This is a genomic window from Brucella anthropi ATCC 49188, from assembly GCF_000017405.1.
In the GTDB taxonomy this organism is placed as follows: Bacteria; Pseudomonadota; Alphaproteobacteria; order Rhizobiales; family Rhizobiaceae; genus Brucella; species Brucella anthropi.
In genome coordinates, this window is the sequence record NC_009668.1 from 515863 (window position 1) to 569894 (window position 54032).

The window sequence follows — 54032 nt, forward strand, 5'->3', positions numbered from 1 at the left end:
AAGCCGGCGGACGCGTCTCGCGCTCCGGCAAGATCACCTCGGGCAACCGCTCACGCTTCGGGCGCGGTCAGCGCGCCAGCATCCAGGCCAACCGGCTTCTCACCGGACGCTCGCGCATCGCCGTCATCAAGACCCGCGTGGTTCGCCAAACGGCACGCTCGGCTCCGCTCGGCGCACACCTTAATTATCTGCGCCGCGATGGCGTGACCCGCGACGGGGAAAAGGCGCGGATGTTCGGCCCGGAAAGGGACGACATGGATGTCGGCGCTTTCGCGGAAAAGTGCCAGGACGACAGGCATCATTTCCGCTTCATCGTCTCGCCCGAAGACGCGGTGGACATGGCCAATCTGAAGGATCACGCCCGCGAGCTGATGGGGCAGATGGAGAAGGATCTCGGCACGCGCCTCGATTGGGTCGCCGTCGATCACTGGAACACCGACAATCCCCATATCCATATCATCCTGCGCGGCCGCACCGACGATGGCCAGGACCTGGTGATTTCCCGCGACTACCTCAAGGAGGGCATGCGCGCCCGTGCGCAGGATCTGGTCACGCAGGAACTCGGGCCCCGCACCGATCTGGAGATCCACCGCAATCTGGAGCGGCAGGTCGAGGCGGAACGCTGGACGCAGCTCGACCGGCAGCTTGTGCGCGACGCCGGCAAGTCCGGCATCATCGACCTTGCCCCGCTTCCCGACCGCCAGCCGGACGAGTTTCATACTCTGAAGGTGGGGCGGCTGCGAACCCTTGAAATCCGCGGGCTTGCCGAAGAGATCGGCCTCTCGCAATGGTTCATCAAGCCCGAAGCCGAAGCGGTCCTGCGTGAACTGGGCGAGCGCGGCGACATCATCAAGCGCATGCACCGTGCCCTGACCGAACGCGGCATCGAACGCGGCTCGGCCAGCTATGTCCTCGCCGGCGAAAGCCTTGACGTTCCCGTCATCGGCCGCCTGGTCGAGCGCGGCCTCGACGACGAGTTGAAGGGCACCGCTTATGCCGTGGTCGACGGCACCGACGGGCGGACCCATCACATCAAGCTGCCGCATCTCGACGCCGCCGGCGACAGTCCGCCCGGTTCCATCGTCGAGTTGCGATCCTGGGAGGACCCGCAGGGGCAGCGCCGCGTCGCGCTCGCCGTCCGCGCCGATCTCGATCTTGGTGCGCAAGTCGGCGCCTCGGGCGCGACCTGGCTCGACCGGCAGGCCATCGCCCGCGATCCGATCGCGCTGTCGGACAGCGGTTTCGGCGCTGAGGTCCGTCAGGCTCTGGACGAACGCGCTGAACATCTGATCGGCGAGGGCTTTGCCGAGCGGCAGGGCGGTCGCGTCGTCTTCGCGCGCCGGCTGCTCAGCACCTTGCGCCAACGCGAACTCGACAACCTCGGCGAGAAGCTCGCAACCGAGACCGGCATGTCCTTCGAGCGCGCAGCCAGCGGCGAATATGTCGCCGGCTCCTATCGCCAGCGTTTCGCGCTCGCCTCCGGCCGCTTCGCCATGATCGACGACGGCCTCGGCTTCCAGCTCGTGCCCTGGTCGCCCTCTCTCGAAAAACAGATCGGCCGTCACGTCTCCGGCGTAGCCCGCGATGATGGCGGCGTAGATTGGGACTTCGGGCGCAAGCGCTCCCTCGGCCTTTAGCCTCAACCAGAAAGGACCATCGCAATGTCCGCGACCAAGATCCTCTGGGGACAGATCACCATCGTCTTCCTCATCATCCTCGCCACCACCTGGGGCGCGACCCAGTATGTCGCCTCGAGCCTCGGTTATCAGGCGCAACTCGGGCCGCCCTGGTTCGTGATGTTCGGCGTGCCGATCTATTATCCGCCCGCGATCTTCTGGTGGTGGTATTTCTACGAAGCCTATGCGCCGCCGATCTTCGCCAAGGGCGGGATCATCGCGGCATCGGGCGGCTTCATCGCCATTGCCGTCGCCATCGGCATGTCGGTCTGGCGGGCGCGCGAGGCGAAAAACGTCGCCACCTATGGCTCGGCGCGATGGGCCGGGAAAGGAGAGATCAAGGCGGCGGGCCTGCTCGATCCCGATGGTGTTGTTCTCGGCCGTTACGAGAAGGACTATCTACGCCATGACGGGCCGGAGCATGTCCTGTGCTTTGCCCCGACACGTTCGGGCAAAGGCGTCGGCCTCGTCGTCCCGTCGCTGCTGACCTGGCCGGGGTCGGCCATCGTCCACGACATCAAGGGTGAGAACTGGCAGCTCACCTCCGGCTTCCGCTCGCAGCACGGCCGCGTGCTGCTCTTCGACCCGACCAACCCGAAATCCTCGGCCTACAATCCGCTGCTGGAAGTGCGCCGCGGCGAGTGGGAGGTGCGCGACGTCCAGAACATCGCCGACATCCTCGTCGATCCGGAAGGCAGTCTCGACAAGCGCAACCATTGGGAAAAGACCAGCCATTCGCTGCTGGTGGGCGCCATCCTGCATGTGCTTTACGCCGAACCCGACAAGACCCTGGCAGGTGTGGCCAAATTCCTGTCCGATCCGAAGCGCCCGGTGGATTCCACGTTGCGCGCCATGATGAAGACCGCGCATCTGGGCGAAGCGGGGCCGCACCCGGTCGTTGCCAGCGCCGCGCGCGAGCTGCGCAACAAGTCCGAGAACGAGCGCAGCGGCGTGTTGTCGACGGCGATGTCGTTTCTCGGCCTGTATCGCGATCCGGTCGTGGCCGAAGTCACACGCCGCTCCGACTGGCGCATCAGCGATATTGTGGGAGGCGATCAGCCGGTCACGCTTTACCTCGTCGTGCCGCCCTCCGACATCAACCGCACCAAGCCGCTGATGCGATTGCTGCTCAATCAGATCGGCCGTCGCCTGACCGAAGACCTGCAGGCGAACGCCGGGCGGCATCGGCTCCTTCTGATGCTGGACGAGTTTCCGGCGCTGGGCAGGCTCGATTTCTTCGAGACCGCGCTGGCTTTCATGGCCGGCTACGGTCTGAAATCATTCCTGATCGCGCAGTCGCTGAACCAGATCGAGAAAGCCTACGGGCCGAACAACTCGATCCTCGACAACTGCCATGTCCGCGTCAGCTTCGCCACCAACGACGAGCGCACGGCGAAACGGGTGTCGGATGCGCTCGGCACCGCCACCGAGATGAAGGCGATGAAGAACTATGCCGGCCATCGCCTGTCGCCCTGGCTCGGGCACCTTATGGTCTCGCGCTCGGAAACCGCGCGCCAGTTGCTGACGCCGGGCGAGATCATGCAGCTTCCCCCACATGAGGAGATCGTCATGGTGGCGGGCATCCCCCCGATCCGGGCGACGAAGGCGCGCTATTACGAGGACGCCCGGTTTCGCGAGCGCGTTCTGTCACCGCCTGAATTGAAAGGTCCCGAAGAAACGCGGCCCGACGACTGGACCAAGCTTCCGATCCCGGCGCGACCGGAAGGCGCCACGGATCACGGCGACCAGAGAACCAATGACGAAGATCCGACCGAATCCGAACGCCGATTGCAGCCTGAACTCAGCCGCGTAAAGCCCGTGGAGAAGAAAAAGCCCCTCGAGAACGAATTCGAGATCGCGCCGCCCGATGAAGTTGAGGAAGAGGCCATGCAAAATCGGCGCATGATCCGCCAGGTGCAGGGCATTGCCCGGCAGGTTGCCATGGACCCGAACGACGGCATGGAGCTGTAGCGCCATGGCCAATCTCCGGAAGAAGAAAAAACTCACCGTCTATCTGGACCCCGATGTCGAAAAAGCCCTGACCGAGTTTGCCGCGCGGCGGGACCGGTCGCAGTCGATGATCGGCGAGGCGGCCATCGCCTCATTCCTGTCTCCCGACGATGCCGAACGCCGAGAGGCGATAATCGCCAAGCGCCTCGATCGACTCGATCGCCGCATGGACCGGCTTGAACGAGACGTCGGCATCGCCGTCGAAAGCCTGGCGGTCTTCATCCGCTTCTGGGTCAACACCACACCGGCCTTGCCTGAGCCGGCGGCAAAGGCCGCGAAGGCCAAATCAGCGGAGCGATACGAGGCGTTCATCACCGCGCTCGGTCGCCGCCTCGCACAGGGACCGAAGCTGCGGCAGGAGGTGTCGGAGGATGTGACGGATCAGAGAGTTGAATTTGGCCGCCTTAGTCGTTGACACGAGTTCCCGCTCCCGGTTGGCTGAGCAGTAACAAGGATCCGCCGGAAGCGGCCTTCGCGACTGTCGCGGTCTTTGGGATTTTCGCGAATTATCCTAAGGTGATGGCTGTATATTCACTCGACTTTGGAGGAACAGCCTTGAGACTTGCCATTGCCAGCCTGTTCGCCATCGGTCTCGCCGTCCCTGCCTTCGCCCAGACGGAACCGCCCGCAGATTTTGACGAAGCCGCATGGCAGGCCGAATGGGACGCGGGCGACACGGATGGCGACGGCAAGCTGAGCCGGGAAGAGGCGAAAGCCGGGAATCCGAACATGACCGATGAAGTCTTCGACCAGATCGACACCGATGGCGACGGTTTCATCAGCCCCGCGGAAGACAAGGCCGCGCTCTTCGAAGCACGCGGCAAAACCACAAATGAATAGGGTATGGGCGGGGGCTTTTGGCGCAACGGTGTTTGTCGCGGCAGCATCCGTGGCAGGCGCGGAGGCGCCCACGTCCGCCAGACCGGCCGGGTTGCCTGAGAACTATGTTCCTGAAATCCCCTCGCATGAGATGGAGCCGGACACCGGCCCGCTTTCGGCCGCCCTACAGGAGCGTTTCCGCGACCGTATCGCCGGTATCTTCATCGAGCGCGAGCCCGATTTCCATGTCGTCGTCAGGCTAACGGGAGACCGGGATGCGGGCACGCTTCAGTACCAATTGGGCGAAGATCGGGTGCGTGTCGAAGTCCTGACAGGCGCATCCCATACCGTCGATCAACTGGTCGCCGCGTTGGATGACCGCCAGATGATTACGCGCGTTCTTCCCGATGGCTACGGCGGATATGTCGATGAGCGCACCGGATATGTGGTTCTTACGGTTCTCCCCGGAACAGAGCTTGCCGGTGGCAGCGAAGCATCCCTTTCGGCTGCTTTGGGCGTGCCGATCCGCATCATCGAAGGGGAACCCGCTACAATCGGTCCAGCACCACAGCAGCGGGAAGAGCGGTAATCCATTGCGGCCCGGATTCCGGGCCGCGACGTGTCGCAAAAATCAGTCGCACAATTTTGACTTTCGCACGCGACATTTGCGACAGAAATTCCCCTGAAAATTCAACGTTGGCCTGACCTGCTACAAAAATCAGGGATCTTCGTGACGGCTTCTCAAAACTTATCGTTGCTTCCCGCTTCTCCTTTGATCGGCCCCCATAACAGCGCGACGAGGGCGAGATTGGCGATGGCGAGAGCTGCCAGCGCCACAAGAGTTTGATCGGTGCCCCCGACCGAAAGCAGGATCGCACCCACGGTTGGGCCGGCAGCTTGGGCGACGAGACTGGGCCGGGCAAGCCGCCCCATGATCGGCGCATAGCGGGAAGGTCCGAACAGGGCGAGCGGGAGCGCACCCTTGGCGATCGAGAAGATGCCATTGCCGGCCCCGTAGAGGATGAGCGACAGGCCGATGATGAGAAAACCTGCCGCGAGCATCGTCACCCCTGCCGCGCTCAGGACGGAGGCGGCCGCGAGTGTCCAGAAGGGATGATGCCTCCCCCCGCTCGCCATTTCGCCAATTCGGCCGGCGACTTGGGCCGGGCCTATCAGCGCGCCGAGGGCTACAGCTTCGCCCAGCGACAGCCCGCGTTGCTGCAACAGGGTCAGCAGATGCACCGATATGATGGTGACGCCCAATCCGGCCAGCACCACGATCGCCATCATGATCAGATAGGCCCGGCGCTCATGGTCGCGCAGCTTGATCGCAGGAGCTTGGTCTTTGCCACCGATCGGCCTGGGCTTGCCGTTGCTCGGAAGGACCAGCAGCACGAGCGGCAGGCAGATCGCGAGATGAATGCCGGCATAGGCCATGCAGGCCCCGCGCCATCCCAGATGCTCCAGAAACAAGGCCGAGAGCGGCCAGCAGACCGTGCTTGCGAAGCCGCCCCACAAGGTCAGTGTAGTGATGGCGGATCGCGCGGAACGGCCATAATAGCCCCCGAGCGTGGCAAATGCCGCATCATAAAGGCCGGCCCCCATGCCGATACCGAGCACGATCCATCCGGCGACGAATACCCATAGGGACGGCGCAGCCGCAAGGATGACGAGGCCGGCAGCGAACAGCAGGCAAGCCAGAGCAAGGATGGGACGCCCGCCGTGCTGGCCAATGGCGTCACCCACGCGCGGGGAAACGACGCCGGCCGCGAGCAGGCCAATGGAGAGAGCGCCGACGATCCATGAAAGCGGCCAACCCGTATCGGCCGCGATCGGGGCGGCGAGAACGGCGAGCAGGTAATAGGAGCTGCCCCATGCAAATATCTGTACGATGCCGAGCGCGGAGATGACGGGCCACCTTCTCGCGTCGGGAGACAGGCCCGTTTGAGCCGGCAGGTTTGTCGTCACCGGACGCGCTTGAGCGCCATACGCTCTTCCAGCTTTTGGGCGGTTTCCTTGCGCTCGCTGTAGCGGTCGGTGAGGTAAGGAGCGACGTCGCGGGTCAGAAGCGTGAACTTCACCAGTTCCTCCATCACATCGACCACCCGGTCGTAATAGGATGAAGGCTTCATTCGACCCGCTTCGTCGAACTCCTGATATGCCTTGGCGACCGAGGACTGGTTGGGGATGGTGATCATCCGCATCCAGCGGCCGAGGACGCGAAGTTGGTTGACGGCGTTGAAACTCTGCGAGCCGCCAGAGACTTGCATCACGGCCAATGTGCGGCCCTGGGTGGGGCGAACTGCGCCAACCGCGAGCGGTATCCAGTCGATTTGCGCCTTGAGGACTCCGCTCATGGCACCGTGACGTTCGGGGCTGGTCCAGACCTGCCCTTCGGACCATTCCGAAAGTTTCCGAAGCTCCTGCACCTTCGGATGATCAACGGGCGCACCATCAGGCAGCGGCAGGCCGTGCGGATCGAACACACGGGTTTCCGCGCCGAAGTGGTTGAGGAGCCGTTCGGCTTCGAGCGTGAGCAGCTTGCTATAGGAGCGTTCACGCAACGAGCCGTAGAGCAGGAGAATGCGCGGCGGATGAGCAGAGGGCGTCGTTCGTAGGCGTTCAGCCGATGGGCTGTCGAGCACCGCGCGGACCACATTAGGAAGGTCGGAAACCGTCATGGCTTGGCCTCGGCCGGAACGGCAACGGGCGTCCCTTTCTCGGGAAACCACTTCGCGCCGAGCCTGAGCGCGACATGAACGAGCAGGATCAGTGCGGGCACTTCCACGAGCGGGCCGATGACGGCGGCGAAGGCCACCGGCGATGCGAGACCGAATGCCGCGATGGCGACCGCGATGGCCAACTCGAAATTATTGCCGGCAGCGGTGAAGGCGATGGCCGTGGTGCGCGGATAATCCGCCTCGATCAGCCGGCCCATCGCGAAGCTGATGAGGAACTGGATGACGAAATAAAGCGCCAGGGGAATGGCTATGCGCAGGACATCGAGAGGCAGCGACACCACGTCCGCGCCCTTGAGGCTGAACATGGCGACAATGGTGAACAGCAGCGCGGCTAGCGTTATGGGGCTGATGCGCGGCAGAAATTCGTGCTCATACCAGCCCGCGCCTTTGCGAGCGATGAGGATGCGGCGCGTCAGGAACCCGGCGAGGAAGGGAATGCCGAGATAGATCAGCACCGCTTCGGTAATGGTCCAGAAGCTCACGTCTATGACGCTGCCCTCAAGGCCGAAGAGGGGTGGCAAGACGGAAAGGAAAAACCACGCATAGGTGGAGAAGAACAGAATCTGGAATATCGAGTTGAAGGCAACCAGACCGGCGACATATTGATTGTCGCCGCGCGCGAGTTGGTTCCAGACCAGCACCATAGCGATGCAGCGGGCGAGTCCGATCAGGATCAGTCCTGTCATGTATTCCGGGTGGTCGCGCAGGAAGATCACGGCCAGCGCGAACATCAGCGTCGGGCCGATGATCCAGTTTTGTACCAGCGAAAGGATCAGCACTCGCTTGTCGGAAAAGACCCGGTGCAGTTCTTCGTAGCGCACCTTGGCGAGCGGCGGATACATCATCAGGATCAGGCCGATGGCGATCGGTATGTTGGTGGTGCCGACCGACATGGCGTTGAGAGCTTCCGGCAAGCCGGTGAATATCGTGCCCAGCACGACGCCGAGTGCCATCGCGGCGAAAATCCACACCGTCAGATAGCGGTCGAGGAAACCAAGGCGGGAAGCTGGCTTGAGGGAAGCCATCAGTATTCTCCAATCGCAGGCTGAAAGTCAGGCGGAAGCAACGCGCCGTCCATGTTCGTCAATGATCCGCTCGCCATCCTCTTTGACGAACTCGCCCCGTTGTGGGGGCAGCAGATCAAGAACGGCTTCGGACGGTCGGCAGAGCTTGACCCCTTGGGGGGTGACGACGAGGGGGCGATTGATGAGGATCGGGTGCGCCATCATGGCGTCGAGCAATGCGTCATCGCTCAATTCTGGATCGCCAAGGCCGAGGTCGGCATAGGGCGTTCCTTTCTCCCGCAAGATCGAGCGGGCCGTCAGGCTGGCGCGCTCGATGAGTTGCGCGAGCAGCGCCCGTGAGGGCGGGGTTTTCAGATATTCGATGATATGCGGCTCGACGCCGGAATTGCGGATCAGGCCGAGCGTATTGCGCGAGGTGCCGCAATCGGGATTGTGGTAGACAATGACATCCATGGATTGCCTCACGCCGCGCCAGAGCGGGGCGAGGCTGCCCCTTCGGATTGACCGATTTCGTTGAGCTTCATATTGAGCGACGATTTATCGAGGCTGGCGACGGGCAAGGCCACGAAGACCGAAATCCGGGTTTTCATGTAGCGAAACGCCGTGACAAAAGCCGCCATGCGCTGAATCTCGGTGCCCTCGACGGTGGCGGGGTCTTCGATACCCCAATGCGCGGTCATCGGCTGGCCCGGCCAGACCGGACAGGCTTCGCCGGCCGCGTTGTCGCAGACGGTGAACACGAAATCCATCACCGGCGCGTCGGGGCCGGAGAATTCTTCCCATCCTTTCGATCGGAAGCCTTCAGCCGGGTAGTCGTAGCTTTCGAGTACCTTCAGGGCGAGCGGGTTCACTTCGCCTTTGGGCTGGCTTCCAGCCGAATAGGCCCGGAAGCGACCCGCACCATCCTTGTTCAAGATGCTTTCGGCAAGGATCGAGCGGGCGGAATTTCCGGTGCAAAGAAACAGCACGTTGAAGATTCTATCGGAGTGATTGGCCATAGGCTCAGGCATGGGTGACGCCTTTCGTCGGTTTGCAGCAGGACAGCGCGGCGACTGCCGGGTTGCACACGTCCGGGTGGCCTTGGCAGCAATCGCGCATGAGAAATTCGAGCAGGCCGGACAGCGCCGGATAGGAGGCGCTGTAGATGATCGAGCGCCCGTCGCGCCGCGACTCGATGAGGTCGGCTTGTTCAAGGTGGCTCAGGTGGAAGGACATGCGCGACGACGATGCGCCGTCCATCGCTTCCCCGATCGCGCCGGCCGGCATCCCTTCCGGGCCGGCCGTCACCAGCAGGCGCACGATGCGCAGCCGGGTTTCCTGCGAGAGCGCCGCGAAGGCAGAGAGGGCTTGCTTTTCGTTCATGTATGCCTCAACATCTCAAGAGTAGTTGAATCATGGATACACGGACATGAACGCTTACGCCAGCCCCTTAATCACAGAATTTCCTGATGTTGCCTCGCTCGGGGCGATCCTCGATATTTTGGAGGGCCATGCCGACAAGGTTCTTGTGCTCGCCTATGGCGACGGGCAGCAGGTGCAGGCCGGCTATCACATCACGGAGGTCAAGGCCGGTTCCTTCGTCACGCTCGATTGCGGCGGCAATCCCGATGCGTGGCGGGAGACGGTCTTGCAGGTCGAGGATATTCCCCCGACCGAAGGCAGCATGCCGATGACCGTCGCCAAGTTCCGGTCAATCTTGGGAAAGGTCGGCAGCAGGGTCCAGCTTGACACGGACGCGCGGTTGACATGGGAGGTGAGCCGGCCCGGTGAGCCGATGCAGGTCTATGACGGGGCCGGAATCGAGATCGAGAAAGACCGGACGATTGTGCGTCTCAGCCCGCGCCCCGCAATCTGCAAGCCGAGGCATCGCGCGCAGCAGACGAGAGCGTCTGCCTGCTGCGGCTAAGCCCGCCCGAGCCATTGCCATGTCGTACTACTTCTAAATCCCGCTACGTTGCAGGTTCCGGGAATTTTGCGGCGATAGTTTCGGATAGCTGGCGAGGACTTCTGTTCATGCAGCCTTTGTTTTGCCTCGTGCCAGAACGCTCTCCACCAGCAAAAGCCCGACCCCACAGACAATCGCCACGTCGGCAAGGTTGAAGGCGGGCCAATGATAGCTGCCAATGTAAAAATCCAGGAAATCCGCCACCGCACCCTGCCGCAGCCGGTCGAGCAGATTGCCGAGCGCCCCCCCAACCACGAGCCCGAGGGCGGATGCCGTCAGGCGGCTGTCGCTTCGATGGATCCAGACAAGGAGGCCAGCGACTATAGCGAGCGTGAACGCCATCAGGAGCCAAGCCGGCGCCTGGCCGAACAATCCGAAGCTCACGCCGGTATTGAAGCCGAGCACGAGATTAAAGAAGCCGGTGACGGGGATGACCTGAGGCGGGTTCATAACATGGTTCAGGACCCACCACTTCGTCGCCTGATCAAGGAAAAATCCGCCAAGGGCGATGGGAAGGCCGAGCCTGAGCATGTCCAAATGTCCTTTAAACTCCGGCTTAGCCGATCCGGCCGAGGGCCGGGAAAGTCTGGAGCAGCCATATCGCAAAGCTGGTTAGATGGCCGGTGATCATGGCGATGCCCATCACCACCATCACCCCACCAGCGACGATTTTGAGCACCCGGCCAGTACGGCGCATCGACATCATCCGCGCCATGAACCCGCGCATGAACAAAGCGGCCAAGATGAAAGGGAGGCCAAGGCCGAGCGAGTAGACGGCGAGCAGCGTCGTTCCGCTTGCGACCGTGGCGTTGGCGGCGGACAGGGTCAGAATCGCGCCCAGCACTGGTCCGATGCAGGGAGTCCAGCCGAACGCGAAAGCGAGACCGAGGAGATAAGCCGCGCCGGCGCTTCCGCTGCCCGGATTGGCATGGAACCGCGCTTCACGATTGAGCCAGGGCATTGGTACGAGGCCTGTCGTGAACAGACCGAAGAGGACGACGATTACGCCTCCGATCAGGTTCGCTTCGAAAAGATACATGCGCAGGAGCCGGCTCAACACGGTTGCGCTGGCCCCAAGGAGGACGAACACGGTCGTAAAGCCGAGCACGAAGCAGAGGCTGAGGCCGAGAGTTCGGCTTGCCGCCTTGAATTCGGCATCGGCCGCAGTGCCATCCGGGCTAATCGTGCGGCCTGCGACGTAGGAGATATAGCCCGGCACCAGCGGAAGGACGCAGGGCGACAGGAAGGATACGACACCTGCGGCGAAAGCCGTCGCTATTCCGATACTGGAGAACTCCATCAGCCAATCTCGCCCGCCAGGCGGCGGAGCTTCTGCAATCGAATCTCACGCGGCTCGTGCATGTCGAGCGTGCCGACGAATTGGCTCTCGGCATCCATTAGGTAAACGCCGGCGGTATGATCCATTGTGTATTCGCCCCCTTCCAGAGGCACTTTTCGCGCATAGGCCGCAAAGGCCTTCACCACAGCGTCCGTTTCCTGTCGATTTCCCCGCAGTGCGAGGATGCGGTTATCAAAGGCTGTCATGTACTGAGCCAGCAATTCTTGTGTGTCCCGTTCGGGATCGACGGTGAAGAACAGGACGTTGAACTGGTCGGCCACCGGCCCGAGCTCGTTCATGAGATCGCTCAGTTCATAGAGCGTCGTCGGGCACACATCGGGACAATGGGTGAAGCCGAAGAAGGCGAGATAAGGCTTTCCGGCCAGCGCAGCATTGTCGATCGTTTCGCCTCGATGGGATGTGAGCTGGAACGGGCCGCCGATGGCTGCCGTGCCTGTCGAGGACGCGACCGCCACGGTTTGCTGTTGCCAAGGCTTGGATACGGACAGGCCGATGAAAAGCCCGCCGACAGCGGCGACGGCAACCCATGCAACAAGGCGGAAAAGTTTGACGCCGCTCATTGGACAGCCTCTCCGTGTCCGTCATGTTCGTTCGCAGATTCCGGACGAGCGCCCATGTTCTGCACAACGAACTCAACGTCGATCGCAGCGGCCTGCTCGAACACAAGAGTCGCGGCAAACCGCTCCCCATCCTTCAAAGGGCGCGATGGCTTCAAGAACATGATGTGCATACCGCCAGGTTGAAGCTCGACGGTCTCGCCAGCTCCAATTTCGATGCCATTTTGCACAGGCCTCATGCTGGCAACCCCATCGCTCACGGTCGACTCATGGATTTCCACCCGGTCTGACAGAGGTGATGAGATTGAAACCAGGCGATCGGCCATATCGCCATCGTTTGTCAGCGTCAGATAGCCGCCGGCTACCGGCGTGACCGGCGGAGTCGCGCGTGACCACGGGTGATTGATGGTGATCGAACCAGCTTGGAAGTCGTGACCCACAGCAGGAGAGATCGACACTGCAAGGGCAAGGAAGGCGGCGGATAGGGCTCGCAAACTAGTCATGTTCCTTTTCTCCTTTTCCAGCTTCGCCGGCCTTCTCAAGGATTTCGAAGCCGCTTCTGACAACGACTACAACCACACCCAAGCCAATGATCAGATCCGGATAAGGCGAATTGAAAAGAATTACTGCAAGACCAGAAACAGCGATCGCCGAGTTCACGAGCATATCGTTTGTCGTGAATATCCATGAGGCTTGCAGATGCACGCCACTTTCCCGATGTGATTTCAGGAACCACATGCAGATCATATTCGTAAGCGCGCTCGCGATTGCCACGGCGATCATGACCGGCCCGATCGGATCGGAGCCAGTGAAGAAGCGTCGGCCAACCTCAAACAGAAGCAAACCGGCGAATACTATCAGGAGCATACCCGACAGCCGCGCAACGCGAACCTTCGCCGCCAAACCGCGACCTACGACGAAAAGGCTGATGGCGTAGACACCGGCATCGCCAAGATTATCGAGTGCAGAGCCCATCAATCCTGTTGACTGAGCCCACCAACCTAATCCTCCCACAATGGCTGCCTGGGCAGTATTAATCGCAAGTACCCATGCGAGCGCCCATTGTTCGCTCTTCTCGGATGAATTGGCACTGCCCTGGGACTGATTACTCATAAATTATACCTCGGCTTTCTTGGCGAGAAGTGGAAGCCGCGACCTGCATGTGCGCACTGTTCAAGCTCATTTGTCGCGGGTGCCGCGCCAGGTCAGCAGGCGCAGCGCATTGGCCGTAACGAGGACAGTAGCGCCCGTATCGGCGAGGATGGCCATCCAGAGCGTGGTAATGCCGAATAGAGTCGTCACGAGGAAGACAGCCTTCAGACCAAGCGCTATTGCGATGTTCTGCCAGATATTGCCGAGCGTCGCCTGCGACAATCCGATGAGATCAGCGATACCCGTCACCCGGTTTCTGAGCAGCGCGGCATCAGCGGTTTCCAGCGCGACGTCGGTGCCCGCACCCATGGCAACGCCAACGGAGGCAGCAGCGAGCGCCGGAGCGTCGTTGATACCGTCTCCCACCATGGCAATCGGTCCATCAGCCCTGAGGCGGCCGATCTCGGCGAGCTTGGCGTCGGGCAGAAGTTCGGCGCTCGCCTCAAGGCCGAGATGAGCCGCAATGGCGTCGGCCGTGCGCTTGTTGTCGCCGGTCAGCATCAGAGGGCGCACGCCGCGATCTGTCAGCCGCTTCACACCTTCGATAGCGTCGTCGCGCGGCTCGTCGCGCAAGGCGATCAATCCCTCGATGGTCTTGCCCTTGATGAGCACGACGACCGTCTTGCCCTGGCTCTCCAGCCCGGTGATCGTGTCAACGATGCTCTCTTCGAGGCCCGTTTGTTCGGCGGCGTGACGGGGAGACCCGACCGAAGCGAAGCCGTCCTTCAACCGCGCTGTGACCGCTTTGCCGGGTGTGGCAACGCCGCCCCCGAAGGTGGCGGGCAGTTCGAGCCCCCGCACCTTTGCCGCCTCCACGATTGCAATCCCGAGAGGATGGCTGGTGCTGCGCTCGACGGCCGCCGCGATGGCAAGGACGGAGTTCTCATCACCATTGATCGGCACAATGTCCGTCACCTGGGGGTGGCCACGCGTCAGCGTTCCCGTCTTGTCGAAGGCAACGGTTACGACCTTGCCAAGTGTTTCCAGCGTCGCGCCGCCCTTGATCAACAGTCCCTGACGCGCACCGGCGGCAAGACCCGAAGCAATAGCCGCCGGTGTGGAAATCACGAGCGCGCAGGGACAAGCAATCAGCAACGTCGCGAGACCCCGATACACCCATGTCATCCAGTCACCGCCGAAGGCGAGCGGCGGCACGACAACGATCAGAGCCGCGACGACCATCGCGCCCGGCGTGTACCAGCGGCTGAAACGGTCGATCATACGCGCCGTCGGGGCCTTTGATTCCTGGGCTTCCTCGACCATGTGGATGATACGGGCGATGGTGTTGTCGGCCGCGACATGGCTGATCGACACCCGCAACTCGCCATTTGCATTGATGCTGCCGGCATAGACGTTTGCGCCGGCTTCTTTCAGCACGGGCACGGATTCGCCTGTCACCGGGGCCTCATCGACCTCAGAAACGCCGTCAATCACCGTGCCGTCAGACGGCACACGGTCACCAGGCCGAACAACGACAACATCACCGACGGCCAGATCTTCTGCGGCGACCTTCTCAACAACACCATCACGCTCGCGGAACGCGGCCCGAGGCACGAGATCGATCAGTGCTTCAATGCCAGCGCGCGCACGGCCGGCCGCCACGGTTTCAAGCAATTCGCCCACTGCGAACAGAAAGATCACGACAGCAGCTTCTTCGGCCTCGCCGATGGCGACCGCGCCGAGTGCCGCGACCGTCATCAGCGTCTCGATGGTGAAGGGGGAGCCGGACATCGCGCCGGCGACCGCCCGCCTCGCGAACGGGATGATGCTGATCAATGCAGCGCCCGAGTATAGCCATTGCTCCGATTCGGGCAGGACACGCGCGAGGGCGAAGGCAAGGATGAACAACGCGCCGGTAAGGAGCACAAGCCGACCCTTGCTGCCTTTCCACCACGCCTCCGTGCTGCGTTTCCGAGGTGGGCTCGCCTTTGCCTCGGTCTGCTCGATCACTGGTGTGTAGCCGAGCGCTCGGATCTTTTGCTCAATGGTGCCGAGAGCCGTACGGTCCTCATCCAGTTGCAATGCGAGCGTCTCGTTGGCGTAGCTGACATGAATGTCGCTAACGCCCGGCAGGCGTTGCATCACCGTTTCAATTTTCAACGCGCAGGAGGCGCAGTCCATGCCTTCTACACGCAGTCTGTAAGGGCTCGCTGCCGCCATGATGTCACCTCGACTTTCCCGATGTGACATTGTAGATAGACCCTGTAGTAACTATAGGGTCAAGAGATGAACGACAGAATTCTGATGATCGGCCAATTGGCTAGACGAACGGGGACCAAGGTCGAGACGATCCGGTTCTACGAGAAGAACGGTCTCCTGCCCGCACCCTCGCGTACCGATGGCAACTACCGTGCATATGAGCCGGGCCACCTCAACCGCCTCAGCTTCATCAGGCGTGCGCGCGAGCTTGGTTTCTCGCTCGATCAGATCAGGGAGTTTCTCAAGCTGGCCGACGATCGTTCGCAGTCCTGCGCGGCGATTGATGCGATTGCAAAGGAGCACCGGAAGGAAGTCGAGCGAAAAATCGAAGACCTAACTGCGCTCAAGTCGGAACTGGACAGGATGATAGACCAGTGTGGATGCGGGCTGGTCGCAGATTGTAGGATAATAGAGAGCCTGTCTCCGCTGCCAGCCAGAACCTAATGACTGCTCACCGCAGCGCCGGGCCTCTCGATGCCAAAATCTTTGCGGCGATCGGTGACGTAATCATCTGGATCACAGCGAAGAAGGCGGCAGGCACGGCGATTTCCGAGGGCAACCCGGACGCCGCTACGAACGCCGCCGCAATGGAGAACTCCTTTTTGCTCACCGTGAACAGGTAGGCGATCAGCTCTTGCCGGTCGGCCACAAAGACTTTTGCGATGGACCCGACCGCATAGCCGATCAGGTTCAGCGTGAGCGCGGCCAGCGCGATTAGGAGGGCGAACCAGCCATAGCCGAGGATTGTTTCGGCGTTTGGACCCACGACCGCCAGAAGCAGGAGCAGGTAGAGCACCGAACCAAGAGAGGGATAGAGGCCATCGTGTCGGCCGACCGCTTCCGGGTATCGCGTGCGTAGGTAGACCCCGATCACGGTCGGCAGCACCACGATCAGCACTAATTCCATGATGATCGCCCCGATGGGAACTTGCAGCTCGATTCCGGTGAGAAGCAGGAACAGGATCGGCACGATGAAGGGCGAAAGCACTGTGTTGACCGCATTGAGGACCGCCGCGAGGGCGACATTGCCGCGTGCGAGCAGGACCAGCAACGGAGCGGAAACGTCAGTCGGCAGAGTGCCGACAAGGGTTTGACCGGCGGCCAGCGGCCCAGAGCCGAAGAACAGCCGCCCGGTGAGCCATCCGGCGAGCGACATGGGACCATAGACGAGGCCAAGCGCCCAAAGCTGCCGGCTCGGCTTCCGGAAAACCAGCTTCACGGCGTGAGCGTCGAATGTCAGGCTGATGACCAGCATCAGCAATGCCAGAAGCGGGCTTATGCCGCTTTCAAGGACCATGCCGAGCGAAGGGACGAGCAGGCCAAGCGCGGCCGTTACAACGGCCAGCAGCAGGAGATTGTTTTCAACAAAGGCGAGGGCTTTCTGCATCGGCAGTCCTATTCGCAGCGGATCGTACCGGTTGGGCGGCCCTCGCATTTCGCGAACAGGGCAATCGCTTGATCGCAATATTTGCAGTGACCTTGGCAGCAGTCGTGCATGAGGAAGGCGACGAGATCGGAGAGCGCCGGCCAGTTGGCGCTGTAGATGATCGACTTGCCATCTCGCCGCCCCTGCACGAGTCCGGCACGCTCCAGTTCCTTGAGATGGAAGGAGACGCGCGACGGCGGCGCATCATCGAGCGCGCCGGCGATGGCACCAGCGGCCATGCCGTCAGCCCCCGCGACGACCAACATGCGGATTATCCGCAAGCGGTCCTTGTGAGAGAGCGCGGCGAAGCCCGCGAGCGCGTCGTTTTCGTCCATATCATTTCAACGTTTCATGTTTTGTTGAAATTATTGCTTATAGATGGAGCGCGCGCGCCTCAATCTCGCGCAATTCCTGAAACCCGCAATAGATCGGCTGCACCCGGAAAGTCGCGGCTATTCGTTTCACAAGACTTTATCGCAAGTGCTAAGCCACTTGCGACATGATTTCCGAGAGCGGACCACCTGGGGCGAACGTCGGCTCGGTCCCGGCGAGGCGGCCTGACGCCACGGGCCGGTCGAATCAGTCGAGAGCATGCCGGTGTGCCTGCAGATCATCCGACTGGTCAGGCACACCGCCGTTCTCCTGTAATTTTATCCCACACTACTACGACGACCGAAACTTGTTGAAACGACCTGTTTTGTGTCTCTTTTAGTGATCCCCATCCGGGGATCGTCTCTCGCCTCCCCGGTGGAACGGGGACGAGATGCCAGGCATCAACCACAAACAGGCAAATGTGGACCGCGGCGCGCGCATGCTCCGGACAGCGCTCGGGCCTGCCATCTCAACCCTGCTGCAAGACCCGTCTGTCGTCGAGGTCATGCTGAACCCGGACGGACGCATCTGGGTGGACCGGCTGTCCGAAGGGTTGGCCGATACGGGCGAAATACTGTCCGCCGCTGACGGTGAGCGCATCGTGCGGCTGGTCGCCCACCATGTCGGCGTCGAAGTCCATGCGCGCAGCCCGCGCGTCTCGGCCGAACTGCCCGAAACCGGCGAGCGCTTCGAGGGGTTGCTGCCGCCGGTCGTGTCCGCACCCGCCTTCGCCATCCGCAAGCCCGCGGTCGCAGTATTCACGCTAGACGACTATGTGGCCGCCGGCATCATGTCCGCCGATCAGGCGGAAACGCTCCGCGCGGCCGTCGCGTCCCGCGCCAACATCCTTGTCGCAGGCGGCACGTCCACCGGTAAAACGACGCTGACCAATGCGCTGCTCGCCGAGGTGGCGAAGACGCAGGATCGGGTCGTCATCATCGAGGACACCCGCGAACTGCAATGCGCAGCGTCGAATCTCGTGGCGATGCGCACCAAGGATGGTGTCGCCACCTTGTCGGAACTGGTGCGGTCTTCGCTGCGCCTGCGTCCGGACCGCATTCCGATCGGTGAGGTGCGCGGCGCCGAGGCGCTCGATCTCCTCAAAGCCTGGGGCACCGGCCATCCGGGCGGCATCGGCACCATCCATGCTGGTTCCGGCATCGGCGCCCTGCGCCGCCTCGAACAACTCATCCAGGAAGCCGTCGTCACTGTGCCGCGCGCGATGATCGCGGAGACCATCGACCTCGTGGCCGTCCTCGCTGGCCGCGGCTCCGCGCGCCGGCTGGCCGAACTTGCCTGCGTCGAAGGGCTCGGCCCCGACGGCGATTACCGGATTTCCCTCGCTTTTCCCGACACCTCAATCCCTCACGTTCCAGGAGAACCTGCATGATCCGTTGCGCCGTTCGTATCCGTCATCATCTGGCGACCGCCGCCGCCTTCACCTGGGCGAGCCTGATGACTGCCCCCGCCCAAGCGTCTGGCTCCTCCATGCCCTGGGAAGCGCCGCTGCAATCCATCCTTGAATCCGTCGAAGGCCCGGTGGCCAAGATCGTGGCAGTGATCATCATCATCGTCACCGGCCTGACGCTCGCATTCGGCGATACCGGCGGCGGCTTCCGTCGCCTCATCCAGATCGTCTTCGGTATCTCCATCGCCTTCGCGGCGTCCAGCTTCTTCCTCTCGTTCTTCAGCTTCGGCGGCGGAGCGCTGGTCTGATGGCGGTGAGTTTCGAGGCGCTCGACGCGGTTCCGGGATTCAGTGTGCCGGTTCACCGCGCCCTGACCGAACCGATCCTGCTTGGCGGAGCGCCACGCTCCGTCGCGATCCTCAATGGCACGCTGGCCGGAGCCGTGGGCCTCGGCCTCCAGCTCTGGCTGGCCGGCATCCTGATCTGGGCCGTCGGTCACATCGCCGCCGTCTGGGCCGCCAAGCGCGATCCGCTCTTCGTCGAGGTCGCGCGCCGCCACCTCCGCATCCCCGGTCATCTTTCGGTGTGAGGAAGCCCATGATGAATCTCGCCGAATACCGCCGTACCGCATCCCGCCTCGCCGATTACCTTCCCTGGGTAGCGCTGGTCGGCTTCGGCGTTGTCCTCAACAAGGACGGCTCGTTCCAGCGCACCGCGAAGTTTCGCGGTCCCGATCTGGATTCCGCCGTCGCGGCCGAGCTGGTCGCGGTCGCTGGCCGCCTTAACAATGCCTTCCGTCGCCTCGGCTCCGGCTGGGCGATCTTCGTCGAAGCACAGCGGTCGGAAGCCGCCACCTATCCGGCGAGCCGCTTCCCCGATCCCGCATCGGCGCTGGTCGATGCCGAGCGCAAGGCCGATTTCGAGGAGAAAGGCAGCCATTTCGTCTCTGGCTATTTCCTGACCTTCCTCTGGCTTCCGCCCGCCGAGGATGCCGCCCGCTCCGAGTCCTGGCTTTACGAGGGCCGCGAAACGTCGAGCGTGAACCCTTGGGAACTGGTGCGCGGCTTTGCCGACCGCACCGACCGCGTGCTGGCGCTGCTCGACGGTTTTATGCCGGAATGCCGCTGGCTCGATGACGCCGGGACGCTGACTTACCTGCATTCGACGATTTCGATCAACCGGCATCGCGTCCGCGTGCCCGAAACCCCGACCTATCTCGATGCGCTGCTGGCCGATCAGCCGCTGACCGGCGGGCTGGAGCCGCGCCTGGGCAATCAGCATCTCCGGGTGCTGACGATCACCGGCTTTCCGGCAACCACCACCCCCGGCCTGCTCGACGAAATGAACCGGTTGGCCTTTCCCTATCGCTGGTCGACCCGCGCCATCCTCATGGACAAGACCGATGCGACCCGGCTGCTGACGAAGATCAGGCGCCAGTGGTTCGCCAAGCGCAAGTCGATTGCCGCCATCCTGAAAGAGGTGATGACCAACGAGCAATCCGCGCTCGTCGACACCGACGCCGCCAACAAGGCGGCCGATGCCGACATGGCCCTGCAGGAACTTGGCGCCGACATGGCGGGCATGGCCTATGTCACGGCGACCGTCACCGTTTGGGACGAGGACGCCCGCCGCGCCGACGAAAAGCTGCGGCTGGTCGAGAAGATCATCCAGTCCCGCGATTTCAGCGTCATGGTCGAAACGGTCAACGCCGTCGACGCCTGGCTCGGCAGCTTGCCCGGACATGCCTATGCGAATGTCCGGCAACCGCCGGTCTCGACGCTCAACCTTGCCCACATGGTCCCTTCGTCCGCCGTGTGGGCGGGACCGGAACGGGACGATCACTTCGGCGCGCCCCCGCTGCTGTATGGCAGGACCGAAGGATCGACCCCGTTCCGGTTTTCCCTCCATGTCGGCGATGTCGGCCATACGCTTGTCGTCGGGCCGACGGGTGCCGGCAAATCGGTGCTGCTGGCGCTAATGGCCTTGCAGTTCCGGCGCTACGCGCGCTCACAGGTCTTTGCCTTCGATTTCGGCGGCTCGATCCGGGCCTGCGCCCTCGCGATGCAAGGTGACTGGCACGATCTTGGTGGCGAGCTGACCGACGCTTCCGAAACATCCGTCTCGCTGCAACCTCTGGCGCGCATTCACGAGACGGCCGAACGCGCCTGGGCCGCCGACTGGATCGTGGCGATCCTGACGCGCGAGAACATCCAGATCACCCCGGAGGTGAAGGAGCACATCTGGACGGCCCTGACCTCGCTCGCCTCCGCCCCGGTCGGGGAACGCACCATCACCGGCCTCGCCGTGCTGCTCCAGTCGAATGATCTGAAACAGGCGCTCCGCGCCTATTGCGTCGGTGGTCCCTATGGCCGGCTGCTCGATGCGGAGACCGAACATCTTGGTTCAGCAGACGTGCAGGCATTCGAAATCGAGGGCCTTGTCGGGACCGGCGCGGCGCCCGCGGTCCTCTCTTATCTCTTCCACCGCATCGGCGACCGGCTAGACGGGTGGCCCACGCTGCTGATCATCGACGAGGGCTGGCTGGCGCTCGACGACGAAGGCTTCGCGGACCAACTCAGGGAATGGCTCAAAACCCTGCGAAAGAAGAACGCCAGCGTCATCTTCGCCACGCAGTCACTGTCCGACATCGACAATTCAGCCATCGCGCCGGCGATCATCGAAAGCTGCCCAACGCGGCTGTTGCTGCCCAACGAGCGCGCCATCGAACCCCAGATCACCGCGATCTATCGCCGTTTCGGCCTCAATGACAGGCAGATCGAGATCCTCGCACGGGCCACGCCCAAGCGGGACTACTACTGCCAGTCGCGGCGCGGCAACCGCCTGTTTGACCTCGGATTGTCGGAAGTCGGGCTGGCGCTTTGCGCCGCATCGGCCAAATCCGATCAGGCCCTGATCAGCGAAATCCTCACCGAGCATGGCCGCGACGGGTTCCTCGCCGCCTGGCTCAAGGCGCGTGGCGTCGAATGGGCCGCAGAACTGATCCCGGACCTCAGCAATCTCGCGACCGAAAGCGAGGATCTGCCGTCCGTCATTTTCGATGAGGACGCGTTCGAGCTCACCCTGGAAGAAGAGGAAAGTACCCCATGACGCGCACAAAGACCCGGATTTCCCGCATGGCCAGCGCTTCGGCGCTCGCCCTTTCGCTTGCCGCGCCGCTGGCGCTCGCGCCGGACTTCATCACCCCGGCCCATGCCTTCTTCGGCGGGTTCGGCCGGATCGTCTATGATCCGACCAACCACGCGGAGAATCTGCTGACCGCCGCCCGTACGCTGGAGCAGATCAACAACCAGATCACCTCGCTTCAGAACGAGGCGCAGATGCTGATCAACCAGGCCCGCAATCTCGCGAGCCTGCCTCACAGCTCGCTTCAGGCGCTTCAGCAGAACGTCCAGCGGACCCAGCAGCTTCTCGGGCAGGCCCAGAACATTGCGTTCGACGTTCAGAACATCGATCAGATGTTCCAGCAGGACTACGGCAAGCTGTCTTTGACCGCGACCGACACCCAGATGATCGCCGATGCGCGCTCGCGCTGGGAAAACACCGTCGGCGGCCTGCAGGACGCCATGCGCGTCCAGGCCGGCGTCGTCGGCAATATCGACAGCAATCGCACGCAAATGTCGGAGCTTGTCGGCCAAAGCCAGGGGGCGACCGGCGCGCTTCAGGCGACCCAGGCTGGCAACCAGCTTCTCGCCCTCCAGTCGCAGCAGCTTTCGGACCTGATCGCTGTCATCTCGGCCAATGGCCGGGCGAATGCCTTGACCGAGGCCGAACGCGCCACGGCAGCCGAACAGGGACGCATTCAGCGCGAGCGTTTCCTGACGCCGGGGTCAGGCTATCAGCCCGGCAACGCGCGAATGTTCAACTGAGGAAAGGAGGCGGAGTATGGAGGGGAAGGTGCTGGCCCGGATCGCGGCCATTGTGTTCGTGGCCGTGGCCATCACGGCGGCGATCATCGAGATGTCGCGTGAGGAAGGCCCCGCGCCAGCACCTTCCGTCCCAGCGCTTCAGCCCGCCACCGATCCGCTGCGTCTGGAACAGCGGCGTTGCCAGGCATTGGGCGAGGCGGCGGCCAATGATGCCGACTGCCTCCGAACCTGGGCCGAGACCCGCGATCGCTTCCTCGGCAAGACACCCGCGCCAGCGACCCCCGCACAGAACGGGAGACCGTGAGCCATGGGCGGAACGGGGGTCATCGATAATTTTCTCGGCATCTTCACCAGCTATATCGACTCCGGCTTCGGCCTGCTCGGCGGCGAGGTGGCGTTTATCGCCACGACGCTGATCGTCATCGACGTGACGCTCGCCGCACTGTTCTGGGCCTGGGGCGCCGACGGCGACATCATTGCGCGGTTGGTGAAAAAGACGCTGTTCGTCGGCGTCTTCGCCTATCTCATCAGCAACTGGAACAATCTCGCACGGATCGTCTTCGAGAGCTTCGCCGGGCTCGGGCTCATGGCGTCCGGCACTGGCTTCTCGGTTGCCGATCTGCTGCGCCCCGGCCGCGTTGCCCAAACCGGGCTGGACGCCGGTCGCCCGCTGCTGGAATCTATTTCGGACCTGATGGGCTGGATCGCCTTCTTCGAGAACTTCATCCAGATCGCGTGCCTGTTGTTCGCCTGGGCGCTGGTGGTGCTGGCCTTTTTCATCCTGGCAATCCAGCTTTTCGTCACGCTGATCGAGTTCAAGCTGACCACGCTGGCCGGCTTCGTGCTGATTCCATTCGGCCTGTTCGGCAAGACCGCCTTCATGGCCGAGCGGGTGCTGGGCAATGTGATCTCCAGCGGTATCAAGGTGCTGGTCCTCGCCGTCATCATCGGCATCGGCTCCACGCTCTTCGGCCAGTTTACCGCAGGCTTCGGCGGTGCGACCCCGACAATCGACGACGCCATGGCGATCGTGCTGGCAGCCCTTTCCCTTCTCGGCCTCGGCATCTTCGGCCCCGGCATCGCCACCGGCCTCGTCTCCGGAGGCCCGCAACTCAGTGCCGGCGCCGCCGTCGGGACTGGCCTTGCGGTTGGCGGCGCTGCGATCGCAGCCGGTGGCGCGACCATGCTCGCGGCGCGGGGTGGCGCAGCCGCACTCTCGGGCGGGGCAGCACTTGCCCGCGGCGGTGCCTCGGCCGCCGGTGCGGCTTCGTCCGCCTATACCCTCGGCTCCTTGGGCGGGTCCGGCACGGCCGGGGTCGCCTCCGGCCTTGGCGGTGTGGCGCGCGCCGGAGCCTCCGCCGCCGTTTCACCACTCAAGCGCGCCGCCTCCCGCGCCAGCGACAGCCTGAAATCCAGCTATTCCGATGGTGCGAAAGCCGGATTCGCGGCATCCGGCGGCACGTCGACCATGGGCACCGTCGGCAGAGATTCGTCGCCTGCGCCGTCAACCCCCTCAACCCCTGATGGGCCGCCGGCCTGGGCGCAGCAGATGCGGCGTGGCCGGGCCATGAGCCACGGCGTCACGGCTGCTGCTCATGCTGTCCGATCCGGCGACAGCCACGGCGGCGGCTCCTCCGTCAGCCTTTCCGAAAGTGACCGCACATGAACATCTTCAAACGACCGACGACCCATTACGGCAAGGTGCCGGAACCCGAGACTCCCTATCAAAAAGCCGCACAGGTCTGGGACGAACGCATCGGCTCGGCCCGCGTGCAGGCGAAGAACTGGCGCTATATGGCGTTCGGCTGTCTGATCCTCTCGGCCGGCTTTGCCGCCGCGCTCGTCTGGCAATCGGCGCGTGGAACCGTCGTGCCCTGGGTGGTGCAGGTGGACAATCTCGGTCAGGCGCAGGCTGTCGCGCCCGCGAACGCCGATTATCGCCCGACCGATCCGCAGATCGCCTTCCATCTCGGCCGCTTCATCGAGCAGGTCCGCGCGATCCCGGCGGACGCGATCATCGTCCGGCAGAACTGGCTTCGGGCTTACGAGTTCACCACCGACCGGGGCGCGGCGGCCTTGAACGATTATGCGCGGGCCAACGATCCCTTCACCAAGGTCGGCCGCCAGCAGATCGCCGTCGAGGTGTCGAGCGTCATCCGGGCTTCGCCGGACAGTTTCCGCGTCGCCTGGACCGAACGCCATTTCGAGAACGGCCAGCTTTCCACGACCGAGCGATGGACCGCGATCCTGACTGTCGTGATCCAGCCCCCGCGCGATGCCGAACGATTACGCGCCAATCCGCTGGGAATCTACATCAACGCAATTTCATGGTCGCGGGAGATGAGCCAATGACCCGCACGACTTTCCGTAGAGCCGGTTTTCCGGTTTTCCGTAAACCCGCTTTCGCGGCTTTGCTGCTTTCCGCGACCATGTTGGCCGGCTGCGCGACCAACCGGACGCCGCAATTCAACTATGACGCCGACGTGCCGCCGCTGCCCACCGTGCAGACGGTCGCCACCGACGACCGGCCCCGGCCGCTTCACACGCCGCCGGCCTGGACGGTCGCGCGGGGCGGAACTGCTGCCAGCACTCCGGACGGCCGTGTCGAAAACGCCAATGCCGCCGCCCGTGTCGAACCTCGCCGTGAGGGCTATTACAACGCCATCCAGATTTATCCGTGGAGCGAAGGCGCGCTCTATCAGGTCTATGCGGCCCCCGGCCAGATCACAAATATCGCGCTGGCGCCGGGCGAAAGCCTGACCGGCGCGGGACCTATTGCGGCCGGGGATACGACACGATGGATCATTGGCGACACCGAATCCGGTTCGGGCGCGAACCGCCGCGTCCACATCCTCGTGAAGCCGACACGCCCGGACATTTCCACCAACCTTGTCGTGACCACCGACCGGCGCACCTACATGATCGAGCTGCGCGCGCGGGAATCGCTCTACATGCCTTCCGTCGCATGGGCCTATCCCGCGGCGCCGGCGGGAAGCCGTGCCACCACGCCCGCCGCGCCCATCATCCCCGCCGAGGCGGCGCGGAACTATCGCTACGGATTGCAGGTGCGGGGCGACAGCCCGCCATGGCGGCCGCTCTCCGTCTTCGACGATGGCCGCCGCGTCTATGTCATTTTCTCGCGCGGCATCGTGCAGGGCGAAATGCCGCCTTTGTTCGTCATCGGGTCGGACGGAGAAACGCAGATCGTCAACAGCCGTGTCCACCAGAATGTCCTGATCGTGGACCGCCTGTTCGGTGCGGCCGAACTGCGCCTTGGCAGCGGCGATCGGCAGCAAGTGGTCAGGATCGTCCGCATCAACCCGACGCAGGCCGCAGCAGAACCAGCCAGCACGACCACGGGAGGATCGTCGTCATGAGCGATACCGATACCGCCGCCCCCATGCGCCTGCGCGCCGAGCCGCCTCGTGTCACCCGCCTGTCCCGAAAGTTGCTGGCAAGCGTTGGCGCGGTCGCGCTTCTCGGCATCGCCGGAACCTTGATCTATGCGCTCCAGACCCGCGATGCGGGGCCGGGTGGCGGCGAACTCTATTCGACCGAAAACCGACCCACGGCTGACGGCCTCGCCGGTCTGCCGCGCGACTATACCGGCCCCGTCCTGGGACCGGCATTGCCGGGCGACCTTGGCCGTCCGATCCTCGACGCGCAGAACCGGGGGCAGCCAGTCGCGCCTCCGGCAATCACCACACCAGCCGTCGATCCCGAAGAGGAGCGCCGCCGCGCCGAGGAAGAGGCCGCGCGCTTGAGCAACGTGTTCTTCCAGTCCGGGTCGCGTTCTGGCGGGACAGCGGGAACGGCCATGCCAGGAATAGCCGGGATAGGCTTGCAGCCGGACGGCACAGGGCAGAACAGGCACGCGGCTTTCCTCAATAGCCCGGTCGACCGACAGACGGTTGCGCCAGATCGCGTCACGCCGCCGGCATCGCCCTACATCCTTCAGGCTGGAGCCGTCATTCCGGCCGCACTCATCACCGGAATCCGCTCCGATCTGCCGGGCCAGATCACCGCGCAGGTCACCGAAAACGTCTATGACAGCCCGACCGGCTCGCTGCTTCTGATCCCGCAGGGAACGCGCATCATCGGCCAATATGATGACGGCGTGACCTTCGGCCAGCGCCGCGTCCTGCTGGTGTGGAATCGCCTGATCCTGCCGGGCGGCCGCTCCATCGTTCTGGAGCGCCTGCCGGGCGCGGACGCTTCCGGTTACGCCGGGCTTGAGGATGGCGTCGATTATCACTGGTGGGATCTGATGAAAGCGGCAGGGCTTTCCACACTGCTCGCGGTCGGTACAGAGCTGGCGACCAGCGACGAGGACCGGTTGATCCGCGCCATTCGCGACGGCGCACAGGATACCGTCAATCAGGCCGGGCAGCAGATCGTCCAGCGCCAATTGCAGGTCGCGCCGACGCTCACCATCCGGCCCGGCTTTCCGGTCAGGATTATTGTGACCCGCGACCTGGTATTCGAGCCCGCAGGAGGTTGAGCATGACAAAACTGAAACTCGGTCCCATCGTCGAGGACAAGCCCGTCAAGGTTACGGTAGAGCTGCCGGGGCCGCTTCATCGCGATCTTGCGACCTATGCCGAGGTGCTGGCCCGCGAGACCGGCCAACCCGCCGCTGATCCTGTCAGGCTGATCGTGCCAATGTTGGAGCGCTTTATCGCCACTGACAGGGGGTTCACGAAAGCACGGCGCTCCGTCCTGTCTCCGAAGTCGCAGGTCTGACGGCCATTGCTTTCGCCAGACTGAGAAAGCGACGGAAGGCGGGATTGTCGTTGCTCGCCGACCAGACGGCCGAAAAGGGCAGAACCTCGCCGAGGATCGGTCGGTAAACCACACCCGGAAATTGTGCGACGGTGATGGCTTCGCTCACCAAAGTCAGCCCTCGGCCGAGGGCGACAAGCGGCACCAGATTATCCCGACCGACATATTGCACCTGGATCTCGGGATGCCTGCCGAGATCCGCCAGCCGCCGCACCAGATGATCGTAAATTTCCTGTCCCGGAGCAGTCTCGCTGACGATAAAGGACTCGTCGGCCAGATCGCGCCATACGACTTCCTCCCTGTTGGCTAAGGCATGATGGTCAGGCAAGACCACGAACACACGCTCCGACCACAAGAGGACGCGTTCGCAATCCGGCCAGTCTCGTGTTCCAGTGATGAAGGCGACGTCGAGATTGAGTTGCCGGATCGCTGCGACATGCTCTGCGGGGTTCCCGTCAGCCACTTCGATTCTCACCGCGCTATGTCGCCTGCCGTAAACTTCCAGCAACTCCGCCAAAAAGCCGGAAGCGATCGAGGAATAAATACCGATCCGGACACGTCCCTTTTCAGAACGACCTGCGGAGGCAACCTCTCGAGCGCCTTCTCCAACAGTCCTGATGACCCTGCGGGCGTGTACGAGGAATCGCTGGCCGGCATAGGTTTGCGATACGCCCCATGTATGCCGGTGAAACAAGGAGGCGCCAATCTCGTCTTCCAGCTTGGCAATGGACCGACTGATTGCAGCTTGCGACCGTCCAACCGCAGCTCCTGCTTTGCGAAAGCTGCCATGCTCGACCACAGCCACGAAATAGCGGAGATGGCGAAGCTCGACTTTATCCGAACACTTGACCCCTTTCCGCATTATGCGGCCACCTTGCTTCTGGTCGCCAACATCAATGTCTGGAGAAAGCCCAAACGAATCCGTATGTCGGCACCATCATCGAGGTCCGCGGCATCATCTGCATAAACGTACCCTTCCGCGATCAGCGAGCCGAATAATTTGTCGACGGACGAACGGTTCTTCGCTTGGTCCTTCATTTCTGCCGCCTTGCATTGACGAAACGGGTATCAAGCAAGATCGTGCAGCCTCCAACCATTGGAAGGTCAAGACCGAAATTGCTTAAGTCCCGGTCTTAACCGCAGCGTGAAGATTGCCGTGTCGGCGATAAGTGCTGCTGCCTGCTTCAACGAACGCATTAGCGGCCCGCTCTTCAGCGGTACAGGCATCACATCGCCAAGAAGCCTTGTTTGTCAGTCATCAAAGTGCTCCTCGTCGATGTGGGTTGCCATGTCGATCAGCATGTCGCTCACGTGACTGTCTGCCACTTCGTAGAAAACCTGCTTTGACCGACGCTCCCCCCTGACGAGCCGTGCACCTCTGAGCAGGCGTAAATGGTGGCTAACCAGTGTCTGCGACAGTCCCAGGCTCTCAACAATGTCGCCGACGGACTTTGGACCCGGCAGGCAAAAGAGCAGAATTCTCAGCCGTGTAGGATCGCCCAGCAGGCGAAAAGTCTCTGCCAGTACGGTTACGTCGTTCTGCGACAGGGACGGGGCTTGCTTCAACGTTCATGCTCCTGCTTGCTGTGGACATGCTCAGGCCCATGGTTGTGGTGATGCCCATCATGGTCGTGTCGATCCCCATGCGCGTGCCCCGTCAAGGCAGAGGCTTGCGACAGGCTGCACGCGTCCGCATCGTCATTCCAGTCGATGGCGATGGTCGGATGTTCGATCTTAAACTGTGACTTCAACTCACGCTCGACCGCGCGCATCACCGAGCGAGCATCGACATCGGCTTTCGGCCGCACATGTAGGGTGGCCAAGGTCCGCCCGGACGTGATCGACCAGACATGGATGTGGCTCACCGACGCCACGTCAGCGATGTTCTCGACAAGATGGCGTTCGATCTTCTCGGGCGTCGCGTTATCTGGCGCACCTTCAAGCAGGATATGTATCGACTTGCCGAGGAGATTCCACGCGGCGCGCAGGATCAGCAGGGAGACAAACACCGAGAGGATAGGATCGATCAGCGTCCAACCCGTGTACATGATCACGATGGCGGCTGAAACCGCTGCCACAGAGCCGAGGAGGTCGCCCAACACATGAAGGATGGCACCCTTGATGTTCACGTGCTCGGTATCTCCGCGCGTCAGAATCCAGAACACGAGAATATTGATGAGGAGCCCCGCAATGGCGACGCCAAGCATCGGACCCGCGAGGATAACATGCGGTTCCTGAAAGCGCTGCCAGGCTTCATAGACAATCCAGACGACGATCGCGAATAGCGTGATTGCGTTGATAAAACCGGCAAGGACCTCGAAACGCAGATAGCCAAAGGTCCGCTTGGAGTCTGCCGCCCGCCGTCCGAACCGAAAGGCGGCATAAGCTAGCGCCAGCGCAGCCGCGTCGCTCAGCATATGTCCAGCGTCGGCGAGCAGCGCCAGCGATCCTGAGATCAGACCGCCGATCACCTCCACGATCATGAACGTGAGGATCAGGAAGAACGAGAGAAGGACCTTGCGCTCATTATCGCTCGTGACGGTCGGCGCATGGGAGTGATCATGGGAATGGTCATCATGAGAATGACCATGGCTGTGTGAATGGGACATTTCAGGGCTCATGCGGTTGACATACAACACATGAATATGTGTTCATATGTTGTATGTCAACCGCTCCGCTTGCAATTCGTCCAAGCAGGCGTCTGCGCAAGGCCTACGGCGGGTAGCGCGCCACGGAACCGCGCCGTAGGCTTAATGACTATCCTGTCAATGGACAGCGATCGTGCCGGTAGAAACCTGTCCCCTCTTAGCGTTGACCAGAACCGCGGCAATGACTGCGGCAATCACGAGGGCAGCTCCAGCTCCCGCAAGCGCAAGACCATAACCGTGGATCAGCGCATCGCTGGCCGATCTCACTAGCCCGGCGTCACCCGTCTCCCGCCCGCGATAGAGGGCGGCGAGTGCACCCGGCAACCTGCCAGCCGTGGCAGAGACTGCGATGGTCGAAAGGACGGCCAGCCCCAAGGCGACGCCGATCTGTTGCGAGGCGTTGAAGAGCGCCGATGCGATGCCCGTCTCCTGTGTCTGCACGCCTTTGACGGCGGTCAGCGCCAGTGCAATCACGGCCCCCACGAAACCGAAAGCGGTGAGGAAGGCCGCGGGCATGAAGTGCCACATATAGTTGAGTTCCTGTCCGATATTGGCGAGCCAGAACAAGGCAGCGCCGCCTATTAGTGCGGCGGGCGCTGCCACCTCGCGCGGCGCAAACCGCGTGACAAGCTTGGAACTGACAATGGCCCCAACGATAATACCCGCACCGAATGGCAGGAACGCCAGCGCGGTCATGATCGGGCTGTAGCCGAGGATGTGCTGCAAATAGAGCGTCAGCAGATAGATCATCCCCATCGGACCGAAGCCCAGCAGCAGCATGGCGAGGTAGGAACCCGCCCGGTTGCGCTCCTTGAACAGACGTGGCGGCAGAAGCGGGTCTTTGCTGCGCGACTGCAAGATCAGGAACAGCGGCAGCAGGATCGCGGCGGTAGCGAACGAGGCGAGCGTGATGCTGTCCGTCCAGCCATGTTCGCCGCCACGGGTGATCCCATAGACGAGCGCGGCCATGCCCACAATGCTGGTGAGCGCGCCGGTGAAGTCCGGGCGGCCTTTGTGCAGTTCCGCCTCGACAAGCGTTCTTGACCCCGCCAGCACAGCCAGGCCGATGGGAATGTTGATGAAGAAGGCCCAGCGCCAGCCCAGCAGCCCCGTCAGCAGCCCGCCGAGGATCAGCCCGGCGATGATACCAAGGCCGGACATTGCTCCGTAAACGGCCATCGCTCCGTTGCGCGCCTTGCCTTCGGGGAAGGTCGTCGCGATCAAGGCAAGAGCATTGGGGGCCGTCAGCGCCGCACCCACGCCCTGTAGACCGCGTGACGCGATTATGCTCATGCTGTCCTGGGCAAGCCCGACGAACAGGGAAGCAATGGTGAAGATCGCCATGCCCGCCTGCAGCATGCGCCGCCGGCCATAGATATCGCCCAACCTGCCGCCGAACAGCAGCAGTCCACCAAAGGCGAGAACGTAGGCGTTGATCACCCAAGGCAGGCTCGCAGCCGACATTCCGAGTTCGTTCTGGAGTGTCGGCAGGGCGATGTTCGCGATGGTATCGTCAAGCACCACCATGAGCTGAGCCGTCGCAATGACGGCCAGCGGCAATGTCGTGCTTGCAGGTGACGAAGCCACCGGAGGCTTCGGCGTTTGGGGGGAGAGCGTAGACATCCGGAGTTCCTGTTATTTTTCATGGGGCGTTCAGATGTCGCAGACCCCTAATCCTTCCAACGGCTGGAAGGTCAAGAACAAATTGCTTCCCAAATCCGCTGAAACTTGATCTATAAGCCGATGAGCTGCACATCGCCCACATTTTGCATGCGAGAAGCGCCGATCAGGCAATGGCGATCAGTGGTCTAGCTGGCCATGACATGACCAGATTCGTCGTTCACGGACGGGCCGAGCGGCCTGGCGCGGCAGGAACGGGCGGCGGTCAGACGGTCCTAGCAGCAAATTCGCCGGAACAAGGTTCGTCTTGACATGCTTCCTTCCTGATCCATTGCACCCCAGATGGGGCTTCCAACAATGGGAAGGTCAAGGCCGCCTTGGCCGCGATATCATTTTTCCTCGTTGACCCTTGACCTTGCCAACGTGGCAAGGACCAGATTTGTCCGTGAACGCCCAACAGAGGAGAGTTCGCATGTTCCGATTCACTGCTCCCGACATGACTTGCGGCGGCTGCGCGCGCCGGGTCAACAACGCGCTTCTGAGCGTCGATCCGGCGGCTGATGTCACCACCAATCCACCCACCCGCGAAGTGACGGTCACCACGAAGGTGGACGAGCAGGTACTCCCCGCCGCCTTAACCGAGGCAGGCTATCCGGCCGAACGCAAGGACCAGTCGGCGGCCGCGTGAGGCTTCTGGGCGCGGTGGCGGCTCGGCTGCGCCCCTTCGTCTCCGCCATTCTCAACAGCTCGACTCGACGTGCAAGTACACTCAAGAACCGCTCCACCAGAGAAATGCGCCGGCGACAAAGAGATAGCGTGCCGCTTTGCCGATCGACACGAATATGAGAAAACGAGAAAGGTCAACTCGCAGTGCTCCTGCCACAACTGTCAGCGGATCGCCGATAATCGGCAGCCAGGACAAGAGTAGAGACCACACGCCATAACGTCCGTACCAATCTGATGCACGGCTAAATGACCTGTCGTCAATCGGAAACCAGCGATGGTCTCGAAACCCTGAGAGGAACCTGCCCAGCGCCCAGTTCACCAAGGAGCCGAGCACATTTCCTGCCGTTGCGACGCCCACTAGGGTGACGAGGTTGGCCTGTCCCATTGTTAGAAGAGTCAGGAGCGCTGCCTCGGACGACCCTGGTAGGAGGGTCGCCGACGTGAACGCGCTTACGAAAAGGGCGGCATATGCGACAAGATCAGTTCCGATGTCTGCAACCAATGCCGTGCTGCCTCGAAGTTCGTCATGCACGCCGGCTCTGCTCATCGACGCCAATAGCTATTCTCAATTCTCAAGTCTGGCGCCAGAGCTGTTTCGCTCCGGCGCCGCGCTGCTTACTGGTTCGATCCGGCGTAGACTATGCCGTTCGGGCGATCGCCGACCGGCACGGTCTTGAGCACTTCCTGGCTCGCCACGTCGATGATCGAAACGCTGTCATCGGCAATGTTCGTTACGAACACGAATGCCCCGTCAGCCGATGCCGAGACGCCGTGGGCGCCGCTCCCGGTGGTGATCGTCTCGATCACGTTTCCGGACTCAATCTCGATCACGGAGACCGTGTCGTTCGGTTCCGCCTCGGTGCCCTGATTGGCCACATAGACGTAGGCTCCATCCGGGGTGGCGAACATCTGGATCGGGTTCGGCCCGACGTCGATCCTGTTCGTCACCTCGCGGGATGCGGTGTCGATGACGGCCACCCGGTTCTCGTCTCGAAGAGAGACGTAGACCTGATCGCCCGAGGGCGTGAACCCGACCTGAACAGGCGCTGCGCCCACCGGAATGCGCGCAACCTCGGTCAGCTCCTGCGTGTCGATGACGGAGACCGAGCCGTCCTCGACATTGGCCACATAGAGCTCGCTCTCATCCGGGTTGAGGCGCAGCCCGTGCGGATAGGCTCCGGTCGTGATGTGCTCGATCACCGAAGCCGCTGCGAGATCAACGACCGCAATCTCGTTCCCGCCGGACAGCGAAACATAGGCGCGGCCGCTACGATCGGCGACGACATGCGCCGGATGCGCACCGACTTCTACAGTGCCGACGGGTTGTGACAGCTGCTGCGGATCGAGCACCACCAGAAGCCCGTTGCCGGCATCGGCATGTCCCTGGTCATCCGATCCGTGAGCGTGATCGGAGGCAGCGCTCCCGACGGCGAGCAACAGCCTCCCGTCCGGTGTCCGATCGACATTGTGCGGTGAGACTCCGATCTGCACCGTCTCGACCGAACCCGTGCCGAGTTCGATGGCGCTGATCGAATTGTCGCCCTCGTTGGCGGAGTACACGGTTCCGCCTGTCTCGACCAAGCCGGCAGGCTGCTGGCCGGCATTCCTGTCCAGCCACGCCTGCATTTCGGCGATCTCACGTTCCTGTGCTTCAATGATCTGAGACGCCCACTCTCTTGTCTGCGGGTCATCTCCGTATCGCTGCACGATCTTCGCCATGTCGACCGCACCCTGATGGTGCGGGATCATGCCCCGGATGAAAGCGACGTCCGGGTCCTCGGCCATGACGCCCTCCATCATCGGACCGTGCATCTCCTCCATCGCATCGACATAGGCCTTGGTGAAGTCGGCGACATCGGCGTCGGCTGGAGCCGACTCTCCGCCTTGGGGAGCGGCCATCCCACCGTGCATCATGCCGCCCTGCATCATCTGCTGCATGGCGTCCATGCACGCTTGGGGCATGGTCTCCATCATGGCCCGGCATTCCTTCGGCATGTCCTGCATCGAAGGCATCTGTCCTGAAGGGGACATGGAGGCAGGGGCCCGTTCCTCCTGGGCCTGCGGCGTCTGAGGGTGATGGGCGTCATGCTCTGCCTGCTGCGCCAGAGCAGCGCCGGAGACTCCCATCAAGAGACTGGCAGAAAGGGCAACTATTGTTCGGTACGTCATGGTTCATCCTTTGGCACCGGAGAGCCGCGTCTAATTTCTGGACGCGCGCCTACCGTGGCTTCGTCTGACTGTTTGCTGCTTGAGTGCCGAGAAGAACACCTCCCGGCCGATGCGTTCACTACGCAGGGGCGGTCAGACGCGGTGGTGTCAGGAGGACTGAAGGATTTCGGCCCAGATCGCTGGCCTGGAAACCGAGCAATGGCTCGCCGTCCGAGGATGGCATCACAGGCGGCGCCTCGGGTAGCAGGGCAACAATGGTGCAGAGCTGGCCGCAATCGCGGTCCGGCGCCGTTTCAGTGTGACAGCATCGTTCGTCCGCAGCCTTGCTTCGGTCGTCGGAGTAATTCGAATGGGCCTCATGCTGTGCACCCGCAACGGTCTGATCCTGATACGAGCCGTGTGTGCCCGGGCTGGCATGCGCCGCTGCCAGGAAAACAAAAGCGCTGAACGCAAGCAGCAGCAGGCCTGTCAGGAACTGGCGGAGCCAGTCGCCTTTCGATCCGAAAGCCGCAGTCGAGCTCCTGCTCATGGCTTGGCTTCTTTGTCGAGGTCGGGATGGAGAGTTGCCACGCACCAGATGACATCCTTGCGGCCGTCAGTATCCGAGCCCAGGCAACCAGAGCTCCTGACAAAGGCAGGGTCTGCCCCGCAGGCCCGGTTCTGGATCGGACTGATGGCGACCGGATGGATCATGAGCACCGTTCCACTCAGATCTCCCGCGCGCCGCGGAAACGCCCGAAGGTTTTCTGGACGGAAGGGCCGAACAGGAACACCTCGTATGGCTCGGGGACCACGCCGGGAAAGTCCATGCCGGGGGAGCCGGCGGGCATTCCGGGAACCGCAAGCCCTGTCGCGAGCGGGCGCGCGGCCAGGAGGCGGCGAAGCGCGGCGGCCGGCACATGTCCTTCGATGACATAGCCGTCCACTTCGGCCGTATGGCAGGAGTACAACGCCGCCGGGACGCCGAGCCGCTGCTTGAGGCTTTCGACCTCGCTCGATTCCACGACGCTCACCGGGAAGCCGGCCGCCTCGATATGCTCGACCCATGCGCCGCAGCACCCGCAATTCGTATCCTTGGTGACGGTCACCAGAGGCAGTCCTGCCGAGCGAACCGTTCCCGCCGTTGAGAGCAGGAGGGGGAACGCGGTGGCGCTGGCGAGGAAGGAGCGCCTGCTGATCATATGGATGGTTTGCATCTCAGTTCCTCCATCTGGGCCGCAACTTCGTCAAAGCTGGATCACCGGAAAAATACGTATTTGATCAAAGCGGCGGCGGTAAGGAGCACGAGCACCAGAAGAACGATGCCCCACATCATCCCGCCCGACATCATGACATTGCATCATGGCCTGTTCTGCCCTTCCGTCGCAAAGATACTCATAGCGGCCCCCTTCGCCGCAGACTTTGACTTAGCGCAAGGATGGGACGGTATCCGGGCTGTTGGCGCCACCATCGTCACCAATTTTTCCAGATGGAGGACCTTCGCCCACGTCAGCCTCCTACAATCTCGTGACCCGCAGCCGGGAGGCGTTCGCGATGACGCTCACCGACGACAGCGCCATGGCGGCGGCCGCGATGATCGGCGACAGCAGGATGTCGAAGAACGGGTAGAGCACCCCGGCCGCCACCGGCACGCCGAGCGCGTTGTAAATGAAGGCGAAGAATAGGTTCTGGCGGATGTTGCGCATGACAGCCTCCGAGAGCCGGCGCGCGCGGACGATGCCCGTGAGATCGCCCTTGAGCAATGTGACGCCTGCGCTTTCCATTGCCACATCGGTACCGGTGCCCATGGCGATGCCCACATCGGCCGCCGCCAGCGCCGGTGCGTCGTTCACGCCGTCGCCTGCCATCGCCACCACCTCGCCTGCCGCCTTGTGACGCTGCACGACCGCGCTTTTCTGGTCGGGCAGGACCTCGGCCTCGACCTCGTCGATGCCGAGCCGGCGGGCGACCGCCTTGGCCGTGGTCCAGTTATCACCCGTAAGCATGACAACGCGGATTCCCTGCGCCTTCAGCGCGGCAAGCGCCTCGGGCGTCGAGGGCTTGACCGGATCGGCGATGGCGAAGATGGCAGCGATGCGGTTGTCCACTCCCATGAAGATCGCGGTTGCCCCGTCCTCGCGCAGCCGGTCGGCCTCATCCGCCAGTGGGGCGACATCAACGCCTTGCTCGGCTAGGAACTTGGCATTTCCAAGGGGAATGCGCTTGCCTTCGACCGTGCCGTAGGCGCCTTTGCCGGTCGGCGAGTCGAAATCCGCGACCGGTGCGGTCACGATCCCCCGCTCCTCGGCAGCGCGAACGATGGCCAGCGCCAGCGGATGCTCGCTGGCCCGCTCCACGCTGGCGGCAAGCCGCAAAGCCTCGTCCTCGGTGAACCCCGGCGCCGGCACGATTGCGGTGACGGCGGGTCGTCCCTCGGTCAGCGTACCGGTCTTGTCGACTATGATGGTATCGACCTTCTCCATATGCTCCAGCGCCTCGGCGTTCTTGATCAGCACGCCCGCCTGTGCGCCACGCCCGACGCCGACCATGATCGACATCGGCGTTGCCAGCCCGAGCGCACAGGGACAGGCGATGATCAGCACGGAAACCGCCGCGATCAGACCGAAGGAGAAGCGCGGCTCCGGACCCCAGATCGACCAGGTTATGAAGGCAAGGATTGCGACCACGATCACCGCCGGCACGAACCAGCCCGACACCTGATCGGCGAGGCGCTGGATCGGCGCGCGACTACGCTGCGCCTCGGCGACGAGCTGGACGATCTGCGACAGCATGGTGTCGCGGCCGACCTTCTTCGCCTCGATCACCAGCGCGCCGGACTGGTTCATGGTGCCGCCGATGGCGGTGGCGCCGACCTCCTTGGTGACCGGCATCGACTCGCCAGTCACCATCGATTCATCGACGGCGCTGCGTCCTTCCAGAACTTCGCCATCGACCGGCACCTTCTCGCCGGGACGCACCCGCAGGCGGTCGCCGACCCGAACGGTGTCGAGTTGAACCTCCTCCTCGGTGCCGTCGTCACGAATGATCCGGGCGGTCTTGGGGGCGAGGTCGAGCAGCGCCCGGATCGCGCCGCTGGTGCTCTCGCGCGCCCGCAATTCCAACACCTGCCCGAGCAGCACGAGCACAGTGATGACCGCGGCCGCCTCGAAATAGACCGCGACCGAGCCGTCATGCTGGCGGAATGCATCTGGGAAGATGCCCGGCGCCAGCGTGGCGACGACGCTGTATATCCACGCCGTTCCCGTGCCCATGGCGATCAGTGTAAACATGTTGAGGCTGCGGTTGACGAGCGACTGCCAGCCACGCTGGAAGAACGGCCAGCCCGCCCAGAGAACGACCGGCGTTGCGAGGATCAGTTGCAGCCAGTTCGAGACCTGCTGCCCGATGGCATGAGTCAGCCCGAACAGATGCCCGCCCATCTCGAGAATGAACACCGGGATCGCCAGAACGAGGCCGATCCAGAAGCGGCGTGTCATGTCGATCAGTTCGACATTGGGCTCGGCCTCAAGGCTGACCAGTACCGGCTCCAGCGCCATGCCGCAGATCGGGCATGATCCGGGGCCGTCCTGCCGGATCTCAGGATGCATCGGGCAGGTATAGACCGTCCCCTCGAGAATCGGTACTACCTCCGCCGCCGCCGGATCGAGATAGCTTTCGGGCTCGGCCAGGAACTTCGCGCGGCACCCGGCCGAGCAGAAATAATAGGGCCGGCCCGCATGCTCGGCCTTGTGCTGGGCCGTGTGGGGATCGACAATCATGCCGCAGACCGGGTCCTTGACCTTGTGCGTGTCGTCCTGCGCGACGGCCCCGTGATCATGCGCATGACCTTGGGCGGAATGAGCGTGACTCTGATTCTGGTGATCGTGTTCGGTCTTGCTGGCCATTTTCACGCCTCCTCGGCGTCTTATCCTAAGCTTGCTCTTCGCCTATTCTGCGCCTTCCAACCGTTGGAAGGTCAAGAGGTGATCGGAATCCGGGGTTCCTGCCAATCAGTGATTGTCGTGGATCTTTCCGATGCTGGTCCGTTCTTGCCCCGTCTGAGACTGCATGATGTCAATCTCGGCCGCAGAGTCCTCGCCGTCGAGGCAGTATTCCTCGATCTGCAACGTCGAGAAGTAGATGTTGAAACGCTCGCGCAGGAGATTGCTTGCTTGTCGCAGCACCCGTTCGCCTTCCTGAAAGTCCCCAACGCAGACGTGGCTTGAGAATACATTGCGCCCGGATGTCAGACTCCAGGCATGGACGTGGTGCACGTCGGTAACCCCCTCTAGCTGCCGTATGGCCTCGATGGCGGCCTCCAAGTCGAGGTCTTCGGGCGTGCCTTGCAGCAGGATGTGCAATGCCTCGCGCATAATACCCCAGGAAGCCCAGAGCAGCAGCAGTCCGAAGGCCATGCCAAGCAGCGGATCGATGGCCACAAAGCCCGTGAATCGGATCACCAGCGCCGAGACGATGATGAGGAAGCTGCCGACGAAGGTCTGCAGGATGTGCCAATACGCACCCCGCATATTCAGGTTGTCCTTCTGGCGCTCGTACATGAGCCAGAGCGCGACAAGCTCGGTGGCGATGCCGCCCGCTGCGGCGATCAACATCGGCGTCGTGGCCAGTTCGATGGGCTCCATGAGGCGCATCGCGCCCATCCACAGCACGTAGAGAGCCATGGCGACGAGGAAGAGGCCGTTGAAGAGGGCCCCCAGGATCTCCGCCCGAATGTAGCCGAAGGTGCGCGAGGGGCTGGATTTTCGCTCACCCAGACGCATGGCGACCAGCGCAATGAGCACGCCGCCCACGGCCGAGAAGGTGTGGAAGGCATCCGACATGACGGCGACTGAGCCCGTCCAGATGCCGATCCCGAGTTCCACGATGAAGTAAAGGCCGGTAAGCCAGCCCGAAATGACGAGCGCTTTGCGATCACCACTCGCCGGCATGTGGCCGGCATGACCGCCGTGAGACATTGACATAGGGTTCACCTCCTTGTTGCACAGGAGGACGCCGGTGCCGGCGTCCTCCTGCCAGCACGCTGCCTATGCGCTGACCGCGAATTCGGTCATCATGCCTGTTTCAAGATGCGGCATGTGATGGCAATGCAGCATCCAGCGCGCGGCTTCTCCGGCATCGAGTGCCACGTCGACCATCGACATCGGCGGCACATACACCGTGTCCCGCTGCGCGCCCGTGACCGCACGTCCATTCAGCCCGACGACCTGGAACACATGGCCGTGGAGATGCATCGGGTGACCCATCATCGACATATTGTGGAAGGACAGCACGATCCGTTCGCCGCGCCTCGCGGTAACCGGGCGATGCTGGCCCCAGACGGCACCGTTGATCGTCCACACATAGGGCTGCATCGAGCCGCCCAGCATCACCATGTGGCTGCGGTCCACCGGCCGCTCCGGCAAGGATTCGGAAGCGATCAGGCGCGTCTCCTGCGCAAGGTCGGTGTCAAAGGCCGGTGCTTCGGTCTCTGCCAAAGCATCAATGTGCCGTATCTCGGCGCCCGGAGTGGCAAGGATCAGACCGGTGCGCTCCCGCGCGCCTTCTCGCAGCGCGAGGATCGGCCAGGCACCGCCCTCCGAAGGCAGGTCGATCTCAAGGTCGAGCCGTTGGCCCATGGCCAGACCGAACCTCGTGCCGGAGAGCGGCTGAACGGCATGGCCATCAACCGCGACGAGCCGGGCCTGCGCTTCGCCGGTGTCGAGCCAGAACACCGTCGCCGCAGCGGCGTTGATGACCCGCAGGCGGATACGCCCGCCGCGCTCGACCTGCACCACTTCCGGGTCCGAGAGCGTACGATCATTGGCAAGATAGGCGTCCCAGTCGTAGTCGTTGAGGTCCATCGTCATGCCGTCCATGGTCCCCATTCCCATCATGCCGCCCTTGGCGCCGTGATCCATGCCAGTCATCGGCATGTTTCCCATCGCGCCGTGGTTCATACCTGACATTCCGCCCGTGCCTGTGCCTGTGCCGCTTCCGTGATTGCCCGTGGCACCATGGCCGGACTTGATCTCCGCCATCACCTCTTCGGGTGCCTTGAATGAGAAATCATGCAGAAACAGTACCACCTCCTGCCGGTCAGCGGCGACATCCTCGGCGCTGCGCACGATCAGGGGCGCGGCCAGAAGGCGCATCTCGTGCAGCGGAACATGCGCGTGCATCCAATAGGTGCCGGGCAGCGGTGCGAAGTCATAGGCGCGAGTCTCGCCGGGGGCGAGCATCGGCAAGGGCATGTCGGGCACGCCATCCTGCGCATTGGGCGGGATCTGGCCGTGCCAGTGGATCAGTGTGGCGGTGTCGAGTTCGTTCGTTAGATCCACCCGGAACGGCATGCCGGGATCGAGTGTCAGGCCCTGTCCGGATGGCCCGGCAAGGCCCCAGACAGTGGCGGCGCGTCCGTCGATGTCGAGCGTGCGGCTGGCGGCGCGAAGCGATAGCGGCGTGGCGTCCTGCGCTGCCGCCATCCGGGGCACCTGAGCGTAGGCCAGCATGGCCGCGCCAGCGGCGAGAAAGCCGCGTCGTGAAAGGGTATTCATGGTCGTCTCCTCGGGACCGCAGTCCCGTTCCTCAAAGCTGTCGGAAGGCCGCGGGCCGAATGCCCGGGCGCGATCAGAGGAGACGGATCTTCGGAGGGCGTTCGTTCAGTCCGAGCGCCCGACCGGGAATGCTGGCATCAGGCGGCAGAACATAGGCGGTTGACGTGTATTGGTTTCCAGAACCACCGCTCGGTGATACGAGAAAGATTGAAAAACCTGCACAAACCAGTTCACAGGTTCCCGCATCCATGTCTGCCGATCCGCAGTGTTTGCTGGTGCATGCAGGCTCAATGCCGGCTGCAGAGTTTGTAATCTCGCCCACATGCACAGCCTGTTCCGGCGGTATGCTCATTCGTGCCGCGTGCGCGGAGAATGCCATCGTCATGACGGCGACGCCGATTATGGCAAGCATGGAGACAACGCGCGCAAACATACTGGAACGATAGGTACTACTCACCGGAATGTCTATTGCAAATGGTGTCGCACCACTGGCAAATCCTCCTTGCCATCTCGTGCGTTGCAATTCCTCGTTACTGAACATGCGTGCCATGCGAAAGAAGCTCCTAAATACATTCTGGGCAGGGTCGCTCCTCGCAGGTGCGATCGTGGCGACATTGGCTGGGTGGCATTACGCCCGTTCCGAATCCATCGCTGCGGCATCAGCGGAGGTCGTCGAGCAGGGCCGACAAGTCTATGCGGATCAATGCGCGTCTTGCCACGGTGCGAATCTCGAAGGGCAGCCGGACTGGCGCTCGCCGCCTCCCTCCGGTCGGCTGCCCGCACCGCCGCACGACGAGAGCGGCCACACCTGGCACCATGCCGATGAGATGCTGTTCCGCATCGTCAAGGAGGGTACAGCGGCCATCGTCGGAGGGAGCTATGAGAGCGACATGCCTGGTTTTGCCGATGCCCTGAGCGACGGCGAGATCCGGGCTGTCCTCGCTTTTATTAAGAGTACTTGGCCGGAACGAGAGCGCGGATATCAGGAGGAGGTCTCCCGCCGCCGCTGAGTTTCGGAGTCCCGCCTACGCGGGCAGTTGTTGACCTGCGAAGTCGGCATTGACCCGTCCCGTTTCCGGCTCATCCATCCTTGGGCCTCATTGAACGGATGATGTCCTAGTGATGCCGCTGACATTTTTTCGGAGGCACAGGAAGTTCTCCGATAGCCAGATAAGCTTGAGACAACGGCTTGTGCGAAGCTGCGACGCCGAGCCCTCGCGCATCAATCAGTTCAAGAGCCTGCAATAGCTTCTCGGCAACTTCCATGTCGCCGTCCGAACATGCCCGTTTGAACAGGTGCAGGATTTCGCCGGCAAGCGTCATGGCTATTGCTCCCTGGCACCGTGACCGCTTCTTTCCGCCTTCGCCGACACGACGGGCCTCGTGTGCTCGAACCTGTTCCCTGTCGCGCCGGAACGATCGCGGGTGTGTGTGGGGCTGGTCTCAGGGTCATCAGTCGTCGCCAACTCATCGATGATCGGGCAGTCCGGCCGGGCATTGCCCCGGCAGTTCTCGGCAAGGTGCTTGAGCGTCATGCTCATCTCCCTGAGTTCACGCGCCTTCCGTTCAAGTTCTTCGACATGCTCGAGCGCCACGCGCTTGACGTCCGCGCTCGCCCGGTCTCGGTCTCGCCAGAGCGCAAGCAGTTCCGTCATTTTCTCGACCGAGAAACCGAGATCGCGCGCACGCCTGATAAAACGCAACGTATGCACGTCCTTATCGGAGTAATCCCGGTATCCGCTATCCGTCCGCGACGCTTCCGCGATCAATCCGATCGATTCGTAGTAGCGGATCATCTTCGCCGAGACGCCTGATGCCGCCGCTGCTTTACCGATGTTCATCGCTGGTTCCTTTCTTCGACTTATGTAGGCGCTTCTTCGGGCGTAAAAAACACGTCCGCATGTATGTCCTCGCCGCGCAAGCCCAGTTCGCGAAGCATGATGCCGGAAGCATCGATCATGGCAGGCGGTCCGGCCATATATGCCTTCCAGCCATTGAGGTCCTGCACGTCACTCACGATCGCATCCGTTACCAGGCCGGTTCGGAAGTGATCGGATCGGCTCACCTCCGAAAGCACGGGCATGAAGGTGAGGTTGTCGTAGGTGCTCGCCAGAAGACTGAAATGATCGACGAGATAGAGATCACGTTCCGTCCGTGCCCCGAAATAGAGATGGATCGGCTGCCGCAGGCCGCTTGCCAGCGCCGTTTCGACAATCGACTTGATCGGCGCCAGTCCCGATCCGCCGGCGACCGCCAGAATTGGACCCGTATGCTGTTCGCGCAGAAACGAACTGCCGAGCGGCCCGCGAACCGAAACCTCGTCGCCGACCTTGAGTGACCTGGCGACGTGTTCGCTCGTCGCTCCACCGGGCACATGCCTGATGTGGAATTCGAGATGGTCTCGACCCGGCTGGTTCGCCATCGAATAGTCGCGCGCCGGAACGCCATCGAACGTCACCTGCGCATACTGGCCCGCCTTGAACGCGACGGCCTCTCCCGTTTCGACCTCCAGCCTGATTTGCCGGATGTCGTGGGTTGCGTCATCGATCGCGACAACCCGCGTGCGATAGGTGCGGACGGGAAGATCAAGCTGTTCTTCCTCCTCATCGAGCCATGCGACCGTGCAATCCGTGAGCGGCTGCGCGCGGCATGCAAGGATCAGTCCCTGAGACCGCTCATCGTCCGTCAGGGCAAAGCGCGTGTGCGGCAGAAGATCGACCTCGCCGCTGACCAGTCGGGACTTGCACGAGCCGCAGCGGCCCGAACGGCATCCATGAGGATATGCGATCCCTTCTTCTAGCGCTCTCTCCAGAATGGTTCGGCCATCCGGCACGTCGATGATGCGCCCCGCCTGCCGAATTTCGATTTGTCTTCCCATGACAATCTCCCTCAGGCGGCGCCCGATGACAGGGCTTCCGCCAGACGAGGTTTCTGGTCAGCAAAGGTGCCATAGAAGACCTGTTCGTTGACAATCGTGATCGGGGCAACGCGCACGCCGGTCCGCGCTTTCGCCTCTTCGGCGATCTGCGGATCTGACAGGTCACGCTCTTCGAATGGGACACCCTGGTCAGCAAGCCATCGCTTGACGGCATGGCAATCGGGGCAGGTTGGCGTGGTATACAGCACCACTGACGGAGTTCCCGTATTGGTCATCGCTTCATTCCTTTACATGTGGCGAGCCTGCCGAAGCAGGCTCGCCTGTTTCTCATTCCGCAGGCGCAAGTTCAGGCTGACGGGGCCGGACTGCGCCGCTTTCCGCCTGCGCGGGCGCGCGGAAGGTCTTGAGCCTCAGCGCGTTGCCGAGGACGAAGACGCTCGACAGGGCCATCGCGCCGGCGGCAAAGACCGGCGACAGCAGGATGCCGTAGGCCGGATAGAGCAGACCGGCGGCAACGGGGATCAGAGCCGTGTTGTAGGCAAAGGCCCAGAACAGGTTCTGCCGGATGTTGCCGATCGTCGCCTTGGACAGTGCGATCGCGTTCGGCACGCCTTGCAGGCTGCCCGACATCAGCACCACGTCGGCTGCCTCGATGGCAATGTCCGTACCCGTGCCGATGGCAAGGCCCACATCCGCTTCGGCCAGCGCCGGAGCGTCGTTGATGCCATCGCCGACGAAAGCGACCTTGCCATGCTGGGCTTTGAGGCGGCGTACAGCGTCGACCTTGCCGTCCGGCAGCACTTCCGCCACCACCTCGTCGATCCCCAGCCGAGCCGCGATGGCTTTTGCCGTGCGGGCATTGTCGCCGGTGATCATCGCGACCTTGAGGCCGAGATCGTGCAGCGCCTTGATCGCTGCGGGCGTCGTCTCCTTGATCGGATCGGCCACGGCGATAATCGCCGCGAGCTTGCCGTCGATGGCGGCATAGAGCGGTGACTTGCCCTCATTGCCGAGACGTTCGGCAATCTTGGCGAAGGCAGCTACGTCGTGGCCGAGGTCTGCCATGTAGCGGTCAGCGCCAATTTCGACTTGGCTGCCGCCGACCATGGCCTTGACGCCGAAACCCGTCACCGACTCGAAGTCCGACACGGCCGGCAGCGGGATGTCCTCCCCGGCGGCCGCATCCACGATCGCACGGGCGATCGGATGCTCCGACTTCGCTTCGACGGCCGCAACCAAACCGAGGACATTTGCCCGGTTGAATCCGATGGCCAGTTCCAGATCGGTGAGCGCAGGCTTGCCTTCGGTCAGTGTGCCCGTCTTGTCGACGGCGACGACCCTGGCGTCCTTGAGCAGCTGCAACGCTTCGCCCTTGCGGAAGAGCACGCCCAGTTCCGCACCGCGGCCCGTGCCCACCATGATCGAGGTCGGCGTCGCCAGACCCATGGCGCAGGGGCAGGCGATGATCAGGACGGCGACGGCATTGACCAGAGCGAAGGTCAGCGCGGGCGACGGGCCGAACCACATCCATGCGGCGAAGGTGAGGATCGCTACCGCAAACACCGCCGGCACAAAATACATCGTGACCTTGTCGACCAGCGCCTGGATCGGTAGCTTTGAGCCTTGCGCTTCCTCGACCATGCGGATGATCTGCGACAGCACCGTGTTGCCGCCGACCGCCGTCGCACGGATGGCAAAGGCGCCCTTCTGGTTCACCGTTCCGGCCACGACCTCGCTGCCATTCGTTTTGGACACCGGGATCGGTTCGCCCGTGATCATCGATTCGTCGACATAGCTCTGGCCTTCGATGACCTCGCCATCCACCGGGATGCGATCGCCGGGACGAACCTCGACGATGTCTCCCGACAGCACGGCGTCGATCGGCAGTTCGATCGTCTTGCCGTCCCTGCGCACGCGCGCCATCTTGGCCTGAAGGCCGACGAGACGCTTGATCGCCTCGGAGGTGCGTCCCTTGGCACGAGCCTCCAGCAAACGGCCGAGCAGGATCAGCGTCACGATGACGGCGGCAGCCTCGAAATAGACGTTCACCGTTCCGGCAGGCAGGAAACCGGGCGCGAAGGTCGCGACCAGCGAATAGCCATAGGCGGCGAGCGTGCCGACCGCGACCAGCGAGTTCATGTCGGGGGCGAGCCGCCACAGGGCGGGCAGCCCCTTGTCGTAAAAGCGGATACCCGGAACGAACAGGACGATGGTCGTCAACACGAACTGGATATACCAGTTCGTCTGCATGCCGATGGTTGAAGCGATCAGGTCATGCATGCCCGGAATGACGTGTGAGCCCATCTCCAGGATGAAGACAGGCACCGTCAGCACCGCCGCGATGGTGAAATCGCGGGTCAGTTCACGACGTTCCGCTTCCTTCTTTTCGGTACGATCATCCGTCTCGCCCTGGCTGGTTCCTGCCGCCGTGGCGATCACCCTGGCGTCGTATCCCGCGCCCTCGATGGCAGCCACCAAATCCGCCGCATCGGCGCTGCCCTGGATCGTGGCCTTCTCGGTCGCGAGGTTGACGACGGCATTAGTGACGCCGGGTACGGCCTTGAGCGCCTTTTCGACGCGTCCCACGCAGGATGCGCAGGTCATGCCCTCGATCGCCACTTCAAGCGAGGCTGCCGTCGGCGCGGAGAAGCTTGCCGCAACCTCATAGCCTACATCCTCCACGGCCTTGACGAGAGTGGCAGGATCGACCGCAGCGTTCGTGGTGATGCTCGCCTTTTCGGTCGCCAGATTGACGACCGCATCGGCGACGCCAGGCACGGCCTTGAGGGCTCTTTCGACACGACCTACGCAGGATGCACAGGTCATCCCCTCAATGGGGAGTGATATCGTTCCAGACAGGTCTGTTGCTCGAACGGGGGCATTCATAGCCGCCTCCTTTTTTGTCCCGAAATTCCAGTTCGGACAGAAGATGGGGTTTCCAACCATGGGAAGGTCAAGAGGACAAACAGAGAAAAATCGCCATTGACCTTCCCATGGTTGGAAGCCCCACATTTGGCAACGTGAGACCAAACAAGGAGAATTCTCATGGAACTCAGAATCGAGAACATGACCTGCGGTGGCTGCGCAAAATCCGTCACCAAGGCGATCCAGTCAGTCGACCCCACCGCCAGGGTGGAGACGAATCCGGAGGCGCGGGCGGTCAAGGTTGAGACGACTGCTAGTGCGGGGGCTATTCAGCAGGTTCTCGAAGAAGCCGGCTATCCTGCAACTGTAAACTGACCAGGAGCTGTGTCATGAACAAGCTCACCCCGATCTTCATTGCCGGCGCGTTCGTCATTGCTGGCGGACTCGCCTACGCACAGTCTCAGATGGACGAGCAAGGCCAAGGAGCGACCATGAATCACGGCGAACATGCCGGACACGGCGCCACCGCGCCTTCGGATAACCCTGTCATTCGCGCCTACCAGCAAGTCAACGACAAGATGCATGCCGATATGGCGATCGAGTTTACGGGCGATGCGGATGAGGATTTCATGCGCGGCATGATCCCCCATCACCAGGGCGCCATCGACATGGCTCGTGTCGTTCTCGAACACGGATCAGACCCCGAGGTGCGAGCACTTGCTGAGGAGGTCATCTCCGCCCAGGAGGCGGAAATCGCGCAGATGCAGGAATGGCTGGCCAAGCGCAGCCAATGAGACGGTGAAGGGCGGATCAATTCCGCCCTTTTCCTTTGCCGGTCATCAGCACGAGGACGGTTGCCACCGCGAAGGCGACAAGCGCCCCATCGGTGCGCCTTCGGTCAAGGCAAACGGCTCGCGTGGACGCTGAACCACGTCTGGAACCCTGTTTCGAAAATGGTGATGCGTCCGCGGGCCTCGACCAGGGATAACAGCGTATCGGCCAGATCCCTGACCGCAAGCAACCCGACCCGAAGCTCTCCAACTGCGGCGATCAGATTCTCGGCTCTGATCTTCATGTCCATCTCCTTCGTTTGGCCCTCCAAGATGAGGGTTCCAACCATTGGAAGGTCAACCCCACTGATGATCGCGACAATGGTGCAAAGCAGACAGAAAGCGCCGGCGAGATTTTTTGATCGGAGGGAACCAAGATGGCTCTCGAACCTTAAATATACCCATACGGGGTATTTTACGGCCATGTGCCAGAAGGACAACAAAGCCCTCCGCGCGAGGCTCAAGCGAATCGAAGGACAGGTGCGAGGGGTCAGCCAGATGGTGGCCGATGACCGTTACTGCATCGATATCCTGCATCAGATCCACGCCATCAAGGCGGCGCTGGCCAAGGTCGAGACCGAAATCCTCAAGACCCACGCCGCTTGCTGTGTCGAGGAAGCGATAGCGGCAGGTGATGCGGACGCGCAACGCCGCAAATTCAGCGAGTTGGTCGAGGTGTTCGCAAAAGCAAAACTCTGAAATCGAAGGACTGACGACATGGCCACTTCCACCGCAAAACGCGCCGACCTGCACAGGATGGTGACCCACGAACATACCTGTCCCTACGGTCTCAAATCGCTCGACCTCCTGAAACGGCAGGGCTACGAGGTCAACGATCATGAGCTGACGTCGCGCGCCGAGATCGATGCTTTCAAGAAAACGCACGGCGTCGACACCACACCGCAGACCTTTATCGGCGGCAATCGCATCGGCGGCTACGACGATCTTCTCGCCTTCTTCGGCAAGGAGGTAAAGGACAAGGACGCCACCACCTATACGCCGGTGATCGCGTTGTTCGCGATGGCTGCGTTGATGGCGCTAGCGACGAGTTGGGCCGCGTTCGGTACCCTTGCGACCGTTGCGGCGGCAGAATGGTTCATTGCCATCGCCATGTGTCTGCTCGCCCTGCAGAAGCTCAAGGACGTGGAAAGCTTCGCTACCATGTTCCTCAACTACGATCTGTTCGCCCAGCGCTGGGTGCGCTACTCCTACGTCTATCCGTTCGCCGAAGCGCTGGCGGGCATCCTGATGATGGCCGGCGCGCTGATGTGGCTGTCGATCCCCGTTGCCCTCTTCATCGGCACTGTCGGAGCCGTATCGGTCTTCAAGGCGGTCTATATCGACAAGCGCGAACTCAAATGCGCCTGCGTTGGCGGTGACAGCAACGTTCCGCTCGGCTTCGTCTCGCTGACGGAGAACCTGATGATGGTCGGAATGGCGATCTGGATGCTACTCAAGCCCATGGGCATCGGTCTCGGACATTAAGCGAAAACCAAGGAGCCACGAGATGACCCAATCGTCCCATAATGGCAAGCACGAACACGCCGATCACGGCGAAGGACGTCCCTACCTGATGTTCTGGATCAACATGGCGCTCGGCCTGATCGTCATGTACGTCGTCATGTTCTCGATGATCGACGGATTTCAAGATTTCCGAAACAATCTCAACATGTTCTACATGGCCGTGACCATGTGGGCGCCGATGGGCATCTTCATGCTGGCAACGATGCCCGGCATGTTTCCGCGAAAAGGGCTCAATATCACCCTCTACGCCGTCTTCCTCGTCTTGACGATCGCCTCATTCGCAGCCACACGAAGCCAAACCCTGATCGGTGACGGGCAGTTCATCGATTCGATGATCCCGCACCACTCGGGCGCGATCCTCATGTGCCGGGAAGCAGACCTGCGCGATGCTGAATTGCTGACGCTTTGCGAAGAAATCATCGCAGCCCAGCGCAGCGAGATCGAGCAGATGGAGACAATTAAGGCTCGTCTCGATCAAAGGCCCTAAGACCTGTTGCCTTGCCCAATAGCGTCCGAGAATGGCAGGCTCAATGAGGATTGCATGACAAAACATCATGAGGATGGTCGCAGCTTCGTCACGGTCGTCAGCAAAAGCCAGCCGTGCCGGACCTGCGGCGGCTATTCGAGACCTTGAATGCCGCTCACGAGGGCTTCTCTTGAGATCTCGCCCATGTGTACCGATTGCAGCGTCCCGTCGCTCTTGAGGAACAACGTAGCCGGCAGGCCCGGTACCTCGTAATGACGACCGAACTCACCGAGTCCGTCGAGCACCACATGCTCAAGCTCAAGATTCTCGGCTGTGAGGTAGCGCTGAATGATCTCCTGGCCTTCACCTTGGTTGACGAAGACAAGTTCGGCAGCGTCCGTATTTGCGGCAACGTCCGCCATCATCGGCATTTCACGGCGGCAGGGCGGGCACCACGTCGCCCACAGGTTGATGACCACAGGTTGACCTTCGAGTTCACTTGGATTGAACCGTTCTCCGGCCAGCGTGCGGTAGATGTCTCCGGTCGGCAGCGGTGTCGCCGGCACGCCGGCGCTGAGCTGCAGTACGAAGAACGCGACATAGGCCGCAGCGGCGCTCGGCAGGGCCGTCCACAATGTGAGCCGCAATTCGCGCCGGAAGCGAAAGAACGTGTAGGCGAACGCCAGCGCAATGCCGGCTTCGATCATGAAGCCGCCCTGCCACATGTAGAATACGCGCAGCGGCTCGGCGAGGAAACTGCTCGCGTGCTGGATGACGTGCCCGACGCGCGCGCCGACCACGAAAGCGACGGTCGCGCCCCAGGCCCAGGACGAAAAGCGCTGATCGACCTTGCGGGCGAGGATCTCGCTCAGCAGGAGAAAGGCGGCGATGGCGAGGATCGCGGCGAAGCGGTCGGGTGCGAAGACGAAAGGCCCGATGGCGACTGCGTTCATCTCACTGCCTCGCCTGAGAGACCGATGTCAGCAACGTATCGGTTGTCACATCGCCGATGAGGCGGGAGCCGTTTGCCTCCGAGGCATTTCGGTTGAAGAAGATCATGGTCGGTGGGCCGACCACAGCAAGATCGCGCATCAGACCCTGACTGGCCTCATCCAGTCCGGTCAGATCCACCTTGACACGCTGGAAGTCGTTCAGTGCGGCAACGATTTCCGTGCTCGAAAAGACGTCGCGTTCGATCGTCTTGCAGATGACGCACCAGTCGGCCGTGAAATAGACCAATGTCGGACGTCCGTTGGCAGAGGCAATCGCTTGCTCGACCTGCGGCGTCGAGTTTGCCTCGATGAATGTCATCTCGGACTGGGCGATCTGCTGGCCCGAACCGGTCATGACGAAGTGGGCGAGCGGACGTAGCGGGTCGGTCCCGCCCGACGCCGCCCCGATCGCCAGGATGACGCCGCCGAGGGAAACCCCAAGTCCGGCGGCTTTGCGGAAACGTGGCCAGGCACCCGCATCGGCCAGGAGCCGATCAGCGACGCCGATGAAGACCGCAACAATCAAGAGGAGGCCCGCCCAAAGCGCCAGCGTCACTTGCGGCGGCAGGATTCGGGAGACCATCCAGATCGCCGCGCCGAGAAAGACGAAGCCGAACGCGTATTTGACCTGCACCATCCACGCCCCCGCACGCGGCAGAGCGCGGCTCCCCATCGTGCCAAAGGCGATCAGCGGAATGCCTTGGCCGAGCCCGAGGGCAAACAGCGCACTCGCGCCGATCCAGGCATCGCCCGTATGTGCGATATAGAGAAGTGCCGCGGCGAGCGGCGCGGTGACGCAGGGACCGACGATCAGCGCGGAAAGGAAGCCCATTCCGGCGGCTCCGCCCACCGAGCCGCGCGTGCCGGCCTGTACCCCTGCCATCCGGCTGACCCAGGTGGTCGGCAGTTGCAGTTCGAACAGGCCGAACATCGCCGTCGCCAGCACGACGAACAGCGCTGCGACGGCGCCAATGGCGTAGGGCGATTGCAGCACCATCTGGAGGTTTTGGCCGGACCACGCGGCAACCACGCCAAGCAGGCCAAACGCTGCGGCCATTGCCAGCACATAGGCCAAAGACAGGATGAAGCCGCGCCGGGCCGTCAATGCCTCGCCCTCGCGCGCCAGGGTCGCGCTCAGGATCGGATACATGGGCAGCACGCAGGGCGTGAAGGCGAGCAACAGCCCGAAGGCGAGGAAACTCACGATCACCCAGATCGCACCGCCGCTGGCGAGAAGCGAGCCGACCATGCCGCCGTCCTGCGTGTCCTCAGCCAGGCTGAAGCCGCCGTTTCCCGTCCCTCCGGCAGGGGCGGCCGGAGTTGGACCTATGCCAAAGCCGACAACGGGTTCGGAAACCTGAAGGTTTGCCGTGTTGACCGTCAGGGTCAGCGGCGGATAGCAGATCGAATCCTTCTTGCAGCCCTGATAGGTGACTGCGACCTGCCCGGGCGCTTCAGTGCCGAGACGTGCCACCGCTTCAAGATAATAGACCTCCGAAGGACCGAAGTTGGCATCCTCTGTCTCCACGACGCCCGGTCCAGTCGACAGCGGGATCGGCTCGCCGGTCGCGGCATCCTTCGCTTCCAGATGATCGCGATAGAGGTAATAGCCTTCCTCGATTTCCCACCGGAGTTGGATCTGCTGATCCGCATTCCGCTCAACCGAGAAACGGAAGGCTTCCTCGGCTTGCAGGAGATCCTCCTGTTGCGCCGCGGCGGGCAGCGACAGGAAGACGAAGAACAGGCCAGCAAGGAGGCGGAGTATGGGCATTGAGGACATGAAATTACTCGGATGATCGCGATCGGGATGCATCAAGACGCTTCGCGAGCGTCTGCGACAACCTGGCGGAAGCCGTCCTCGTCGAGGGCGGAGGCGACGAGAAACCGACCGATCAGAAACACGGGCGTGCCACGCAGACCGAGCCCCTCGGCCTGCGCGTTATTGCGCTGAAGCAAGGCGGTGATCTCGGCGTCGCGGCGGTTGGCTTGGGTCTCGAGACCCGCCGTGTCGAAGCCGGCACCTTCCAATGCCTGTCGCATCTGCTCTTCTGGCACCCGCGACCCTTCGATACCCATCAACGCCAGATAGGCTTCCTCGTAGCGGTTCTGATACCCGGCCGCCAACGCCAGCTTTGCGCCATAGACCGAAGACTGCGCGAGGATCGGCCAGTCCTTGTAGACGTGACGCACATTGCCGTCCGATTCCAGCACCGTATTCAGCGGCTCGACGGTGCGCTTGCAGAAAGGACAGTTATAGTCAAAGAACGAGACGATCGTCAGGTCGCCGTTCGGGTTGCCGCCGACCGGCGCCTCCGGGTCGTTCAGGATCATCTCGGCTGACATGTCGTCGGCACGCACGGGCATGGCAAAGCCGGCGGCAGCGAGCGCCGCCAGGCCCGAGAGCAAGGTCCGCCGACTCAATGCACCGCGGAACGGCGGCCTACCCATAGCGAAAGGATGAGGTCTACGTGTGCAGAGGCGCCGATCGTGCATGGTCTCAAAGCTCCAGATCATGGATATTGAAGCGAGCGCACTCTCCCGAGCTTAAGACAGTCTTAAGGACCGCATTGAGCCGAAGATGCGACGGCAGTTTATCCTGACTCCGGACTATCGGGTGAACGGCCGCAACCGCCGCATGAGATCGCGCCTGCTGAACGGTCCGACCGAACGGGTGCCGTTGTATTCCTGTCCGGTGGCTGCATCCACGACGAAGAATGTCGGCGGGCCGCTCGCTCGAAGGTGGGAGAGGAGCTGGCGGTTTCCCTCGTCCATCGCCGTGACGTCCACCTTGACGAGAGGGACAGCCTCAAGGTGTTGCAGCACAGCAGGGTGGGCGAGGATTTCCCGCTCAATGCGGTGGCACACCGCGCACCAATCCGCACGGATGTCGATGAGCGCGAAGCTATGTGTTCGTGCGATCTGCTCCAGTCTCTCCCGGTAGGAAGCGACGTCCGTGACCATTGCAGCCGGATTGGCGGCGGCCATCCCGCTGGGAGTCGCCAACAATCCTACCGGCACCACCAGGCCCCCGAGCAGAAGCTCGCGGCGGGTCCATTGGTCATTCTTGCGTCGAGCATCAGCATCGATGCCGCATCCAACACCTTCCGCGGACGCTACGGCGTTGTTTCTTAAAAGTCGCGTCCGCATCCTCGTCTCCTTCACAGGACCGGCGGCAAAGCGGGCGTTCCTTAAGGCCCGCTTAAGGGCGGAAAAGTGCTCCTCGCCTGCGACGCAAGCCCGCGTTTCCAACAAAGTGCCCCCACCCAATCGAAAACCTGTTCGGCCGGATCACTTGAGCCGCAGGCCGGCGCCTGAAGTCCCCGCCGCTTCGCTATCTTCGGCCGCGCTTACCTTAAGCTGCTCTTAAGATGGGCATCGTGCTGTGCGGCCTGATTGATCGCAAAGCAGAGAGCGTACGAAAC

General features: G+C 62.5%; 62 protein-coding genes (1 of these 62 running past the window's edge). 25 read left to right on the forward strand and 37 right to left on the reverse strand.

The annotated features are described in order from the left end of the window. The 5 genes from OANT_RS16520 to OANT_RS16540 all read left to right on the forward strand — a co-directional run. Positions 1-1637, forward strand: partial view of a relaxase/mobilization nuclease domain-containing protein gene (locus tag OANT_RS16520; RefSeq protein WP_012092635.1) — the 3' portion only. The gene continues 103 nt to the left of window position 1, outside the view; only the last 1637 of its 1740 coding nucleotides appear in the window; its start codon lies beyond the left edge, outside the window; its stop codon occupies positions 1635-1637. Positions 1638-1661: 24 nt separating this feature from the next. Continuing rightward, positions 1662-3647 carry a conjugal transfer protein TraG gene (locus OANT_RS16525; RefSeq protein ID WP_012092636.1) on the forward strand — a complete coding sequence of 662 codons (1986 nt, stop codon included), beginning with the start codon at positions 1662-1664 and terminating at the stop codon, positions 3645-3647. A gap of 4 nt (positions 3648-3651) precedes the next feature. After that, the gene (locus OANT_RS16530; protein WP_012092637.1) at positions 3652-4101 is read left to right on the forward strand and encodes a ribbon-helix-helix domain-containing protein; all 450 of its coding nucleotides are present in this window, start codon (positions 3652-3654) and stop codon (positions 4099-4101) included. 140 nt (positions 4102-4241) lie between these two features. Next, positions 4242-4526: an EF-hand domain-containing protein gene (locus OANT_RS16535; protein ID WP_036749074.1), complete on the forward strand. Its 285-nt coding sequence runs from the start codon at positions 4242-4244 to the stop codon at positions 4524-4526. Further along, positions 4519-5094, forward strand: coding sequence for a hypothetical protein (locus tag OANT_RS16540; protein WP_028034399.1), 576 nt, complete (start codon positions 4519-4521; stop codon positions 5092-5094). Before OANT_RS16535 ends, OANT_RS16540 begins: the two co-directional genes overlap by 8 nt. Positions 5095-5246: 152 nt before the next feature. Here OANT_RS16540 and OANT_RS16545 read toward each other — a convergent pair whose 3' ends face one another. Genes OANT_RS16545 through OANT_RS16570 form a run of 6 tightly spaced genes read right to left on the reverse strand, consistent with a single transcriptional unit; the run spans position 5247 to position 9633 of the window. Further along, positions 5247-6443, reverse strand: a complete 1197-nt coding sequence (locus OANT_RS16545) for an MFS transporter (protein ID WP_049768451.1) — start codon at positions 6441-6443, stop codon at positions 5247-5249. Between the two features lie 26 nt (positions 6444-6469). Beyond that, positions 6470-7186 carry an arsenical resistance protein ArsH gene (arsH, locus tag OANT_RS16550; protein ID WP_012092640.1) on the reverse strand — a complete coding sequence of 239 codons (717 nt, stop codon included), beginning with the start codon at positions 7184-7186 and terminating at the stop codon, positions 6470-6472. After that, complete coding sequence (gene arsB, locus OANT_RS16555) at positions 7183-8271, reverse strand: ACR3 family arsenite efflux transporter (RefSeq protein ID WP_012092641.1); 1089 nt, start codon at positions 8269-8271, stop codon at positions 7183-7185. The genes arsH and arsB overlap by 4 nt, the downstream gene beginning before the upstream one ends. A 27-nt stretch (positions 8272-8298) precedes the next feature. Beyond that, on the reverse strand, positions 8299-8724 hold the full coding sequence (gene arsC / locus OANT_RS16560; protein WP_012092642.1) for an arsenate reductase (glutaredoxin): 426 nt from the start codon (positions 8722-8724) through the stop codon (positions 8299-8301). An 8-nt stretch (positions 8725-8732) separates the two neighbouring features. Beyond that, positions 8733-9281, reverse strand: coding sequence for an arsenate reductase ArsC (locus OANT_RS16565; protein ID WP_012092643.1), 549 nt, complete (start codon positions 9279-9281; stop codon positions 8733-8735). After that, the gene (locus OANT_RS16570; RefSeq protein WP_012092644.1) at positions 9274-9633 is read right to left on the reverse strand and encodes an ArsR/SmtB family transcription factor; all 360 of its coding nucleotides are present in this window, start codon (positions 9631-9633) and stop codon (positions 9274-9276) included. Before OANT_RS16570 ends, OANT_RS16565 begins: the two co-directional genes overlap by 8 nt. Before the next feature lie 46 nt (positions 9634-9679). On the opposite strand from OANT_RS16570, the gene OANT_RS16575 reads away from it, so the two are divergent. Continuing rightward, positions 9680-10177, forward strand: a complete 498-nt coding sequence (locus OANT_RS16575) for a DUF6428 family protein (RefSeq protein WP_012092645.1) — start codon at positions 9680-9682, stop codon at positions 10175-10177. 105 nt (positions 10178-10282) lie between these two features. On the opposite strand, the gene lspA is transcribed toward OANT_RS16575, so the two are convergent. The 6 genes from lspA to OANT_RS16605 form a co-directional block, all read right to left on the reverse strand. After that, positions 10283-10747 (reverse strand): signal peptidase II, encoded by a 465-nt coding sequence (gene lspA, locus OANT_RS16580; RefSeq protein WP_012092646.1) that lies wholly within the window; start codon positions 10745-10747, stop codon positions 10283-10285. A gap of 25 nt (positions 10748-10772) precedes the next feature. Further along, the gene (locus OANT_RS16585) at positions 10773-11516 is read right to left on the reverse strand and encodes a cytochrome c biogenesis CcdA family protein (protein ID WP_012092647.1); all 744 of its coding nucleotides are present in this window, start codon (positions 11514-11516) and stop codon (positions 10773-10775) included. Then, the gene (locus tag OANT_RS16590) at positions 11516-12136 is read right to left on the reverse strand and encodes an SCO family protein (RefSeq protein WP_012092648.1); all 621 of its coding nucleotides are present in this window, start codon (positions 12134-12136) and stop codon (positions 11516-11518) included. The genes OANT_RS16585 and OANT_RS16590 overlap by 1 nt, the downstream gene beginning before the upstream one ends. Further along, a complete protein-coding gene (locus OANT_RS16595) occupies positions 12133-12636 on the reverse strand; it encodes a copper chaperone PCu(A)C (RefSeq protein ID WP_012092649.1) in 504 nt (167 codons plus the stop codon). The genes OANT_RS16590 and OANT_RS16595 overlap by 4 nt, the downstream gene beginning before the upstream one ends. Next, complete coding sequence (locus OANT_RS16600; RefSeq protein ID WP_012092650.1) at positions 12629-13246, reverse strand: cation efflux transmembrane domain-containing protein; 618 nt, start codon at positions 13244-13246, stop codon at positions 12629-12631. The genes OANT_RS16595 and OANT_RS16600 overlap by 8 nt, the downstream gene beginning before the upstream one ends. Before the next feature lie 66 nt (positions 13247-13312). Continuing rightward, the gene (locus tag OANT_RS16605; RefSeq protein WP_028034401.1) at positions 13313-15445 is read right to left on the reverse strand and encodes a heavy metal translocating P-type ATPase; all 2133 of its coding nucleotides are present in this window, start codon (positions 15443-15445) and stop codon (positions 13313-13315) included. Between the two features lie 66 nt (positions 15446-15511). Here OANT_RS16605 and OANT_RS16610 point away from each other — a divergent pair, with 66 nt between their 5' ends. Further along, complete coding sequence (locus OANT_RS16610; RefSeq protein WP_012092652.1) at positions 15512-15928, forward strand: MerR family transcriptional regulator; 417 nt, start codon at positions 15512-15514, stop codon at positions 15926-15928. A gap of 7 nt (positions 15929-15935) precedes the next feature. On the opposite strand, the gene OANT_RS16615 is transcribed toward OANT_RS16610, so the two are convergent. Further along, positions 15936-16871 carry a bile acid:sodium symporter family protein gene (locus OANT_RS16615; protein ID WP_012092653.1) on the reverse strand — a complete coding sequence of 312 codons (936 nt, stop codon included), beginning with the start codon at positions 16869-16871 and terminating at the stop codon, positions 15936-15938. A gap of 8 nt (positions 16872-16879) precedes the next feature. Continuing rightward, on the reverse strand, positions 16880-17245 hold the full coding sequence (locus tag OANT_RS16620) for an ArsR/SmtB family transcription factor (RefSeq protein ID WP_012092654.1): 366 nt from the start codon (positions 17243-17245) through the stop codon (positions 16880-16882). Between the two features lie 428 nt (positions 17246-17673). Between OANT_RS16620 and trbB the strand changes: the two genes are divergently transcribed. From trbB to OANT_RS16675, 11 genes are read left to right on the forward strand one after another with little or no spacing between them, the layout of a single operon-like run. Further along, the gene (gene trbB / locus OANT_RS16625; RefSeq protein ID WP_012092655.1) at positions 17674-18672 is read left to right on the forward strand and encodes a P-type conjugative transfer ATPase TrbB; all 999 of its coding nucleotides are present in this window, start codon (positions 17674-17676) and stop codon (positions 18670-18672) included. Continuing rightward, positions 18669-18998: a TrbC/VirB2 family type IV secretion system protein gene (locus OANT_RS16630; RefSeq protein ID WP_012092656.1), complete on the forward strand. Its 330-nt coding sequence runs from the start codon at positions 18669-18671 to the stop codon at positions 18996-18998. Before trbB ends, OANT_RS16630 begins: the two co-directional genes overlap by 4 nt. Then, a complete protein-coding gene (locus OANT_RS16635) occupies positions 18998-19279 on the forward strand; it encodes a VirB3 family type IV secretion system protein (protein ID WP_012092657.1) in 282 nt (93 codons plus the stop codon). Before OANT_RS16630 ends, OANT_RS16635 begins: the two co-directional genes overlap by 1 nt. Before the next feature lie 8 nt (positions 19280-19287). After that, entirely contained in the window at positions 19288-21798 is a 2511-nt protein-coding gene (trbE, locus tag OANT_RS16640) for a conjugal transfer protein TrbE (protein WP_012092658.1), read from the forward strand. Next, positions 21795-22577 (forward strand): P-type conjugative transfer protein TrbJ, encoded by a 783-nt coding sequence (gene trbJ / locus OANT_RS16645; protein WP_012092659.1) that lies wholly within the window; start codon positions 21795-21797, stop codon positions 22575-22577. The genes trbE and trbJ overlap by 4 nt, the downstream gene beginning before the upstream one ends. Positions 22578-22593: 16 nt before the next feature. After that, the gene (gene trbK-alt / locus OANT_RS16650; RefSeq protein ID WP_012092660.1) at positions 22594-22881 is read left to right on the forward strand and encodes a putative entry exclusion protein TrbK-alt; all 288 of its coding nucleotides are present in this window, start codon (positions 22594-22596) and stop codon (positions 22879-22881) included. 3 nt (positions 22882-22884) lie between these two features. Continuing rightward, complete coding sequence (trbL, locus tag OANT_RS16655) at positions 22885-24243, forward strand: P-type conjugative transfer protein TrbL (RefSeq protein ID WP_012092661.1); 1359 nt, start codon at positions 22885-22887, stop codon at positions 24241-24243. Further along, the gene (trbF, locus tag OANT_RS16660; RefSeq protein WP_012092662.1) at positions 24240-24929 is read left to right on the forward strand and encodes a conjugal transfer protein TrbF; all 690 of its coding nucleotides are present in this window, start codon (positions 24240-24242) and stop codon (positions 24927-24929) included. Before trbL ends, trbF begins: the two co-directional genes overlap by 4 nt. Continuing rightward, positions 24926-25954 carry a P-type conjugative transfer protein TrbG gene (trbG, locus tag OANT_RS16665; RefSeq protein WP_012092663.1) on the forward strand — a complete coding sequence of 343 codons (1029 nt, stop codon included), beginning with the start codon at positions 24926-24928 and terminating at the stop codon, positions 25952-25954. The genes trbF and trbG overlap by 4 nt, the downstream gene beginning before the upstream one ends. Further along, on the forward strand, positions 25951-27078 hold the full coding sequence (locus tag OANT_RS16670; RefSeq protein WP_012092664.1) for a TraB/TrbI/VirB10 family type IV secretion system protein: 1128 nt from the start codon (positions 25951-25953) through the stop codon (positions 27076-27078). Before trbG ends, OANT_RS16670 begins: the two co-directional genes overlap by 4 nt. A 2-nt stretch (positions 27079-27080) precedes the next feature. Beyond that, a complete protein-coding gene (locus tag OANT_RS16675; RefSeq protein WP_012092665.1) occupies positions 27081-27320 on the forward strand; it encodes a DUF2274 domain-containing protein in 240 nt (79 codons plus the stop codon). Here the strand turns inward: OANT_RS16675 and OANT_RS16680 are convergent. From OANT_RS16680 to OANT_RS27190, 5 genes are all read right to left on the reverse strand, one after another. Next, positions 27274-28221 (reverse strand): LysR family transcriptional regulator, encoded by a 948-nt coding sequence (locus OANT_RS16680; protein WP_012092666.1) that lies wholly within the window; start codon positions 28219-28221, stop codon positions 27274-27276. The two genes, OANT_RS16675 and OANT_RS16680, sit on opposite strands and share 47 nt — an antisense overlap. Beyond that, positions 28221-28397 (reverse strand): hypothetical protein, encoded by a 177-nt coding sequence (locus OANT_RS26760; protein WP_012092667.1) that lies wholly within the window; start codon positions 28395-28397, stop codon positions 28221-28223. The genes OANT_RS16680 and OANT_RS26760 overlap by 1 nt, the downstream gene beginning before the upstream one ends. 213 nt (positions 28398-28610) lie before the next feature. Next, a complete protein-coding gene (locus OANT_RS16685; protein WP_012092668.1) occupies positions 28611-28925 on the reverse strand; it encodes an ArsR/SmtB family transcription factor in 315 nt (104 codons plus the stop codon). Continuing rightward, a complete protein-coding gene (locus OANT_RS16690) occupies positions 28922-29968 on the reverse strand; it encodes a cation diffusion facilitator family transporter (protein ID WP_040128397.1) in 1047 nt (348 codons plus the stop codon). Before OANT_RS16690 ends, OANT_RS16685 begins: the two co-directional genes overlap by 4 nt. A gap of 156 nt (positions 29969-30124) precedes the next feature. Further along, positions 30125-31630, reverse strand: a complete 1506-nt coding sequence (locus OANT_RS27190; RefSeq protein ID WP_012092670.1) for an MFS transporter — start codon at positions 31628-31630, stop codon at positions 30125-30127. A gap of 469 nt (positions 31631-32099) precedes the next feature. Here OANT_RS27190 and OANT_RS16700 point away from each other — a divergent pair, with 469 nt between their 5' ends. Continuing rightward, the gene (locus tag OANT_RS16700; RefSeq protein WP_012092671.1) at positions 32100-32315 is read left to right on the forward strand and encodes a heavy-metal-associated domain-containing protein; all 216 of its coding nucleotides are present in this window, start codon (positions 32100-32102) and stop codon (positions 32313-32315) included. A gap of 81 nt (positions 32316-32396) precedes the next feature. On the opposite strand, the gene OANT_RS16705 is transcribed toward OANT_RS16700, so the two are convergent. The 8 genes from OANT_RS16705 to OANT_RS16740 all read right to left on the reverse strand — a co-directional run bounded on the left by OANT_RS16705 (position 32397) and on the right by OANT_RS16740 (position 41605). Next, positions 32397-32885: a YqaA family protein gene (locus OANT_RS16705; RefSeq protein ID WP_231771508.1), complete on the reverse strand. Its 489-nt coding sequence runs from the start codon at positions 32883-32885 to the stop codon at positions 32397-32399. Between the two features lie 83 nt (positions 32886-32968). Beyond that, a complete protein-coding gene (gene copM / locus OANT_RS16710; RefSeq protein WP_231771507.1) occupies positions 32969-34327 on the reverse strand; it encodes a CopM family metallochaperone in 1359 nt (452 codons plus the stop codon). A 313-nt stretch (positions 34328-34640) separates the two neighbouring features. Beyond that, complete coding sequence (locus OANT_RS16715) at positions 34641-35051, reverse strand: hypothetical protein (RefSeq protein WP_028034404.1); 411 nt, start codon at positions 35049-35051, stop codon at positions 34641-34643. Between the two features lie 178 nt (positions 35052-35229). Continuing rightward, positions 35230-35718, reverse strand: a complete 489-nt coding sequence (locus OANT_RS16720) for a DUF411 domain-containing protein (protein WP_012092675.1) — start codon at positions 35716-35718, stop codon at positions 35230-35232. Between the two features lie 300 nt (positions 35719-36018). Further along, entirely contained in the window at positions 36019-38406 is a 2388-nt protein-coding gene (locus OANT_RS16725; protein WP_012092676.1) for a heavy metal translocating P-type ATPase, read from the reverse strand. A gap of 105 nt (positions 38407-38511) precedes the next feature. Beyond that, positions 38512-39483: a cation diffusion facilitator family transporter gene (locus OANT_RS16730; protein WP_012092677.1), complete on the reverse strand. Its 972-nt coding sequence runs from the start codon at positions 39481-39483 to the stop codon at positions 38512-38514. Between the two features lie 63 nt (positions 39484-39546). Continuing rightward, positions 39547-41055: a multicopper oxidase family protein gene (locus OANT_RS16735; protein ID WP_012092678.1), complete on the reverse strand. Its 1509-nt coding sequence runs from the start codon at positions 41053-41055 to the stop codon at positions 39547-39549. 73 nt (positions 41056-41128) lie between these two features. Then, positions 41129-41605, reverse strand: coding sequence for a hypothetical protein (locus OANT_RS16740; protein WP_197057541.1), 477 nt, complete (start codon positions 41603-41605; stop codon positions 41129-41131). Between the two features lie 55 nt (positions 41606-41660). On the opposite strand from OANT_RS16740, the gene OANT_RS16745 reads away from it, so the two are divergent. Next, positions 41661-42065: a c-type cytochrome gene (locus OANT_RS16745; protein WP_244471115.1), complete on the forward strand. Its 405-nt coding sequence runs from the start codon at positions 41661-41663 to the stop codon at positions 42063-42065. Between the two features lie 106 nt (positions 42066-42171). Here the strand turns inward: OANT_RS16745 and OANT_RS16750 are convergent, their stop codons facing one another. From OANT_RS16750 to OANT_RS16770, 5 genes are read right to left on the reverse strand one after another with little or no spacing between them, the layout of a single operon-like run. After that, positions 42172-42378 (reverse strand): hypothetical protein, encoded by a 207-nt coding sequence (locus tag OANT_RS16750; RefSeq protein WP_028034408.1) that lies wholly within the window; start codon positions 42376-42378, stop codon positions 42172-42174. A 2-nt stretch (positions 42379-42380) separates the two neighbouring features. Further along, positions 42381-42896 (reverse strand): Cu(I)-responsive transcriptional regulator, encoded by a 516-nt coding sequence (gene cueR / locus OANT_RS16755; protein WP_012092680.1) that lies wholly within the window; start codon positions 42894-42896, stop codon positions 42381-42383. A 20-nt stretch (positions 42897-42916) separates the two neighbouring features. Then, positions 42917-43933 (reverse strand): 2Fe-2S iron-sulfur cluster-binding protein, encoded by a 1017-nt coding sequence (locus OANT_RS16760; protein ID WP_012092681.1) that lies wholly within the window; start codon positions 43931-43933, stop codon positions 42917-42919. A gap of 11 nt (positions 43934-43944) precedes the next feature. After that, positions 43945-44208, reverse strand: a complete 264-nt coding sequence (locus OANT_RS16765; protein WP_012092682.1) for a glutaredoxin family protein — start codon at positions 44206-44208, stop codon at positions 43945-43947. A gap of 52 nt (positions 44209-44260) precedes the next feature. Next, the gene (locus OANT_RS16770) at positions 44261-46819 is read right to left on the reverse strand and encodes a heavy metal translocating P-type ATPase (RefSeq protein ID WP_012092683.1); all 2559 of its coding nucleotides are present in this window, start codon (positions 46817-46819) and stop codon (positions 44261-44263) included. A 159-nt stretch (positions 46820-46978) separates the two neighbouring features. Between OANT_RS16770 and OANT_RS16775 the strand changes: the two genes are divergently transcribed. Together OANT_RS16775 and copM (OANT_RS16780) are read left to right on the forward strand one after the other, a co-directional pair. Further along, positions 46979-47173, forward strand: a complete 195-nt coding sequence (locus OANT_RS16775; protein ID WP_012092684.1) for a heavy-metal-associated domain-containing protein — start codon at positions 46979-46981, stop codon at positions 47171-47173. A 14-nt stretch (positions 47174-47187) separates the two neighbouring features. Next, positions 47188-47592, forward strand: a complete 405-nt coding sequence (gene copM, locus OANT_RS16780; RefSeq protein WP_012092685.1) for a CopM family metallochaperone — start codon at positions 47188-47190, stop codon at positions 47590-47592. A 104-nt stretch (positions 47593-47696) separates the two neighbouring features. Here the strand turns inward: copM (OANT_RS16780) and OANT_RS26765 are convergent, their stop codons facing one another. Continuing rightward, complete coding sequence (locus OANT_RS26765; protein WP_156122387.1) at positions 47697-47873, reverse strand: hypothetical protein; 177 nt, start codon at positions 47871-47873, stop codon at positions 47697-47699. Between the two features lie 178 nt (positions 47874-48051). Between OANT_RS26765 and OANT_RS16790 the strand changes: the two genes are divergently transcribed. Genes OANT_RS16790 through OANT_RS16800 form a run of 3 tightly spaced genes read left to right on the forward strand, consistent with a single transcriptional unit; the run spans position 48052 to position 49639 of the window. Further along, positions 48052-48327, forward strand: coding sequence for a metal-sensitive transcriptional regulator (locus tag OANT_RS16790; protein ID WP_028034411.1), 276 nt, complete (start codon positions 48052-48054; stop codon positions 48325-48327). An 18-nt stretch (positions 48328-48345) separates the two neighbouring features. Continuing rightward, on the forward strand, positions 48346-49113 hold the full coding sequence (locus OANT_RS16795; RefSeq protein WP_012092687.1) for a glutaredoxin family protein: 768 nt from the start codon (positions 48346-48348) through the stop codon (positions 49111-49113). 22 nt (positions 49114-49135) lie between these two features. After that, positions 49136-49639 carry a DUF305 domain-containing protein gene (locus OANT_RS16800; protein ID WP_012092688.1) on the forward strand — a complete coding sequence of 168 codons (504 nt, stop codon included), beginning with the start codon at positions 49136-49138 and terminating at the stop codon, positions 49637-49639. Between the two features lie 131 nt (positions 49640-49770). On the opposite strand, the gene OANT_RS16805 is transcribed toward OANT_RS16800, so the two are convergent. The 4 genes from OANT_RS16805 to OANT_RS16820 form a co-directional block, all read right to left on the reverse strand. Then, the gene (locus OANT_RS16805; protein WP_012092689.1) at positions 49771-50571 is read right to left on the reverse strand and encodes a TlpA disulfide reductase family protein; all 801 of its coding nucleotides are present in this window, start codon (positions 50569-50571) and stop codon (positions 49771-49773) included. A 1-nt stretch (position 50572) separates the two neighbouring features. Next, positions 50573-52423, reverse strand: coding sequence for a protein-disulfide reductase DsbD (gene dsbD / locus OANT_RS16810; RefSeq protein WP_012092690.1), 1851 nt, complete (start codon positions 52421-52423; stop codon positions 50573-50575). Further along, the gene (locus OANT_RS16815; RefSeq protein ID WP_040128738.1) at positions 52423-53031 is read right to left on the reverse strand and encodes a DsbA family protein; all 609 of its coding nucleotides are present in this window, start codon (positions 53029-53031) and stop codon (positions 52423-52425) included. The genes dsbD and OANT_RS16815 overlap by 1 nt, the downstream gene beginning before the upstream one ends. A gap of 186 nt (positions 53032-53217) precedes the next feature. Then, positions 53218-53757 carry a thioredoxin family protein gene (locus OANT_RS16820; protein ID WP_012092692.1) on the reverse strand — a complete coding sequence of 180 codons (540 nt, stop codon included), beginning with the start codon at positions 53755-53757 and terminating at the stop codon, positions 53218-53220. Positions 53758-54032 lie beyond the last annotated feature (275 nt).

What these genes read in the sequence shown, in the direction of transcription:
- OANT_RS16525 (WP_012092636.1), top strand. Translation starts at nt 1,662, where the DNA reads ATGTCCGCGACCAAGATCCTCTGGGGACAGATCACCATCGTCTTCCTC.
- OANT_RS16530 (WP_012092637.1), top strand. Translation starts at nt 3,652, where the DNA reads ATGGCCAATCTCCGGAAGAAGAAAAAACTCACCGTCTATCTGGACCCC.
- OANT_RS16540 (WP_028034399.1), top strand. Translation starts at nt 4,519, where the DNA reads ATGAATAGGGTATGGGCGGGGGCTTTTGGCGCAACGGTGTTTGTCGCG.
- arsH (WP_012092640.1), bottom strand. Translation starts at nt 7,186, where the DNA reads ATGACGGTTTCCGACCTTCCTAATGTGGTCCGCGCGGTGCTCGACAGC.
- arsB (WP_012092641.1), bottom strand. Translation starts at nt 8,271, where the DNA reads ATGGCTTCCCTCAAGCCAGCTTCCCGCCTTGGTTTCCTCGACCGCTAT.
- arsC (WP_012092642.1), bottom strand. Translation starts at nt 8,724, where the DNA reads ATGGATGTCATTGTCTACCACAATCCCGATTGCGGCACCTCGCGCAAT.
- OANT_RS16565 (WP_012092643.1), bottom strand. Translation starts at nt 9,281, where the DNA reads ATGCCTGAGCCTATGGCCAATCACTCCGATAGAATCTTCAACGTGCTG.
- OANT_RS16570 (WP_012092644.1), bottom strand. Translation starts at nt 9,633, where the DNA reads ATGAACGAAAAGCAAGCCCTCTCTGCCTTCGCGGCGCTCTCGCAGGAA.
- OANT_RS16575 (WP_012092645.1), top strand. Translation starts at nt 9,680, where the DNA reads ATGAACGCTTACGCCAGCCCCTTAATCACAGAATTTCCTGATGTTGCC.
- lspA (WP_012092646.1), bottom strand. Translation starts at nt 10,747, where the DNA reads ATGCTCAGGCTCGGCCTTCCCATCGCCCTTGGCGGATTTTTCCTTGAT.
- OANT_RS16585 (WP_012092647.1), bottom strand. Translation starts at nt 11,516, where the DNA reads ATGGAGTTCTCCAGTATCGGAATAGCGACGGCTTTCGCCGCAGGTGTC.
- OANT_RS16590 (WP_012092648.1), bottom strand. Translation starts at nt 12,136, where the DNA reads ATGAGCGGCGTCAAACTTTTCCGCCTTGTTGCATGGGTTGCCGTCGCC.
- OANT_RS16595 (WP_012092649.1), bottom strand. Translation starts at nt 12,636, where the DNA reads ATGACTAGTTTGCGAGCCCTATCCGCCGCCTTCCTTGCCCTTGCAGTG.
- OANT_RS16600 (WP_012092650.1), bottom strand. Translation starts at nt 13,246, where the DNA reads ATGAGTAATCAGTCCCAGGGCAGTGCCAATTCATCCGAGAAGAGCGAA.
- OANT_RS16605 (WP_028034401.1), bottom strand. Translation starts at nt 15,445, where the DNA reads ATGGCGGCAGCGAGCCCTTACAGACTGCGTGTAGAAGGCATGGACTGC.
- OANT_RS16610 (WP_012092652.1), top strand. Translation starts at nt 15,512, where the DNA reads ATGAACGACAGAATTCTGATGATCGGCCAATTGGCTAGACGAACGGGG.
- OANT_RS16615 (WP_012092653.1), bottom strand. Translation starts at nt 16,871, where the DNA reads ATGCAGAAAGCCCTCGCCTTTGTTGAAAACAATCTCCTGCTGCTGGCC.
- OANT_RS16620 (WP_012092654.1), bottom strand. Translation starts at nt 17,245, where the DNA reads ATGGACGAAAACGACGCGCTCGCGGGCTTCGCCGCGCTCTCTCACAAG.
- trbB (WP_012092655.1), top strand. Translation starts at nt 17,674, where the DNA reads ATGCCAGGCATCAACCACAAACAGGCAAATGTGGACCGCGGCGCGCGC.
- OANT_RS16630 (WP_012092656.1), top strand. Translation starts at nt 18,669, where the DNA reads ATGATCCGTTGCGCCGTTCGTATCCGTCATCATCTGGCGACCGCCGCC.
- OANT_RS16635 (WP_012092657.1), top strand. Translation starts at nt 18,998, where the DNA reads ATGGCGGTGAGTTTCGAGGCGCTCGACGCGGTTCCGGGATTCAGTGTG.
- trbE (WP_012092658.1), top strand. Translation starts at nt 19,288, where the DNA reads ATGATGAATCTCGCCGAATACCGCCGTACCGCATCCCGCCTCGCCGAT.
- trbJ (WP_012092659.1), top strand. Translation starts at nt 21,795, where the DNA reads ATGACGCGCACAAAGACCCGGATTTCCCGCATGGCCAGCGCTTCGGCG.
- trbK-alt (WP_012092660.1), top strand. Translation starts at nt 22,594, where the DNA reads ATGGAGGGGAAGGTGCTGGCCCGGATCGCGGCCATTGTGTTCGTGGCC.
- trbL (WP_012092661.1), top strand. Translation starts at nt 22,885, where the DNA reads ATGGGCGGAACGGGGGTCATCGATAATTTTCTCGGCATCTTCACCAGC.
- trbF (WP_012092662.1), top strand. Translation starts at nt 24,240, where the DNA reads ATGAACATCTTCAAACGACCGACGACCCATTACGGCAAGGTGCCGGAA.
- trbG (WP_012092663.1), top strand. Translation starts at nt 24,926, where the DNA reads ATGACCCGCACGACTTTCCGTAGAGCCGGTTTTCCGGTTTTCCGTAAA.
- OANT_RS16670 (WP_012092664.1), top strand. Translation starts at nt 25,951, where the DNA reads ATGAGCGATACCGATACCGCCGCCCCCATGCGCCTGCGCGCCGAGCCG.
- OANT_RS16675 (WP_012092665.1), top strand. Translation starts at nt 27,081, where the DNA reads ATGACAAAACTGAAACTCGGTCCCATCGTCGAGGACAAGCCCGTCAAG.
- OANT_RS16680 (WP_012092666.1), bottom strand. Translation starts at nt 28,221, where the DNA reads ATGCGGAAAGGGGTCAAGTGTTCGGATAAAGTCGAGCTTCGCCATCTC.
- OANT_RS26760 (WP_012092667.1), bottom strand. Translation starts at nt 28,397, where the DNA reads ATGAAGGACCAAGCGAAGAACCGTTCGTCCGTCGACAAATTATTCGGC.
- OANT_RS16690 (WP_040128397.1), bottom strand. Translation starts at nt 29,968, where the DNA reads ATGTCCCATTCACACAGCCATGGTCATTCTCATGATGACCATTCCCAT.
- OANT_RS27190 (WP_012092670.1), bottom strand. Translation starts at nt 31,630, where the DNA reads ATGTCTACGCTCTCCCCCCAAACGCCGAAGCCTCCGGTGGCTTCGTCA.
- OANT_RS16700 (WP_012092671.1), top strand. Translation starts at nt 32,100, where the DNA reads ATGTTCCGATTCACTGCTCCCGACATGACTTGCGGCGGCTGCGCGCGC.
- copM (WP_231771507.1), bottom strand. Translation starts at nt 34,327, where the DNA reads ATGATGGAGACCATGCCCCAAGCGTGCATGGACGCCATGCAGCAGATG.
- OANT_RS16715 (WP_028034404.1), bottom strand. Translation starts at nt 35,051, where the DNA reads ATGAGCAGGAGCTCGACTGCGGCTTTCGGATCGAAAGGCGACTGGCTC.
- OANT_RS16720 (WP_012092675.1), bottom strand. Translation starts at nt 35,718, where the DNA reads ATGCAAACCATCCATATGATCAGCAGGCGCTCCTTCCTCGCCAGCGCC.
- OANT_RS16725 (WP_012092676.1), bottom strand. Translation starts at nt 38,406, where the DNA reads ATGGCCAGCAAGACCGAACACGATCACCAGAATCAGAGTCACGCTCAT.
- OANT_RS16730 (WP_012092677.1), bottom strand. Translation starts at nt 39,483, where the DNA reads ATGTCAATGTCTCACGGCGGTCATGCCGGCCACATGCCGGCGAGTGGT.
- OANT_RS16735 (WP_012092678.1), bottom strand. Translation starts at nt 41,055, where the DNA reads ATGAATACCCTTTCACGACGCGGCTTTCTCGCCGCTGGCGCGGCCATG.
- OANT_RS16740 (WP_197057541.1), bottom strand. Translation starts at nt 41,605, where the DNA reads ATGGCACGCATGTTCAGTAACGAGGAATTGCAACGCACGAGATGGCAA.
- OANT_RS16750 (WP_028034408.1), bottom strand. Translation starts at nt 42,378, where the DNA reads ATGACGCTTGCCGGCGAAATCCTGCACCTGTTCAAACGGGCATGTTCG.
- cueR (WP_012092680.1), bottom strand. Translation starts at nt 42,896, where the DNA reads ATGAACATCGGTAAAGCAGCGGCGGCATCAGGCGTCTCGGCGAAGATG.
- OANT_RS16760 (WP_012092681.1), bottom strand. Translation starts at nt 43,933, where the DNA reads ATGGGAAGACAAATCGAAATTCGGCAGGCGGGGCGCATCATCGACGTG.
- OANT_RS16765 (WP_012092682.1), bottom strand. Translation starts at nt 44,208, where the DNA reads ATGACCAATACGGGAACTCCGTCAGTGGTGCTGTATACCACGCCAACC.
- OANT_RS16770 (WP_012092683.1), bottom strand. Translation starts at nt 46,819, where the DNA reads ATGAATGCCCCCGTTCGAGCAACAGACCTGTCTGGAACGATATCACTC.
- OANT_RS16775 (WP_012092684.1), top strand. Translation starts at nt 46,979, where the DNA reads ATGGAACTCAGAATCGAGAACATGACCTGCGGTGGCTGCGCAAAATCC.
- copM (WP_012092685.1), top strand. Translation starts at nt 47,188, where the DNA reads ATGAACAAGCTCACCCCGATCTTCATTGCCGGCGCGTTCGTCATTGCT.
- OANT_RS26765 (WP_156122387.1), bottom strand. Translation starts at nt 47,873, where the DNA reads ATGAAGATCAGAGCCGAGAATCTGATCGCCGCAGTTGGAGAGCTTCGG.
- OANT_RS16790 (WP_028034411.1), top strand. Translation starts at nt 48,052, where the DNA reads ATGTGCCAGAAGGACAACAAAGCCCTCCGCGCGAGGCTCAAGCGAATC.
- OANT_RS16795 (WP_012092687.1), top strand. Translation starts at nt 48,346, where the DNA reads ATGGCCACTTCCACCGCAAAACGCGCCGACCTGCACAGGATGGTGACC.
- OANT_RS16800 (WP_012092688.1), top strand. Translation starts at nt 49,136, where the DNA reads ATGACCCAATCGTCCCATAATGGCAAGCACGAACACGCCGATCACGGC.
- OANT_RS16805 (WP_012092689.1), bottom strand. Translation starts at nt 50,571, where the DNA reads ATGAACGCAGTCGCCATCGGGCCTTTCGTCTTCGCACCCGACCGCTTC.
- dsbD (WP_012092690.1), bottom strand. Translation starts at nt 52,423, where the DNA reads ATGCATCCCGATCGCGATCATCCGAGTAATTTCATGTCCTCAATGCCC.
- OANT_RS16820 (WP_012092692.1), bottom strand. Translation starts at nt 53,757, where the DNA reads ATGCGGACGCGACTTTTAAGAAACAACGCCGTAGCGTCCGCGGAAGGT.